Source organism: Pandoraea sp., from assembly GCF_004297875.1.
GTDB lineage: Bacteria > Pseudomonadota > Gammaproteobacteria > Burkholderiales > Burkholderiaceae > Pandoraea.
Genome location: NZ_SCSK01000045.1, coordinates 1 through 57,671 on the forward strand (window position 1 = coordinate 1; position 57,671 = coordinate 57,671).

Annotated in this window: 47 protein-coding genes and 1 riboswitch (1 of these 48 running past the window's edge); of the genes, 16 read left to right on the forward strand and 31 right to left on the reverse strand. The window is 62.8% G+C overall.

The genetic code is table 11. From position 1 onward, the window contains the following. The 4 genes from EPN80_RS13165 to EPN80_RS13180 form a co-directional block, all read right to left on the reverse strand. The coding region (locus EPN80_RS13165) for an ABC transporter ATP-binding protein (protein WP_293027861.1) at window positions 1-670 on the reverse strand (670 nt) is incomplete at its 3' end. Further along, complete coding sequence (locus tag EPN80_RS13170) at window positions 667-1,446, reverse strand: ABC transporter ATP-binding protein (protein ID WP_293027864.1); 780 nt, start codon at window positions 1,444-1,446, stop codon at window positions 667-669. The genes EPN80_RS13165 and EPN80_RS13170, both read right to left, overlap by 4 nt. A 292-nt stretch (window positions 1,447-1,738) precedes the next feature. Next, entirely contained in the window at window positions 1,739-3,367 is a 1,629-nt protein-coding gene (locus EPN80_RS13175; protein WP_293027867.1) for a GMC family oxidoreductase N-terminal domain-containing protein, read from the reverse strand. A gap of 78 nt (window positions 3,368-3,445) precedes the next feature. Then, window positions 3,446-4,954 (reverse strand): CoA-acylating methylmalonate-semialdehyde dehydrogenase, encoded by a 1,509-nt coding sequence (locus EPN80_RS13180; protein ID WP_293027870.1) that lies wholly within the window; start codon window positions 4,952-4,954, stop codon window positions 3,446-3,448. A 173-nt stretch (window positions 4,955-5,127) separates the two neighbouring features. Here EPN80_RS13180 and EPN80_RS13185 point away from each other — a divergent pair, with 173 nt between their 5' ends. Further along, window positions 5,128-6,003: a LysR family transcriptional regulator gene (locus tag EPN80_RS13185; protein ID WP_293027873.1), complete on the forward strand. Its 876-nt coding sequence runs from the start codon at window positions 5,128-5,130 to the stop codon at window positions 6,001-6,003. A 77-nt stretch (window positions 6,004-6,080) separates the two neighbouring features. After that, the gene (gene fumC, locus EPN80_RS13190; protein WP_293028010.1) at window positions 6,081-7,466 is read left to right on the forward strand and encodes a class II fumarate hydratase; all 1,386 of its coding nucleotides are present in this window, start codon (window positions 6,081-6,083) and stop codon (window positions 7,464-7,466) included. A gap of 23 nt (window positions 7,467-7,489) precedes the next feature. Here fumC and EPN80_RS13195 read toward each other — a convergent pair whose 3' ends face one another. Further along, a complete protein-coding gene (locus EPN80_RS13195; protein ID WP_293028013.1) occupies window positions 7,490-11,074 on the reverse strand; it encodes an indolepyruvate ferredoxin oxidoreductase family protein in 3,585 nt (1,194 codons plus the stop codon). Window positions 11,075-11,283: 209 nt separating this feature from the next. On the opposite strand from EPN80_RS13195, the gene EPN80_RS13200 reads away from it, so the two are divergent. Then, window positions 11,284-11,745 (forward strand): Lrp/AsnC family transcriptional regulator, encoded by a 462-nt coding sequence (locus EPN80_RS13200; protein ID WP_047215577.1) that lies wholly within the window; start codon window positions 11,284-11,286, stop codon window positions 11,743-11,745. A gap of 6 nt (window positions 11,746-11,751) precedes the next feature. On the opposite strand, the gene EPN80_RS13205 is transcribed toward EPN80_RS13200, so the two are convergent. The 5 genes from EPN80_RS13205 to EPN80_RS13225 all read right to left on the reverse strand — a co-directional run bounded on the left by EPN80_RS13205 (window position 11,752) and on the right by EPN80_RS13225 (window position 18,425). Continuing rightward, on the reverse strand, window positions 11,752-13,326 hold the full coding sequence (locus EPN80_RS13205) for an asparagine synthase-related protein (protein WP_293027876.1): 1,575 nt from the start codon (window positions 13,324-13,326) through the stop codon (window positions 11,752-11,754). 331 nt (window positions 13,327-13,657) lie between these two features. Further along, window positions 13,658-14,962 (reverse strand): MFS transporter, encoded by a 1,305-nt coding sequence (locus EPN80_RS13210; RefSeq protein ID WP_293027879.1) that lies wholly within the window; start codon window positions 14,960-14,962, stop codon window positions 13,658-13,660. 133 nt (window positions 14,963-15,095) lie between these two features. Then, a complete protein-coding gene (gene tcuB, locus EPN80_RS13215; protein WP_293027882.1) occupies window positions 15,096-16,262 on the reverse strand; it encodes a tricarballylate utilization 4Fe-4S protein TcuB in 1,167 nt (388 codons plus the stop codon). Continuing rightward, on the reverse strand, window positions 16,249-17,667 hold the full coding sequence (gene tcuA / locus EPN80_RS13220; protein WP_293027885.1) for an FAD-dependent tricarballylate dehydrogenase TcuA: 1,419 nt from the start codon (window positions 17,665-17,667) through the stop codon (window positions 16,249-16,251). Before tcuA ends, tcuB begins: the two co-directional genes overlap by 14 nt. A gap of 32 nt (window positions 17,668-17,699) precedes the next feature. Beyond that, on the reverse strand, window positions 17,700-18,425 hold the full coding sequence (locus tag EPN80_RS13225) for a GntR family transcriptional regulator (RefSeq protein WP_293027888.1): 726 nt from the start codon (window positions 18,423-18,425) through the stop codon (window positions 17,700-17,702). A gap of 239 nt (window positions 18,426-18,664) precedes the next feature. Between EPN80_RS13225 and EPN80_RS13230 the strand changes: the two genes are divergently transcribed. From EPN80_RS13230 to EPN80_RS13240, 3 genes are all read left to right on the forward strand, one after another. Further along, a complete protein-coding gene (locus tag EPN80_RS13230) occupies window positions 18,665-19,855 on the forward strand; it encodes a M20 aminoacylase family protein (protein WP_293027891.1) in 1,191 nt (396 codons plus the stop codon). A gap of 50 nt (window positions 19,856-19,905) precedes the next feature. Then, window positions 19,906-20,050: riboswitch (FMN riboswitch) on the forward strand. A 94-nt stretch (window positions 20,051-20,144) separates the two neighbouring features. Next, on the forward strand, window positions 20,145-20,801 hold the full coding sequence (gene ribB / locus EPN80_RS13235; protein WP_293027894.1) for a 3,4-dihydroxy-2-butanone-4-phosphate synthase: 657 nt from the start codon (window positions 20,145-20,147) through the stop codon (window positions 20,799-20,801). Window positions 20,802-21,353: 552 nt separating this feature from the next. After that, window positions 21,354-22,712, forward strand: coding sequence for an ABC transporter ATP-binding protein (locus tag EPN80_RS13240; protein ID WP_293027897.1), 1,359 nt, complete (start codon window positions 21,354-21,356; stop codon window positions 22,710-22,712). 103 nt (window positions 22,713-22,815) lie between these two features. Here the strand turns inward: EPN80_RS13240 and EPN80_RS13245 are convergent, their stop codons facing one another. Further along, window positions 22,816-23,778: a delta(1)-pyrroline-2-carboxylate reductase family protein gene (locus EPN80_RS13245; protein ID WP_293027900.1), complete on the reverse strand. Its 963-nt coding sequence runs from the start codon at window positions 23,776-23,778 to the stop codon at window positions 22,816-22,818. Window positions 23,779-23,899: 121 nt separating this feature from the next. Further along, window positions 23,900-24,805, reverse strand: coding sequence for a cytochrome c (locus EPN80_RS13250; protein WP_293027903.1), 906 nt, complete (start codon window positions 24,803-24,805; stop codon window positions 23,900-23,902). 133 nt (window positions 24,806-24,938) lie between these two features. Between EPN80_RS13250 and EPN80_RS13255 the strand changes: the two genes are divergently transcribed. After that, window positions 24,939-25,448, forward strand: coding sequence for an FUSC family protein (locus tag EPN80_RS13255; RefSeq protein ID WP_293027906.1), 510 nt, complete (start codon window positions 24,939-24,941; stop codon window positions 25,446-25,448). 140 nt (window positions 25,449-25,588) lie between these two features. After that, window positions 25,589-25,906: a 4a-hydroxytetrahydrobiopterin dehydratase gene (locus tag EPN80_RS13260; RefSeq protein ID WP_293027908.1), complete on the forward strand. Its 318-nt coding sequence runs from the start codon at window positions 25,589-25,591 to the stop codon at window positions 25,904-25,906. Window positions 25,907-25,910: 4 nt separating this feature from the next. On the opposite strand, the gene EPN80_RS13265 is transcribed toward EPN80_RS13260, so the two are convergent. The 16 genes from EPN80_RS13265 to rpmH form a co-directional block, all read right to left on the reverse strand. Next, entirely contained in the window at window positions 25,911-26,129 is a 219-nt protein-coding gene (locus EPN80_RS13265; RefSeq protein ID WP_293027910.1) for a DUF3717 domain-containing protein, read from the reverse strand. A 64-nt stretch (window positions 26,130-26,193) separates the two neighbouring features. Further along, window positions 26,194-26,646 (reverse strand): SET domain-containing protein-lysine N-methyltransferase, encoded by a 453-nt coding sequence (locus EPN80_RS13270; RefSeq protein ID WP_293027913.1) that lies wholly within the window; start codon window positions 26,644-26,646, stop codon window positions 26,194-26,196. Window positions 26,647-26,859: 213 nt separating this feature from the next. Continuing rightward, the gene (locus EPN80_RS13275) at window positions 26,860-27,507 is read right to left on the reverse strand and encodes a MarR family winged helix-turn-helix transcriptional regulator (protein WP_293027916.1); all 648 of its coding nucleotides are present in this window, start codon (window positions 27,505-27,507) and stop codon (window positions 26,860-26,862) included. Between the two features lie 131 nt (window positions 27,508-27,638). Then, complete coding sequence (locus tag EPN80_RS13280; protein WP_293027919.1) at window positions 27,639-29,186, reverse strand: B12-binding domain-containing radical SAM protein; 1,548 nt, start codon at window positions 29,184-29,186, stop codon at window positions 27,639-27,641. Between the two features lie 514 nt (window positions 29,187-29,700). Then, the gene (locus EPN80_RS13285) at window positions 29,701-30,816 is read right to left on the reverse strand and encodes a YbdK family carboxylate-amine ligase (RefSeq protein WP_293027921.1); all 1,116 of its coding nucleotides are present in this window, start codon (window positions 30,814-30,816) and stop codon (window positions 29,701-29,703) included. A 2-nt stretch (window positions 30,817-30,818) separates the two neighbouring features. Next, window positions 30,819-32,021 (reverse strand): cation:proton antiporter, encoded by a 1,203-nt coding sequence (locus EPN80_RS13290; protein WP_293027924.1) that lies wholly within the window; start codon window positions 32,019-32,021, stop codon window positions 30,819-30,821. 212 nt (window positions 32,022-32,233) lie between these two features. Further along, window positions 32,234-34,276, reverse strand: a complete 2,043-nt coding sequence (mnmC, locus tag EPN80_RS13295) for a bifunctional tRNA (5-methylaminomethyl-2-thiouridine)(34)-methyltransferase MnmD/FAD-dependent 5-carboxymethylaminomethyl-2-thiouridine(34) oxidoreductase MnmC (RefSeq protein WP_293027927.1) — start codon at window positions 34,274-34,276, stop codon at window positions 32,234-32,236. Between the two features lie 4 nt (window positions 34,277-34,280). Further along, window positions 34,281-35,204 carry a DedA family protein/thiosulfate sulfurtransferase GlpE gene (locus EPN80_RS13300; RefSeq protein ID WP_293027930.1) on the reverse strand — a complete coding sequence of 308 codons (924 nt, stop codon included), beginning with the start codon at window positions 35,202-35,204 and terminating at the stop codon, window positions 34,281-34,283. A gap of 118 nt (window positions 35,205-35,322) precedes the next feature. After that, window positions 35,323-36,894 carry a DHA2 family efflux MFS transporter permease subunit gene (locus EPN80_RS13305; protein ID WP_293027933.1) on the reverse strand — a complete coding sequence of 524 codons (1,572 nt, stop codon included), beginning with the start codon at window positions 36,892-36,894 and terminating at the stop codon, window positions 35,323-35,325. A gap of 200 nt (window positions 36,895-37,094) precedes the next feature. Further along, window positions 37,095-37,310: a hypothetical protein gene (locus EPN80_RS13310; RefSeq protein WP_047215553.1), complete on the reverse strand. Its 216-nt coding sequence runs from the start codon at window positions 37,308-37,310 to the stop codon at window positions 37,095-37,097. A gap of 47 nt (window positions 37,311-37,357) precedes the next feature. After that, window positions 37,358-37,885, reverse strand: a complete 528-nt coding sequence (thpR, locus tag EPN80_RS13315; protein WP_293027938.1) for an RNA 2',3'-cyclic phosphodiesterase — start codon at window positions 37,883-37,885, stop codon at window positions 37,358-37,360. Window positions 37,886-38,002: 117 nt separating this feature from the next. Continuing rightward, window positions 38,003-39,394 (reverse strand): tRNA uridine-5-carboxymethylaminomethyl(34) synthesis GTPase MnmE, encoded by a 1,392-nt coding sequence (gene mnmE, locus EPN80_RS13320; protein ID WP_293028016.1) that lies wholly within the window; start codon window positions 39,392-39,394, stop codon window positions 38,003-38,005. A gap of 108 nt (window positions 39,395-39,502) precedes the next feature. Further along, window positions 39,503-41,173, reverse strand: coding sequence for a membrane protein insertase YidC (yidC, locus tag EPN80_RS13325; protein ID WP_293027941.1), 1,671 nt, complete (start codon window positions 41,171-41,173; stop codon window positions 39,503-39,505). A 24-nt stretch (window positions 41,174-41,197) separates the two neighbouring features. Next, the gene (gene yidD / locus EPN80_RS13330) at window positions 41,198-41,497 is read right to left on the reverse strand and encodes a membrane protein insertion efficiency factor YidD (protein ID WP_047215549.1); all 300 of its coding nucleotides are present in this window, start codon (window positions 41,495-41,497) and stop codon (window positions 41,198-41,200) included. Between the two features lies 1 nt (window position 41,498). After that, window positions 41,499-41,981 carry a ribonuclease P protein component gene (rnpA, locus tag EPN80_RS13335; RefSeq protein WP_366929094.1) on the reverse strand — a complete coding sequence of 161 codons (483 nt, stop codon included), beginning with the start codon at window positions 41,979-41,981 and terminating at the stop codon, window positions 41,499-41,501. A gap of 18 nt (window positions 41,982-41,999) precedes the next feature. Beyond that, window positions 42,000-42,134 (reverse strand): 50S ribosomal protein L34, encoded by a 135-nt coding sequence (gene rpmH, locus EPN80_RS13340; RefSeq protein ID WP_072628567.1) that lies wholly within the window; start codon window positions 42,132-42,134, stop codon window positions 42,000-42,002. 433 nt (window positions 42,135-42,567) lie between these two features. On the opposite strand from rpmH, the gene dnaA reads away from it, so the two are divergent. The 6 genes from dnaA (at window position 42,568) to EPN80_RS13370 (ending at window position 51,102) form a co-directional block, all read left to right on the forward strand. Then, window positions 42,568-44,040, forward strand: a complete 1,473-nt coding sequence (gene dnaA, locus EPN80_RS13345; RefSeq protein WP_293027951.1) for a chromosomal replication initiator protein DnaA — start codon at window positions 42,568-42,570, stop codon at window positions 44,038-44,040. Between the two features lie 215 nt (window positions 44,041-44,255). Further along, window positions 44,256-45,359: a DNA polymerase III subunit beta gene (dnaN, locus tag EPN80_RS13350; RefSeq protein WP_047215546.1), complete on the forward strand. Its 1,104-nt coding sequence runs from the start codon at window positions 44,256-44,258 to the stop codon at window positions 45,357-45,359. Window positions 45,360-45,448: 89 nt separating this feature from the next. Further along, window positions 45,449-47,929 carry a DNA topoisomerase (ATP-hydrolyzing) subunit B gene (gene gyrB / locus EPN80_RS13355; RefSeq protein WP_293027955.1) on the forward strand — a complete coding sequence of 827 codons (2,481 nt, stop codon included), beginning with the start codon at window positions 45,449-45,451 and terminating at the stop codon, window positions 47,927-47,929. Between the two features lie 227 nt (window positions 47,930-48,156). Further along, entirely contained in the window at window positions 48,157-49,281 is a 1,125-nt protein-coding gene (locus EPN80_RS13360; protein ID WP_293027958.1) for a helix-turn-helix domain-containing protein, read from the forward strand. Between the two features lie 206 nt (window positions 49,282-49,487). Beyond that, entirely contained in the window at window positions 49,488-49,751 is a 264-nt protein-coding gene (locus tag EPN80_RS13365; RefSeq protein WP_293027961.1) for a helix-turn-helix domain-containing protein, read from the forward strand. Window position 49,752: 1 nt separating this feature from the next. Further along, the gene (locus tag EPN80_RS13370) at window positions 49,753-51,102 is read left to right on the forward strand and encodes a type II toxin-antitoxin system HipA family toxin (RefSeq protein WP_293027964.1); all 1,350 of its coding nucleotides are present in this window, start codon (window positions 49,753-49,755) and stop codon (window positions 51,100-51,102) included. A 347-nt stretch (window positions 51,103-51,449) separates the two neighbouring features. Here EPN80_RS13370 and EPN80_RS21120 read toward each other — a convergent pair whose 3' ends face one another. Further along, window positions 51,450-53,006, reverse strand: coding sequence for a DUF2357 domain-containing protein (locus tag EPN80_RS21120; protein WP_366929095.1), 1,557 nt, complete (start codon window positions 53,004-53,006; stop codon window positions 51,450-51,452). A 5-nt stretch (window positions 53,007-53,011) separates the two neighbouring features. After that, window positions 53,012-55,267, reverse strand: coding sequence for a hypothetical protein (locus EPN80_RS13375; RefSeq protein ID WP_293027967.1), 2,256 nt, complete (start codon window positions 55,265-55,267; stop codon window positions 53,012-53,014). Window positions 55,268-55,654: 387 nt separating this feature from the next. Between EPN80_RS13375 and EPN80_RS13380 the strand changes: the two genes are divergently transcribed. Both EPN80_RS13380 and EPN80_RS13385 read left to right on the forward strand, forming a co-directional pair. Then, window positions 55,655-55,966 carry a helix-turn-helix transcriptional regulator gene (locus tag EPN80_RS13380; protein ID WP_293027970.1) on the forward strand — a complete coding sequence of 104 codons (312 nt, stop codon included), beginning with the start codon at window positions 55,655-55,657 and terminating at the stop codon, window positions 55,964-55,966. A gap of 65 nt (window positions 55,967-56,031) precedes the next feature. Beyond that, a complete protein-coding gene (locus tag EPN80_RS13385) occupies window positions 56,032-57,168 on the forward strand; it encodes a type II toxin-antitoxin system HipA family toxin (RefSeq protein ID WP_293027973.1) in 1,137 nt (378 codons plus the stop codon). A 310-nt stretch (window positions 57,169-57,478) separates the two neighbouring features. Here EPN80_RS13385 and EPN80_RS13390 read toward each other — a convergent pair whose 3' ends face one another. Further along, window positions 57,479-57,671: the final stretch of a DUF499 domain-containing protein gene (locus EPN80_RS13390; RefSeq protein ID WP_293027976.1), read on the reverse strand. 2,708 nt of this gene lie beyond the right edge of the window; the window shows 193 of its 2,901 coding nt (coding positions 2,709-2,901); its start codon lies off the right edge, out of view; the stop codon is at window positions 57,479-57,481.

A 57,671-nucleotide genomic window follows, 5' to 3' on the forward strand; every position in this document is an offset into this window, starting at 1 on the left:
TGCCGTGTTCCATGACATAGAACCGGTCCGCCAACGGCGCGGCAAACCGGAAATTCTGTTCCACCATCACGATCGTGTACCCCTTGGCCTTGAGCGTGACGATCATGCGCGCGAGCGCCTGCACGATCACCGGCGCCAGACCCTCCGAAATCTCGTCGAGCAGCAGCAGCCGCGCCCCCGTGCGCAGGATCCGCGCCACCGCCAGCATCTGCTGCTCCCCGCCCGACAGCCGCGTGCCCTGGCTGTGGCGCCGCTCGTACAGGTTCGGGAACATCGCGTAGATCTCCTCGAGCGACATCGCCTGCGCGCGCGCGCCCACCAGCGGCGGCAGCAGCAGGTTCTCCTCGCACGAGAGCGCCGCAAAAATCCCGCGCTCCTCCGGGCAGTACCCGATCCCGCGGTGCGCCACCTGGTGCGTCGACAGCTGAATCGTCTCCGCCCCGTCGACCCGGATCGAGCCCTGGCGCCGCCCCGTCAGCCCCATGATCGCGCGCAGCGCCGTGGTGCGCCCCGCGCCGTTGCGCCCGAGCAGCGTGACCACCTCCCCGTGGCTCACCGACAGGTCCACCCCGTGCAGGATGTGCGACTCCCCGTACCACGCCTGCACGCCCTCCAGCTCCAGCGCCGGCGCACCCGTGCCGCCCGCCTTGCCCTCGCTTGCCTTGCTCACCCGTGCGCCCCCTCCAGCTCGGCCTCGACCGTGCCCATGTATGCCTGCATCACCTGCGGGTTCTTCGACACCTCGGCATAACTCCCCTCCGCCAGGATCTCCCCGCGCTGCAATACTGTGATGGTGTCCGAAATACCCGCGATCACGCTCATGTTGTGCTCGACCATCAGAATCGTGCGCCCGGCCGAGACCTTCTTGATCAGCGCCGTGACCCGGTCCACGTCCTCGTGACCCATGCCCTGCGTGGGCTCGTCGAGCAGCATCAGCTCCGGCTCCATCGCCAGCGTCGTGGCAATCTCCAGCGCCCGCTTGCGCCCGTACGGCAGCTCCACGGCCGGCGTGTGCGCGTACTCGGCCAGCCCCACCTCGCCCAGCAGCGCCAGCGCCTGCTCGTCGAGCACCGCCAGCGAGGCCCCGCCGCGCCAGAAATGAAACGCCGTGCCCAGGCGCCGCTGCAGCCCCACCCGAACGTTCTCCAGCACGCTCAGGTGCGCGAACACCGCCGAGATCTGAAACGAACGGATGATGCCGCGCCGCGCGATCTGCGCCGGACGCTCGCGCGTGATGTCCTCGCCGTTGAACAGGATCTGCCCCGCGCTGGGCTCCAGAAATTTGGTGAGCAGGTTGAAGCACGTCGTCTTGCCCGCCCCGTTGGGCCCGATCAACGCATGGATCGTGCCACGCGCCACCCGCAGGTCCACCCCGTTGACAGCCGTAAAACCGCGGAAGCCCTTGCTCAGGCCTCGGGTCTCCAAAATGAAGTCGTTTGCTGTCATGTCTCCAGCCACGTGATAGGTTTATCGCGCTCGGCGGACAACGCGTGCTGTCCGCCAGCTACTTTGTGGACACTCCCGCGACCGTTATCGGGACAGCACCCTGACGGCCACGAGCGCTGCAGCACGGTGCGACTCTTGCTCGAACCTTGCCAGCGAAGGGCTATTGTGTTCCAAATGTTGCATCGCAATCATCGGGATTTCCACTAGGAGAGGCAGGAAATTTGCAACTGCCCGAAGCCAATCAGAAATCCTAAGGTTCGACGCGTTCGGTCTCCTGTTTTGTGCAACGAATTTATTTGCGTGCGGCGATGCGATCGGCGCGAATCATCTCGCTGGCCTTCTCGGCGATCATCAGGGTCGGCGAATTGGTATTGCCCGACGTTATGGTCGGCATCACCGATGCATCGACCACGCGCAAGCCCGCCAGCCCGCGCACTCGCAGGCGGCTGTCGACCACCGCGCCGGCGTCGTCGGCACGCCCCATGCGGCAGGTGCCGACCGGATGAAAAATGGTGGTGCCGATATCGCCCGCCGCGCGCGCCAATTCCTCGTCGCTCTGATAAGCCGGGCCGGGCAGATACTCGCGCGGTGCATAACGCGCGAACGCCGGTGCGGCAAGAATACGGCGGGTCAGGCGCAAGGCGTCGGCGGCCACCGCGCGGTCTTCGGGCGTTTGCAAATAATTCGGCGCGATCGTCGGCGGCTGCTGTGCGTGCGGACCGCTCAAATGGATGCTGCCGCGCGAAGTCGGCCGCAAATTGCACACCGATGCGGTAAACGCGTTGAAGGTATGCAGCGGATCGCCGAACTTGTCGAGCGACAACGGCTGCACGTGATATTGCAGATTGGCACGCGCCTGGAACTCGTCGCTCTCGGCAAAGGCGCCCAACTGCGACGGCGCCATGCTCATCGGCCCGCCTTGCGTGAGCGCATACTGCAGGCCGATGCGCAACTTGCCCCACCAGTGGCTGGCAAGCGTGTTGAGGGTCTTCACGCCATCGACCCGGTAGATCGTGCGCAATTGCAGATGATCTTGCAGATTCTCGCCCACCCCGGGCAGATCGTGCACGACCGCCACCCCGTGTTGCTGCAGCAACGCGCCCCGCCCCACGCCGGAGACCTCCAGCAATTGCGGCGAGTTGACCGCGCCGGAGGCCAGCAGCACTTCGAGACGTGCTTCGACGCCGCATTCCTGCCCGTCATGCCGATAGTTCAGGCCGACGCAACGCTTGCCGGCGAATACCAGGCGCGTGACCTGCGCGCCGGTCAGGATGGTCAGGTTCGGACGCCCGCGCGCGGGCCGCAAAAACGCCTTCGAAGCATTCCAGCGCACACCACGCCGCTGATTCACCTCGAAGTAGCCGACGCCGAAATTATCGCCCCGGTTGAAATCGTCGGTGGCGGGAATGCCGCTTTGCGCGGCGGCTTCGACAAAGGTATCGAGTACCCGCCACGACAGACGCTGCGCTTCGACACGCCACTCGCCGCCGCCGCCGTGAAATTCGCTGGCACCCTTGTGGTGATCCTCGACGCGCATGAAGTACGGCAGCACCGCGTCCCAGCGCCAGCTCGCATCATCGGCGATGGCGGCCCAACCGTCGTAATCCTCGCGCTGGCCACGCATATAAATCATGCCGTTGATCGACGAGCTGCCGCCCAGCACGCGTCCGCGCGGATACGCCAGCGCGCGCCCGTTCAGGCCGGCTTCGTTCTGCGTGCGATACAGCCAGTCGGTGCGCGGATTGCCGATGCAATACAGATAACCGACCGGAATGTGTATCCAGTGATAATCGTCCTTGCCGCCGGCCTCGATCAGCAGCACCGTCACGTCGGCGTCCTGCGTCAGTCGATTGGCCAGCAGGCAGCCGGCGGTGCCGGCACCGACGATGATGTAGTCGTAAGCGCCCTGATGCTTGGGCATGTCTCCTCCCGATCCGCTGACGGCTTCAGAACTTCAATGAGCGCGCCCGCCGGCTTACCGCCGCAGGCGCCGGCGTGCTTACTTGGCCACCGGCATGGTGAACTCGGCGCCCTTGCCGATGCTGTCGGGCCAGCGCTGCATCACGCTCTTGTAGCGGGTATAGAAACGCACGCCTTCCTCGCCGTAGGCATGGTGATCGCCGAACAGCGACTTTTTCCAGCCGCCGAACGAGTGCCAGGCCATCGGCACCGGAATCGGCACATTGATGCCGACCATGCCGATCTGGATCTGCCGCGCGAAAGTGCGCGCCACGCCGCCGTCGGATGTGTAGCAGGAGACCCCGTTGCCGAACTCGTGCGCATTGATCAGTTCGACCGCGGCGGCGAAATCGGGCACGCGCACCACGCACAGCACGGGGCCGAAAATCTCCTCGCGATAAATCGTCATGTCGGTGCGCACGTCGTCGAACAGCGTGCCGCCGACGAAGAAACCTTGCTCGTGCCCGGCCACGCGCAGGCCCCGGCCATCGACCAGCAGCTTGGCGCCTTCTTCGACGCCCTTGGCGATATAGCCCTCGACCTTGGCTTTATGGGCGCCGGTGACCAGCGGGCCCATTTCGGCGCGCGCATCGGTGCCGGGTGCCACGCACAACGCCTTGACACGCGGCACCAGCCGCTCGACCAGCGCATCGGCCACGTGCCCGACGGCCACGGCCACCGAGATGGCCATGCAGCGCTCGCCGGCCGAGCCGTAGGCCGCGCCCATGAGTGCATCGACCGCCTGGTCGAGGTCGGCATCCGGCATCACCACCAGGTGATTCTTGGCGCCGCCCAGCGCTTGCACGCGCTTGCCGCGCCGCGTGCCCTCGCTGTAAATGTACTGGGCAATCGGCGTGGAGCCGACAAACGACACGGCCTCGACATCGGGGTGCGCGAGCAGCGCGTCGACTGCCACCTTGTCACCCTGCACCACGTTGAATACGCCATCGGGCAGGCCGGCCTGGCGCAGCAGGTCCGCCATCAGCAGGCTGGCCGACGGATCACGTTCGGACGGCTTGAGCACGAACGTATTGCCGCACGCCAGCGCAATCGGGAACATCCACATCGGCACCATGACCGGGAAGTTGAACGGCGTGATGCCCGCGCACACGCCGATCGGCTGGCGCAGGCTCCAGTTGTCGATGCCGCCGCCGATGTTGTCGCTGTGCTGGCCATTGAGCAGGTGCGGCGCGCCGCAGGCAAACTCGACCACCTCGATGCCGCGCGTGACCTCGCCCTTGGCGTCGGAAAAGACCTTGCCGTGCTCGCTGGTAATCAGCCGCGCCAGCTCGTCATGGTGCTGCTCGAGCAGCGCCTTGAAATTGAACAGGATGCGGGCCCGCTTGAGCGGAGCGGTCGCGGCCCAGGCCGGCCATGCGGCGCGCGCGGCGGCCACGGCGGCCTCGACCTCGGCCTCGCTGGCCAATGCCACGCGTGCGCTCACGGCGCCCTCGGCGGGGTTGAAAACGTCCGCCAGGCGGCCGCTTTGACCGGCGCGCAGCTGGCCGCCGATGTAGTGGTTGATCACAGGAATATCAGCGTTACTCATATCGACCTCGGTGCGTTCGCGCCCATCGCGGCGCGCAATCCAGAGCGAAGCGGCCAAGGTGCCGTCGCTTTTTTCATGGCTAAAGCCTAGCCCCACTGGCGCCGGCAAATCCAATGATTTATGCTGAAGAACAATATAAGTACCTCTTATATCTCCTCTGGGTTGGCGCTGCCATGGAATTCAATCAATTGCGCGCATTCGTCACGGTGGCGCACGAGGGCAACCTCACCCGCGCCGCCGCGCGCCTGCATCTCACGCAGCCGGCCGTCAGCCTGCAAATCAAGGCCTTGCAGGAAGCCCTGCACCTGACCCTGTTTACCCGCACCGCCCAGGGCATGAGCCTGACGCGCGACGGCCAGGCACTGCTGCCGCTGGCCGAGCGCCTGCTGGGCGACCTGGGCGCGCTGCACCAGGCTGCCGCGGCATTGCGCGAGACGGTGCGCGGCAAACTGCGCATCGGCACGATTCTCGACCCCGAGTTCACCCGCCTGGGCGCCTTTCTCAAGCGCCTGGTGGAGTCCTACCCGCAGATCGAGACGGAGTTGCGGCACGGCATGTCGGGCACCGTGCTGCAACAGATCCAGCGCGGCGAACTCGACGTCGGCTTTTATATCGGCAAGCCCTCCGACCTGTTCCACACGGTGACCCTGACGCCATTCAATTACCAGGTAGTCGGGCCGCCCGGCTGGAAAGAGCGGATCGCGCGGCGCGGCTGGAAAGAGCTGGCCGCGCTGCCGTGGATCTGGACGCCGCCCGAATCGGCGCATCACCGGTTGCTCACGGCGCTGTTCGCGCCGCTCGGGGTGAGTCCGCCGACCGTTGCGGTAGTCGATCAGGAGCAGTCGATGCTCGATCTGGTCAAGTCGGGCGTGGGCCTGTCGTTGATGCGCGACTCGATTGCCCTGCGCGAAGCCCATGCGCACGGCATGGTGATCGCCGACGGCGTCAGCGTGCCGACCGAATTGAGTTTCATCACGCTGGCCAGCCGCCGCAGCGAGCCGGCGATCGCCGCGGCGCTCGCGCTGATCGAGACGGTCTGGCACGGCTGAGCATGCGCGGCCGGCACACCCGGCATGGGCTTGCTACACTGGAAAGATTCCGACAGGAGCTTGCCATGTCTACCAGGATGGAGCGCGACACCTTCGGCGAAATCGCCGTACCCGACGAACATCTCTGGGGCGCGCAAACGCAGCGCTCGCTGGAGAATTTCAAGATATCCACCGAGAAAATGCCGCGCGAACTGATGCACGCGCTGGCGCACGTCAAGCGCGCCGCGGCAGGCGTCAACCGCGCGCTGGGCGTGCTCGACGAGCGCAAGGCCGAAGCCATTATCGCGGCCGCCGACGAGGTCATCGAGGGCCGTCACGACGACGAGTTCCCGCTGGCCATATGGCAGACCGGCTCGGGCACGCAGACCAATATGAACATGAACGAGGTGCTCGCCAATCGCGCCAGCGAGCTGCTGGGCGGCGTGCGCGGCGAGGCCCGGCTGATTCACCCCAACGACGACGTCAACAAGGGGCAATCGTCCAACGATGTGTTCCCCACGGCGATGAGCGTGGCCGCCGCCGGCGCGCTGGTCAGCCGGCTGCAGCCGGCCATCGGACAACTGCGCGATACCCTGGCGGCCAAGGCCCGGCGCTATGACGACATCGTCAAGATCGGCCGTACCCATTTGCAGGATGCCACGCCGCTCACCCTCGGCCAGGAAATCTCCGGCTGGGTCGCGCAGCTCGACCACGGCTTGCGCCACGTCGAGGCCGCCCTGCCGCATTTATGCGAACTGGCGCTGGGCGGCACCGCGGTGGGCACCGGCCTGAACGCGCACCCCGAATTCGCCGTGCGGGTGGCGGCCGAGCTCGCGCGCGCGCTCGGCCTGCCGTTCGTCACCGCCCCCAACAAATTCGAGGCGCTGGCGGCCAACGACGCGCTGGTGCATGCGCACGGCGCGCTCAAGACGCTCGCCGCGAGCCTGATGAAAATCGCCAACGACGTGCGCTGGCTGGCCAGCGGCCCGCGCTGCGGCATCGGCGAGCTGCATATCCCGGAAAATGAACCTGGCAGCTCGATCATGCCCGGCAAAGTCAATCCGACGCAGTGCGAAGCAATGACCATGCTGTGCTGCCAGGTGCTCGGCAACGACGTGGCGATCAATGCCGGCGGCGCGATGGGCAACTTCGAACTGAATGTGTTCAAGCCGCTGCTGATCCACAATTTCCTGCAAAGCGTGCGCCTGCTGGCCGACGGCGCGACCAGCTTCAACGATCACTGCGCGATCGGCATCGAGCCCAACCGCGCGCGCATCGACGCCTTGCTGCAGCAGTCGCTGATGCTGGTGACCGCGCTCAACCCGCACATCGGTTACGACAAGGCCGCGCAAATCGCCAAGAAGGCGCACAAGGAGGGCACCACGCTCAAACAAGCGGCGCTGGCGCTGGGCTATCTCAGCGCCGAGCAGTTCGAAGCCTGGGTACGCCCGGCCGACATGGTTGGCATGGTCGGCAAACGCTGACGGCGCACCGGGTTGCGCGCCGCCTAGCGCGAGGCCACCACCGGAATGCCCTTGAGGGCCAGGCCGCCCTGCGCCGCGTGCGCGAGCGCGGCGGCCACCGCCGGGCCGCGCGCGGCATCGATGCCCAGTTGCTTGGCCAGCGCCGCTTCGACGCGCTTGGCAGCGGCCAGATTGGCCAGTTTGACGTGACCGTATCCGCGAATCCTGGCGGGCGCCTCGGCCAGCGCCAGCGCGGCGTCGAGGTTGCCTGAACTCAGCACGCCCAGCATGCGCTCGATCGTCACCGCATAGTCGGCCGCCAACTCGCGCTCCATGCGACGCTCGAGCGTGCGGCCGAACGGGTCGAGCGCGCTGCCGCGCAGACCGCGCAGTTTGGCCATCGTGCCGAGCACCGGCCACAGCCACGGGCCGAATGTCACTTTGCGCGGTGCGCCGCCTTGCTTGCCGGGCTTGGCGATGAGCGGGGGCGCCATATGGAACTCAATGCGGAAATCGCGCCCGGCCTGGCCTTCGAACTCGCCGGCCAGCGCCTGACGGAACGTGCCGTCGGTATAGAGCCGGGCAACTTCGTATTCGTCCTTGTAGGCCAGCAGCTTCGCATACTGCCGGGCCACCGCCCGCGCCAGCCGCTCGGCGCCGGCACCGGCCACGCGGGTCTCGGCCGCGCGCACCTTGTCGACCAGCGCGCTGTAACGCTGCGCATAGGCGGCATTCTGATAGGCCGTGAGCAACGCGCGCCGATGCGCGACGATTGCCTCGAGCGAATCTTCGCCGGCCTCGCGCGGCGCCGCGATCAGGGCCTCCAGCGCCGCCGGGTCGCCGGCGGCCAGGCGGCCGAGGTCGAACGCCAGTTGATTCATCGCCACCGCCACGCCATTGAGTTCGAGCGCGCGCATGAGCGCCGCGAGCGATACCGGCACCAGGCCCAACTGCCAGGCAAAGCCGAGCATCACGATGTTCGAGCCCATGGTGTCGCCCAGAAAGCGCTTGGCCAGCGCCTGCGCGTCGCACGTATCGAGCGGCTTGCTGCCCGAGGCGTGACGCATTTTCGCCAGCAACGCATCCGCGTGCAATTGCGCATCGGGATTGCGCACGAAATCCGCATTGGGAATCGCGTGCGTATTGACGACGATACGCGTGCGCTCGCGCCGCACGGTTTGCAGCGCGTCGGCGCTGGCGCCCACCACCATGTCGCATGCCAGCAGCACATCGGCCTGCTGCGTATCGATACGCACCTGGTTGAGCCACTCCGGGCGGCTGGCAAAGCGCACGAACGACAGCACCGCGCCACCCTTTTGCGCGAAGCCCATGAAGTCGAGCACCGAGGCGCGCTTGCCTTCGAGGTGCGCGGCCATGGTGATCAGCGCGCCGACCGTAACCACGCCGGTGCCCCCCACGCCGGTGACCATGATGTCGTAGGGCGCGTCGTCCAGCGCGATGGCCGGCAACGGCAGGGCGCCCACCTTGGCCTCGAGCACCTGCGGATCGAACGCGGCCCCGACAGCCTTTTTGAGCTGCGCGCCCTTGACCGAGACGAAGCTCGGGCAAAAGCCGTTCACGCACGAGAAATCCTTGTTGCACGACGATTGATCGATGCGGCGCTTGCGGCCCAGCGGGGTCTCGACCGGCTCGACCGACAGGCAATTGGACTGCACGCCGCAGTCGCCGCAACCTTCGCACACCGCCTCGTTGATAAACAGGCGGCGGTCGGGATTGGGAAACTCGTTTTTCTTGCGGCGCCGGCGTTTTTCCGCCGCGCACGTCTGGTCGTAGATCAGCACGGTGACGCCGCTCATCTCGCGCAACGCGCGCTGTACGTCGTCGAGTTCGCGGCGGTGATGGAACGTGGTGCCGCGCGGGAACTGATCCTCGTGGCCTTGATATTTCTCCGGCTCGTCGCTGACCACCACCAGTTTGGTGATGCCCTCCGCTTCGACCTGCCGCGCGATCTGCGGCACCGAAATGCTGCCGTCCACCGGCTGCCCGCCGGTCATCGCCACCGCGTCGTTGTAGAGAATCTTGTAGGTGATGTTCGCCTTGGAGGCCACCGCCTGGCGAATCGCCAGGATACCGGAGTGGAAGTAAGTGCCGTCGCCCAGGTTCTGGAACACATGCGGGCGCTGGGTGAAGTGATAATGCGACGCCCAATCGACGCCCTCGCCACCCATCTGGATCAGGCCGGTGGTGTCGCGCTCCATCCATGACGCCATGAAGTGGCAGCCGATGCCGGCCTGCGCGATCGAGCCCTCCGGCACCTTGGTCGAGGTGTTGTGCGGGCAGCCCGAGCAGAAATACGGCACGCGCCGCACGCCGTCGGCCTCGTTCGACAGAATCTCGTGCGCCACCAGATCGACCACCAGATGGCGCCGGTCCAGCGCGGGCTTATGCCGCGCCAGCCAGTCGGCGAACACCGGCAAAATGCGCGACGGACGCAACTCGCCCAGCGCGGAGAGCAGCGGGCGGCCCTCGGCGTCGGCCTTGCCCAGCACCAGCGGGCGCGCGCGCTCGATCCGATTGTAGAGATATTGCTTGATCTGCTGCTCGACCACCGGCCCCTTTTCCTCGATCACCAGCACTTCGCGCAGGCCGTTGACGAAGGCGTCGATGCGCGAGAGTTCGAGCGGAAACGCCAGCCCGACCTTGTAGACGCGCACTCCGGCGGACTCCAGGTCGGCCACCGTCAGGCCCAGGCGCCGCAAGGCCTCCATCAGATCGAGGTGAGCCTTGCCGCAGGTGACGATACCGATATCGGCTTGCGGGCTCGGTGCAATCCATTTGTCGATGCTGTTCACGCGAGCGAAGTGGCGCACCGCGTCGAGCTTGGCGGCCAGACGCGCCTCGATGGTCAGGCTCGGCAGATCGGGCCAGCGGTTGTGCAGGCCGCCGGGCGGCGCATGGAAGTCCACCGGCTGCGCCCACTCGGTGCGCACCGCGTCGAGATCGACCGTGGCGCGCGACTCGACGGTTTCCGAGATTGCCTTGAAGCCCGCCCACGCGCCGGAAAAGCGCGACAGCGCAAAACCATACAGGCCGAACTCGAGCATCTCGGCGATATCGGCCGGGTTGAGCACCGGCATGCTCCACGACATCATCGTAAAGTCGCTCTGGTGCGGCATCGACGAAGAAACGCAGCCATGATCGTCGCCCGCCACCACCAGCACGCCGCCATGCTCGGACGCGCCATAGGCATTGCCGTGCTTGAGCGCGTCGCCGGCGCGGTCGACCCCCGGCCCCTTGCCGTACCACATGCCAAACACGCCATCGACCGTGCGCAGGGTATCGGCCTCGACACGCTGCGTGCCCATCACGGCGGTGCCGGCCAGCTCTTCGTTGATGGCCGGCAGGAATTTCACATTGGCCGCCTCGAGCAGCTTTTTGGCTTTCCAGAGCTGCTGGTCGACCCCGCCCAACGGCGAGCCGCGATAGCCGCTGATGAAGCCGGCCGTGTTCAGGCCGCGCGCCTGATCGAGTGCGCGCTGCATCAGCGCAATGCGCACCAGCGCCTGCGTGCCGGTCAGAAACACCTGGCCGCGCGTCGCGACGAGATTGTCGGATAGCTGGTAAGCGCCATGCTTGAGGGATGTGGCGGCAAGCGCCGCTGGGCGCATGGGGGCATTCATGGGAGTCTCTCCTCACCCTGGGCGGCGTCAGCGCGCCGGTGATCGGGCGAAATATTGTCATTGGCAGCCACGGCCGTGCCTCGGCCGGCTGCGTCGATGAGGAAAGTGTATGCGGGGTGTTGCGAAAAATTTTTACTTTTTCACTCAGAAAATAGCACAATAAGAAATAAGCATTTTCCTAAAAGGCAAATTTCGAGATGAACGTTATCGATGGCTTCGCCCGCAAGATTCTGCGCCTGCTGCAGGCGGACTCGCGTCGTTCGGCGCAGGAATTGTCCGAACACGTGGGATTGTCGGCCACGCCGTGCTGGCGACGCATCAAGGACATGGAACAAAGCGGCGTCATCCAGCGCTACACGGTGCTGCTCGACCGCGAGAAGCTCGGCTTTCATATCTGCGCGCTGGCGCACATCCAGCTCACGCGCCACACCGAGGGCGGCACCGAGCAATTCGAGCGGGAAATCAGCACCTGCCCGGAGGTCACCGAGTGCTACAGCACGACCGGCGAGGCCGACTACATTCTCAAGATCGTCGCGCCCGACATCAAGGCCTACGACGAATTCCTGCACAGTCACGTGTTCCGGCTGCCCGCGGTCGCCCAGGTCAAGACCAGCGTGGTGCTGCGCGAGATCAAGTTCGACACGAGCTTGCCGCTGTAGCCGGCCTCACGCCAGCGCCGGCTCGGTTTCTCCGGTACCGCTGAACATCGCCTCGCGATCGTCGAACACTTCCTGCAGCACCGGGTACGCGCCGAACCTCTCGAAGGCGCGCTCGCCGGCAAAGGCGCCGAACAGCGCTTGCCAATGCGTGAACAGGAACATCGAAAATTTGTCGCGCAGCCGCGCGGCCGGATACGCCTGCCGGCAGGCTTCGAAGTCTCGATCTGAAATTTCGGCCTCGACGGCCTGTATGACGGGCAGAATGCCGCTGGCGTGATAAAAACCCATCTTGCTGCGCCACACGATCGCGCCCGGCAACAGGTCCTCACACGATTGCCGCAGGATCATTTTTTCGACGGCCTGTCCGGCCGGGTCTCCCAACAGGCTGGTCATCGGCAGGTTGGTGACGTATTCGACCAGGGCGGGGTCCAGGAACGGCACGCGCGCTTCGAGCGAATAGGCCATCGTCGCCCGATCCAGGCGCAGGCATTCGGTGTTGTGGATATTGTCCAGCGCCAGGCGCATGCAGCGGCCAAACGCGTCCGGGCTCTTGTTCAGAAACACCCCATACCCGCCGAATATTTCGTCCGCGCCCTCGCCGCACAGAACCACCTTGACGCCGGCCTCGCGCGCCGCCTTGGCCAGCAGCATCGTCATCAAGCCTTCGAGCACCAGCGCCGGGTTGAACGACTCGGTATGGCGCACCGCGTCGGGCAGCAAGGCGCGCGCCTCATCCAGTTCGAGCCAGCGGATCACGTGAGCAATCGCCAGGTGCTCGCATACCTGCCGGGCGGCCGCGATGTCCGGCGAACCGGGCACGCCGACCGTAAAAGCCGTCGTGTCGGGCCGATATTTCGCGCACAGGGCCGTGACAATACTCGAGTCGATGCCGCCCGACAGGAAGGTGCCGACCCCGATGTGCGGGTCGACCATCAAATGCTTCGCGACGGATGACTCGAGCAACGCGCGCACCATGCCTGCGCTGGGTACCGATTTGGCGCGCGGCGCGCCCCGCTCGTGCCAGCGCAGCAGCGTCGAACAATACACCTGGGCGCCCGGCTCGATCAGGTCGAACGCCTCGATATTTTCGTCCAGCACGGCAAAGGCCTTGGCCTCGGAGGCGAAGAACCATGCGCGCGCAGTCCTGGCGTAATACAGCGGCTTGATGCCGTAACGGTCGCGGCACGCGAGAAAGTCGCCAGTAAGCTCGTCATAGACGACAAAGGCGAACATGCCGTCGAGCAGGCGAGCGCATGCCGGGCCGTATTTGCGAAACAGCGCAAGGATGACCTCGGTATCCGAATCGGTGGCGAACTCGAATTCGTGCGACAGATCCGCGCGCAACGACCGGTGGTTGTAGATTTCGCCGTTGCACACCACGTGCAGGCGCCCGGTCGGATCGTGCAGCGGTTGGCTGCCGCCGCGCGCATCGACAATGCTGAGCCGGCTGATGCCGAGCAGGCATTGCGCGCCGATGCGCTCGATTCTCCTCTCGTCTTCCCCACGATGGCCGATCGCGTCGAGCATGCGCGGCCCGAGCAGCGGATCGGCCACACCGATGCAAGCAATGATTCCACACATAGGAGGCCCCTGAACTCAGTGGCGAGGGTTTGCATCGCTGATGCCGCATCTCGAGGAATCGTGCCCGGCGTCCGGCTGCGGCCCTCGCTAACTGCGCTGCGTCTTCAGGATGGTGCTTCCGATTGTAGTTTTTTGCATGCAGTGCGATACCCACGAATTCCGTAGCGACACTACGGCTTCCGGGTGAAAACTACGGGGATCCGGCCACCGCGCGCACCAGGGCGTCTGGCGCGGCAGGGATGCAAAGAGGCCGCCAGCGATCGACGCGATTGCTGGCGGCTGGGCAAATACTCGTTGAACTGCCCGCGCGATCATGTCGCGGGCCATACCGCTAAGCCTCGAGACTGGCCCCTTTGGTATCGGGCGTGGCCAGGATTGCGAAAATCGCCAGCACCGCGTAGCACATCACCATGATGCCGATGTAAAGGTAGGCGTGATGAATACCGTATTTGTGCAGCATCATGCCGGCCAGAATCGGAATCAGTCCGCCGCCGTAGACCTGCGAGACCTGATACCCGGCGCTCGCGCCGGACGCGCGATATTTGGTCGGGAAATTTTCGGTGTAGAAGGTCGGCACCGCGCCATAGCCAAAACCGAACACGAAGCCGAAGCCAATGATCTCGGCGATCGCCGCCAGCATGAAGTTGCCGGAATTGAGCAGATAGAAGTAGGGGATCGCGAACAGGAAGGCCACCACGGCGGAGGTCAGGAGGATCGTGCGGCGATTGATCCTGTCGGCCAGCAGCGAGCCGATGATCATGAACACCAGCATGAAGCCCGCGGCGATCAAGCCAATGGTTTCGGCCTGCATGGCGGTGAAGCCGACCGATTTCATGTAGCCGGTGCCGAACACGAAGCTCAGGAAAAAGACCCCGCTGAACATGGCGTTGACCAGCGACGTACGCAGGATGCGCAACGGCATGTCGCGCCACACCTGCCGGGCCGGATGAGCCAGGAGTTCACTCTTCGATTTGTAGCCCTCGAACACGAAGCTGTCTTCGGTGCGGGTACGAATCACGATGCCGACGATGGCCACGATGAATCCGACCACGAAGAAAATGCGCCAGCCCCAGCTGAGAAACTGTTCATGCGTCATCAGCGACTTGACCACGATGACCGAACCGAAGCCCAGCAGCAACCCCAGCGGAATCGCAAAGCCGACCCACGCGCCCCAGAAGGCGCGGTACTTCGAGCGGGCCGCCTGCTCGACGACCCACGTCGCGGCAGTGCCGAACTCGGCGCCGAAGCTGATGCCCTGCACCAGCCGGAAAACGATCAGCAAGGCCGGCGCGATCACGCCGATTCTGTCGAACGAGGGCGTCAGCCCGATCAGCAGCGTGCTCACACCCATCAGCACCAGCGCATAGACCATCGCGTCCTTGCGCCCGACGCGGTCGGCAAGATTGCCGAAGATGTATGCGCCAAGGGGGCGGATCACGATACCCATGCCGTATACCGCGATGGCAGCGGCAATCGCGGCCAGTCCCGGCAGTTTGAAAAAGACGTCGCCCCAGACCGTCGCGGCGATGATGCCGGTCACCAGGAAATCGTATTGTTCGATAACCGAACCGATAATACTGGCCAAGGCGACCTTGTAGATCTGCTTCTCTGTGGGATGACCCGTTGCCTGTTGCATCTTATGTCTCCGTTAAAAATGCTTCGTGCGTGCCGAATGGGTTCGCACTGCCTGCCTTATCGACAATGCGGCGACCGCCGCGCGGTGCCGCCTCGCCAAAAATTCACCGCTCACCCGCTCACCTGCTCACCTGCTATTCGCCGCCGATACCCAGCTTCGGGGGATTGCGCTTCTCGATCGACCACTTGAGCAGTGCGGCGCCGCGGTACACGCCGTGAGCGAACTTGCCGTACGGCAGCGTGGCGAAGAACGCCATCACCGCACCCAGGTGAATTGCCAGCAAGACGCCCATCGCGGCACTCTCGCGCCAGCCCAGCAGCGCCAGTCCGCTGATGCTGACCAGCAGCAGCAAGGCGATGAAGCCCCGGTCCATCGGCTTTTGCCGCGCGTCGCCGTGCAGTGGGTGGCGCCGCAGGTTCAGCCACAGCAACCCCGCCGGCCCGATCACCAGGCCGATGCCGCCGAGCGTGCCGAGCACCACCGGCAGGCTGGTGAGCGCATACGGGGCTTGCCAATCGAACAGGTAGTGATAGAGCGTCGCCACGCAGGTTGCGGCAAAGCACGACAGAAAACCGTAGAAGGTCCAATGATGGAAACGTCGGCGTGCCAGTGTGAAGGCGTCGTCGCGCTCATTGCAGCCCTGGCCGTGCCCGCCATCGAGATATTTGAGCCGCAGCACATCGTGCGCGGCTTCGGCCGCAGCCCCGCCCGACGCGGGGCCGGGCGCCTGATCGCGCCAGAAGCGGCGCACGCCGATGCCCAGCGCGACGACGGCGAACAAAAACACCGCGCCAAACATGAGCGCGAGCGTGTCGTGCGGAAAAATCGCGTAGAAGTCGGCGGCCAGCGGGCCGCTGGCCCATCGCCCCTGGATCAGCACCACCAGGCTCAGAAACAGCGCCAGGCCGGTCGCGGCGGCCAGCGCCAGCGTCAAACCATTGCGTTTGTACAGAGCGCCCAGAGCCGCCGGCCACGCATAGTCGGTGTAAGTTTCGACACGCACCCTGGCCATCGCCTGAGGCACATTGACGGCGAATTCGTGGGGCGGCGCATATTGGCACGCATGCAGACAGGCGCCGCAGTTGTGGCAAAGGTTGGCCAGGAAATGAATGTCGTTTTTGGCGAATGTCAGCCGGTGCGTCATGGCGGGAAATACCGCGCAGAAACCTTCGCAGTACCGGCATGCATTGCAGATCTGCATGATGCGGCCGACTTCCGCCTCGTCAGCGCTTGATGCGGCCGGCATCTGGTTGGCGCCCAGGGCGGCGGCTTCGCGGGTGAGCGCCTCAAGCGACTGCATGACTGACTCCATGAGAGGTTGTAGCGGGTTGGCCGGCCGCGCGCGCGGCCTGCGTGCCGGCGATGCGCCCGAACGCGGTGCCGATGGACATGCCCACGCCGGCCGTATAGCCCTTGCCCAGCACGTTGCCGGCCATCATCTCGCCGGCGACGAACAGGTTCGGGCTGGGTTTGCCGTCGAAATGCACTGCCGCCTGTTCGTTGGTCTTGAGCCCCAGATAGGTAAACGTGATGCCCGGGCGCAGCGCATAAGCGTAAAACGGCGGAGTGTCGATCGGCCGCGCCCAATGGCTCTTGGCCGGCGCAATGCCCTCGGTGTGACAGTCGTCGAGCACCGCGTGGTCGAACGTGCCGACCCGGCACGCGGCGTTGTAGGTTTCGATCGTCTTGACGAAAGTCGGTACGTCGAGCCCGGTGGCTTGCGCGAGCTCCGCCAGCGTGTTGGCCTGGATGCCCGGAAACACCGGCGGCATGAAGCGCCCGACGGCCTTGGAATCGATGATCGAATAGCCGATCTGCCCGGGTTGCTGGGCCACCAGCCGGCCCCAGATCGCGTAGCGCTTGGGCCAGAAGTCTTCGCCCTCGTCATAGAAGCGCTCGGCGTTGCGATTGAGCACGACGCCCAGCGACACGCAGTCGACGCGCGTGCAGATGCCGCCGTCGTAGAGCGGCGCGCGCGCGTCGATCGCCACGCAATGCGATTGCGACGGATCGCCAATCGCATCGGCGCCGGCCTCGATCATGAACTTGAGCAGCACGCCCATATTGAAGCGCGTGCCGCGAATCAGGAAATTGTCGGCCACCCATTCGCCGTTGACCTGGCCCCAGGCTTCGCGCAGCCATGCGCGGTTCGATTCGAAGCCACCGGCGGCCAGCACGCAACTGCGCGCGGCGATCCGTTCGGCGCCGAGGCGGGCCGCCACGAAACGATCGCCGTCGAGCTCGATCGCATCGACCGGTGCGTTGTAGCGAATCTGCACGCCGAGCGCCTCGGCACTGCGGTAATAGGCATTGACGAGCGCCTTGCCGCCGCCCATGAAAAAGGCGTTGGTGCGCGCCACGTGCAGCGCGCCCGACAACGGCGGCTGGAAGTGCACGCCGTGGCGGCGCATCCAGTCGCGGCAATTCGACGAGGCCCGAATCACCAGCCGCGCCAGCGTCTCGTCGGTCTGCCCGCCGGTGACCTTGAGCAGGTCCTGCCAGTACTCCTCTTCGGGATAGGCGTCGACCAGCACGTCTTGCGGCGCATCATGCATGCAACGCAGATTGCGGGTGTGCTGCGTATTGCCGCCGCGCCACTCGCGCGGCGAGGCCTCCAGCAGCAACACCGAGGCGCCCGCCTCACGCGCCATCAACGCAGCGCACAAGGCAGCGTTACCGCCGCCGATGACCAGTACGTCTACCATCCCTGAACGCTCCCAAGAACGCGATGCTTCAATCAATTTGCCTCGACCGCGTCACCGCCGGCATCCGCCCCTGGCGCCTGTCCGAACAACATCTTCAGCCGCAGCAGGCTGGCGTTGTGAATATGCCGGCGCGCGGCCTGTTCCGCGCCCTGCGCATCGCGCGCAGCGATACGCTCGACGATCTCGGCGTTCTCGCGGCACCCCGTGGCCATGCGCCCCGGCGACGAATAAGTGGTGGTGCCCAGCAGCTCCAGCGTATCGCGCAGCACCCCCATGGCCTGCAGCAGATAAACGTTGTGCGAGGCCGCGACGATGGCGTCGTGCAAACGCCGATTACCGGCAGCCATTTGCGCGGGCGTGGTGGCCTGCCCGAGCTGCGCGCAGAGTTGCTGCAGTGACTGGATTTCCAGCGGAGAGGCCTGCTCGGCGGCAAAACGCGCCGCCGCGCCTTCGAGTACCTCGCGCATCGCATAAAGCTGCATGACGTGACTGTTGGACAACTCGGTGACGACGAATCCGCGCGCCGCGCTCAGCGCCAGCAAACCCTCGGCCGCCAGCCGCTTGAGCGCCTCGCGCACGGGCGTGCGACTGACCCCGTATTTTTCGGCGATTTCGACTTCACGCAAACGCGTGCCCGGCAACAGGCGCTGCTCGCGGATATCGGCGCGCAGCCGGTCGTACACGAACTCCCCCAGCGGCCCGGCGGCCGACGGGCTGCCTTCGCCCCCGCGCCGGGGCTTGCTGAGCTTGGTATTCAACGTCGATCTCCTGATGGGTGTGGCCGCTGTCGCTGGGCTGTGCCGCAGCGCCGCGCTGTGTTTGCACACGAATGTATACAATAAAACACAATCGGCACGATGTCCAGCGTTTATCGGTCATCCAGGGGCTTTGGCTTCTCAAGCGACGCGACAATCTCTAGACTTGCCCCATGCCGGGCAGCGCCGTTGCGTATGCCGGCTTTCCCCCATCGCTGGAAACTTGCCAGGACCCGATCGACATGGACGCTCAAAAATCCTACTGTGAAGTCAACGATCTGACCGATGCCGCCGAAGCGCTGCGCGCGATCCGTCACCAGATTCATCAGCATCCCGAATTGGCTTACGAAGAAGTTGAAACCGGCGCGCTGGTCGCGCACAAGCTGCGCGAATGGGGTTATGCGGTCACCACCGGGGTGGGCAAGACCGGCGTGGTCGGCACGCTGAAGGTCGGCCACGGCAAGCGCAGCATCGGCATCCGTGCCGACATGGACGCGCTGCCGATCGTGGAGGAAACCGGCTTGCCCTATGCCAGCCGGCAGCCCGGCAAAATGCACGCCTGCGGCCACGACGGCCACACCACGATGCTGCTGGGCGCAGCCCAGTACCTGGCGAATACGCGCCGGTTTTCCGGCACGGTTCATTTGTACTTCCAGCCGGCCGAAGAGCACGGCGTCAACAGCGGCGCACGGGCGATGATCGAGGACGGCCTGTTCGAGCGCTTCCCGTGCGACGCCGTATTCGGCATGCACAACCATCCGGGCATGCCGCCGGGTACCTTCCTGTTCCGCAACGGCCCGTTCATGTCGGCCGGCGACAAGGTGTTCATCACCATCAAGGGGGTCGGGGGGCATGCGGCGCGGCCGCATTTGACCGTCGATCCGGTGGTGGCCGCGGCCAGCGTCGTGATGGCCCTGCAAACGGTGGTCGCGCGCAACATCGATCCGACCGAGCCGGCCGTGGTGACGGTCGGCGTGCTGCAGGCGGGCACCGCCAACAACGTGATTTCAAACAGCGCCAAGCTCGAGCTGAGCGTGCGCTCGTTCAGCCCGGCGGTGCGCGAGAAGCTCAGGCAACGCATCACCGAGCTGGTCCACGATCAGGCCAAAAGCTATGGCGCGAGCGCCGAGATCGAGTACATCATGGGCTATCCGGTGGTGGTCAACAGCGAGCGCGAAACCGAATTCGCGATTCAGGTCGCGCAGGAGCTGGTGGGCCCCGACAAGGTCGTGCCCCACACCGGCCTGCTCATGGGCAGCGAGGATTTCGCCTACATGCTGCAGCAGCGCCCCGGCTGCTTCCTGCGGCTGGGCAACGGCGAGGGCGAAGACGGCTGCATGGTGCACAACCCCGGCTACGATTTCAACGACAAGAACCTGCCGATCGGCGCGGCGTACTGGGCGCGGTTGGTCGAACGCTTTTTGGAGCCATAAGGAAATGTACGAGGTGGTTTCCAGACCAAGCATCCCCTGCTACCCTATCGTCACGTCTTCAGGGCGGGGCGAAATTCCCCACCGGCGGTAAGTTCATTCGTGAACAAGCCCGCGAGCGCTTGCGGTTCCGCAAGGTCAGCAGACTTGGTGCAAAGCCAAGGCCGACGGTTACAGTCCGGATGAGAGAAGATGTAATGCACACCCGCGCCAGGCAACTGGCGCCCACGGTGCGTGTTTACGTTTGCCCTGAAACGTTTTTCGCCACTTTATTCTTTGCGAGGGGCGTTTCATGTTTGTTCAATCACTTCCATCCAATACCCCTGCTCTAACAGACATCCATGAGCGAATGGAGGACGCCCTTCACACGATGCGTGCCGGGCGGCCGGTCATTCTAATGGACGATGCCGATCGGGAGAACGAGGCCGATCTTATTGTAGCCGCGGAGAAACTCTCGGTGTCGACCATGGCGCTTCTGATTCGGGAGTGCAGTGGAATTGTTTGCCTCTGCCTGACAAAGCATGTCGCCGAGCGCCTTCGGCTACCTCCCATGGTCTCGCACAATGAAAGCAGATTTGGCCCGGCATTTACCGTATCGATCGAGGCACGCCACGGGGTCACGACCGGCGTATCCGCTGCCGATCGTGTAACCACCATCAGGACCGCCATTGGCGATAACGCAACCGCCGACGATCCGTCTCGCCCTGGCCACGTGTTCCCATTGTATGCTCACGATGACGGTGTGTTGGGCAGACGCGGGCACACCGAGGGTGCCGTCGATCTGGCTCGGCTCGCAGGACTTAAGCCTGCTGCCGTGCTCTGCGAGCTCATGAACCCGGATGGCACGATGGCCAAGGGAAACGACATCCGTCGATTTGCTCTGGCGCACGGCTTTCCCGTCATTGCGATCGAGGATCTCATCCAGTGGCGGCGCGACAAAGCGCTCTGATCAAACAGTGCGCGGCATTCGGCTCGAGTAGAGCGGCAAGCGGCGCTTGAACGTAGACTGCAATGCCGCTGCCTCTCGCGATCGACGCGTAGCTACAAACGCGGCGGCCCCATTCCGCCGCCCGCTTTCCGTTCAAAAACTCAATACGGCACGCAGACATCCGCGCAATCCTCGCGCCGCCAAGCAAGCCTTTTGCGACCAAGCAACCGGCCGTTTCAGATACCTCCAGTAGCAGGCCTTCCTTCGGTCCATCAAAGTCGGCGTGTCATCGGCTTGGTGACTTGCATTGCCGGAGTGGACTGCGTCTCCATGCTCTCCCGTCATCCGCCACGACAAACAAACAGCTTAACGTTGCAGTTTCTTCGGCGAAACAGGTCCTGCAAACCAGTTGGCCATAACAGAAAACGTCAAAACCTCCGGCCCCAGGAATTCTCGCCAAGGCAAAGGATCTCTCGGGCCAGGTGCCTGATGGCATGGTTTCGTCCATAAACGCCGACGATATCTCACGCGGCCCATATCCGAACCGCGTTGCCCAGGATTTCGAGGCAGTTCATGCAAGCAGAAAAGTATCAATTACGCGACATATTCAGGCATCGGCATGCACTATGGACGCTTGGCCTCGTCTCAATCCATCAAAGCATCGTCGCCGGCTCGTCCTATTTCTTGACGCGCTTAATTGAGTTGTTTCAGCGCGGAGAAAAATTCGAGGGGTTTCTTCTTGCTTATCTCGTGATGATGTTGATCCCCTATATCCCCGGTTGCCTGTCATTCGTCACATTACAGGCCTGGGTCAATAACGCGCATCGGGCCCTCACGGAGCGTTTGGCGAATGCTGCCTACGGGGTAACGGAAAAAACCCGAGATGCCCGCCTCCAGGAAGCCGTCGAATCAATAGCAACGAGAAACTCTTTCATCACTATCAAAGACTATTTGTTCTTCGTCCACGACTTTGTGGGCTTTCTTCTAAACAGCGCGTTGAGCATGCTGGTTCTGGGTCTGTTACTTCCCGGCAATTTACTCATCGGCTATATCGTCGGCGTGGCGCTCTGCTCTCTCATCATTCTTTCAATGCGAAAAGCCATTCAAACGCGCTCGACCGCAGTGGAAACGGATTTTGTTTCATACAGCGATATGTTGTCGAGAATCTGGGACAACACAACGCTAGGCAATCGCTATAACTTCCTGTCTTGGACACACAAGCGACAAATCCTTGCCAGCCGTTACTATGAAGCGTCTAACCGACTAATGTGGCGAAAGCAGCTGAGTAATCTGGCGCTGGCCGGCGCCGCCCTCGGCCCGACGATCTACCTGGTGGCTCACGCGGTTGCCAATAACAGCGCCGACTCAGCGCTTCTCGCAGCTATTTTTGTCAGCCTGACGCGAATCTTCCATATTCTTAATTCACTGAGCACCCTGGTCTACCAGGTCTTGGAATGGTCGTCCATGAATGCTCGGTTGCGAATGTTATCCGACACGATATGCCGATTGTCTCAAGTCACGACATCGTCCGCTTTTCCACGGGGAGAAATCTATCTGAACGGGCGCCTGATAAGTCATTTCGGTCAGGCTGCTGCAATGTTGAGCGAAAAAGGGCAGGGTAGATTTACGATTAAAGGAAGCAACGGCAGCGGGAAATCAACGCTTTTGTTGTCCCTCAAGAAGCGCTTTTCCGACGCTGCGCATCTTATCCCCACTCACCACGGAAAACTTTGCTGGAGCGACAGTTTTCATCACCTGTCGACTGGTCAATGGACGTTGGCCCAATTGCGGGAGGTCGCCGATCGCCCCGATACAAAATACCTCCTGCTGGATGAATGGGATGCCAATCTCGATCCAGGGAATACCCAAGAAATCGACAGAATGCTCGATCAACTCAGTGCGCAAAAAGTAGTTATCGAAATCCGGCATTAAAGGAGCACAAATGCGCGGCAAATTGCGCCACCGCCTCCCTTGGAGGGAACGCCTGAAACAAGCGGGCATCTCCAGACCGCTGCGTACTTCGACCCTGGCGGCGTCAAGAACTTCCCTCCAATCGCCGCGCGCACAACACCGCCGCCAGATCCCACAGCGCGCATCCCACGCTCTTGAACAGGACCGGGCCGCCGGCGCGGAAGCGGTCGGGGGTGAGCACGGCGTCGACCAGCGGCACGGCGCGCGACCAGTTGATGCCGGCGTGCAGCAAGTCGCCGGCCTCGTGCTTGACTTCCCACGTGTCGATCACCAGCGTGCCGCGCACCGCGGCGTCGCGACACAACTGCGGCGGCAGCTCCTGCATGTCCGGGCGAAACGCGCCGACGGCGGCGATAAAGATGTCGTCGCGCCAGCGCATCGCGCCGCTGTCGGGCAGCACCGGGGCGGTGCTGGTGGTCGCGGCGACGACCACGGTGGCCGACTGCAGCGCGCCTTCGACCGAATCGACCACGGTGGCCTCGACACCCAGCGTCTGGGCATGATCGGCCAGGGCCTGGGCGTTCGCGCGGGTGCGCGAATAGAGCATGAAGTGGCGGCTCTCCAAACCGGCCGCGAAGGCTTCGAGGTGAGCGCGCGCCTGGACGCCCGCGCCGACGATCAATACCGGGCCGCGCGGGCGCGGCGCGAATTTGCGAGCCGCCAGCAACGATACGGCGGCGGTGCGCCGGCTGGTCAGCACGGGGCCGTCGAGCAGCATCAGCCGCTTGCCGTTGTTGGCGTCATATACGAGCACTTCGCCCTGGATCGCCGGCAGCCCATGACGCGCGTTGCCGGCATGCACATTGACGTGCTTGGTCATGGCGATGTCGCGGTTGCTCGCCGGCATCACCAGCAAGATGCCACCCGGCCTGCCGTCGCGGCCATCGCCATTGCCGACATGGCAGACCAGCCGCTCCGGAGCGTGCGCACTGCCGCTGCGCATTTCGGTCAACATCGTCTCGATGGCGTTGGCCAATTCGGGGTAAGGCAATGCCTGCGCGGTCTGCTGCGCATCCAGCGTAATCATCGGCAAGTCTCCTGACATGTCCGGCGCGGTGACTGATGCCATTCAGTGTAGCGTGAGTTATCGTCGCCGTTTGCCTTCCCATATCGCGATGTCGGGCATTCATGCGAAAGGATGATCGGGATCAACCACCGGGCAGGGGCGGCGCGGGAATTTTGCGCCCGGCCATGTGATGCAAATAGGCGAGCAGGTCGCGCAACTGCGCATCCGAGACGGTCGCGCGATCGATCCCTGGCATGCGCGCGTTGGGCCACCATCGCAGCGACTGCGGATTGCGGATGTAGCGGGCCAGGCGCGCATCGCCGAGATACTCGACCGGGTTGAAGGGCACGTTCAGGTCGGGGCCGAGGTGGGAATCGCCGGCGCCGTTGAGCGAGTGACACGAAAAACAGGCTCGCTCGAACACTGCGAAGCCGCGCATGACCGCGCCGTGCGCGGGCATGTCGGCGGCCGGTCGAATCGCCGGGAAGCGCTCGGCCGGGGAGGCGATCGCCTCGATGCGCTCGATGCTGTAGGTCCAGTAACTTTGGTTGATCGGCGTGCCCGCGCCGCGCGCCGCGCCTGTGGGCAAGGTCCAGACCAGCCGGAACGGCCCGATGTCATGCCCTTCGAGTGGCGGCCACGGCGCGGCCGGGTTTTCCACCGCCAGATAGGCGCGCGGCGCATCGGGCCGGCGAGCGATCAGCAATGCCATCGGCATGTGCGAAATGTAGCCATCGCTGGCCACCAGTGTCGCGGTGGCGCCTGGCGATATCGACAAGCCGGCGAACAGTACGGCCATCGGTATCGCCGAGACCGTCATGCGGCGCTTGAAATTGTCGTCGTCGATCCTCACCGGCGCGAGGCGCGGATCGGCCAGCAACGCGGCGCGCGTCCAACTGCGCTCATGCGCGGCGGCCGAGATCGTCAGGCGCGGGCCGGCGTCGGCCGCCGCCGATGCGGCAACCGGCGGCTGGCCCTGGGCCGCGCTCAGCGTGCAGGCCGCGGCCAGCAGCCAACCCGCGAGATAACGTTCGATGGTCCGCCACATTGATGTCTCCCCCTTGGGCGCGATGCCGCGCCGCGATGTCCGCGCGATTCTACCGCGCCGCGCCGGCATGCGAGGCAGTGCAGGCAGACGCCTATGTCATACTGGAAATTCCTCCGATCCTCGCCGCATCGCCATGCAGCTTTTCGCCATCAGCCTGCGCAAGAACGCGCTGGTCTACACCGTGAAGATCCTCACCGGCTCGCTCATCGTGTGGTACGGCCTGCGTTTCGTTGGTTTCAAGGAGCCCTACTGGGCAATGATTTCACTGATCATCGTCACCGAGCCGGACTTTGCGCAGGCCAAGGTGAACTTCAAGGCGCGCACCATCAACACTTTCAGCGGCGCGATCATTGCCTGTCTGATGCTGGTGCTGCTCGGCCCGACCCTGCCGTCGATGTTGATCGCGCTGGTGCTGGCGGTGCTGGTGGCGATGCTGATTCATAACTATCCGGCCAACTGGCGCCTGGCGCCGGTCACCGTGATCATTCTGATGTCGGCGGCATTCAGCGGCAGCAATTTGCACGAGGAACTGCACATGGCGATACTGCGCGTGGTCGAGGTACTGACCGGCAGCACGGTCGCGCTGCTGCAGTCCCTTGTCTACGGCAAGCTGGTACACCATCCGGACGCGGCGCCGCAATAGACGCCGGCACGCGCCGAACTTTTCCGGGCATGCGGCAGACAAAGCATGCTGCGGCGCCGCATCAGCAAGACGCCGCCGCCTGTGGAACAATCCAAGATACGTGATGCGTTCGCGTCGCACCGTGCGGCGCGGGCTGTCGCGTGTGTCGTTATGAGGATGCTGCAATGACCAACCGACTCTCTTCCGAAGAACGTGCCGCCCTGCTGGAAACACTGCCCGGCTGGCTGCCGGTGACCGGCCGCGACGCGATTCACAAAACCTTCGTGTTCGACGATTTCAATGCAGCGTTTGGCTTCATGACGCGCATCGCGCTCAAAGCCGAACAGATGAATCACCATCCCGAATGGTTCAATGTGTGGAATCGCGTCGAAATCACGCTGTCGACCCACGACGCCAACGGCCTGACCCGGCACGACGTCGATCTGGCCGCCGCGATCGAAGCCTTTGCCGGCCAATGAACGCTCAGCCTCGACGCCGCTGGTACGCCTCCCAGGCGGAGCGCGCGGCGTCGTCGAGCGCGGCCAGCGGCACGCTGCTGGCGTGCCCGACGATCATCAGCGCGTAGGGCCGGGACAGCGCGCTGGCTTCGCTGCATAACTTCATTTCCTCTCCGGCAGCCGGCGACACGCTGCGCCAGTAGTTGATGGCTGCCTCCAATTCGGTGAGTGTGATATCGGCCATGCGTTTCGCCTGAGGAAAGTCGGTGGGCAAGGCGGCTCGAGTGCTGCGCGAGCCGCCGAACCGCTCAGCGTTTGGGCGCCAGCATCGTGCCACGGCACTGCGGGCTGCCGCAGTGACAAGCATACTCACGTTTGAGCTTGGCGGTATAGCGGGCGTCGATGACCAGGCCGTAGTCATAAAACAGTTCTTCGTTCGGCGCGATGTCCTGCCTGGCATAAATGAACACGCGCTCGCCTTCCTCGCGGGCCTCGCAGTTCGGATCGCACGCGTGGTTGATCCAGCGCGCATTGTTGCCCTGCACCTTGCCGTCGATCACGCGGCCATCGTCCAGGCTGAAATAGAAGGTGTGCTGCGGATGATCGGGGTCGTGTGGATGACGGCGCAGCGCCTCGCGCCACGAAATGCGTTCCCCTTTGTATTCGATGATGCGCTCGCCGCGGGCAATCGCCCGGGTCGCGAAGACGCCTTTGCCATGCACGCCGGATTGGCGTACCACGATTCTGCGCTGGGAGGTCATGAGATCCAATCGATGAAAACGGAAAACCGGGCCTGAGAGTGGCTGAAAAGCCGCAGTGTACAGGAGCCTCATGTCGGCTTGTCGGCGCGCATCGGCCGGCGACGCCTGCACCGGACTGCCGGCTCATCCGTTTTGTCGAGGGGACAAAACAAAACAGCCGATGGATTGCATCGGCTGTCGGGAACAGGAGAATTTCTTCGGGTAAACGCTGCGTCATCCCTTGCTGAAAATGCGCCACGTCTTGCGTTGAGTCGCCGCGTCGGCGATCTCGTGCGCATTGCAATCCAGGCGCAGGTGCGCATCGTCCAGCGCGATATCGAAATAGCCGCAGTGATATGGCGCCGCGCCGCGCGCGTGGGCGGCCGGGTCGAAGTGAGCGCAACTCACGCACATGCGTTGCGCGGGGATGTCGCCGCGCACCTGCATGCCGTAAATCATCTTGACCAGGAGCCGGTACATCTGGCCTTGCTCCTTGTCGCTCAACCCGTCGCACGCGGACACCAGAAAGTCGGGCCACTGCGAGGCCTTGCGCGCCGCGGTCTTGCCGCGAGCGGTCAGTCTCAGCGCCAGGGCGCGGCCATCGTTGGCGTCGCGGCGCTTTTCCAGCAGACCCTTGTTCTCGAGTGTGCTGACCGCCTCGCTGACGGTGGCCGACGTGAGCGCCGCGTCGCGGGCGATGTCACCCAGGCGCATCGGCGCGTTGCGCATCAGCAGTAGCGTCAGAATTTCGCCTTGCGTCGGTGTTAACCCTGCAGCGGCCGCGCCTTCCCAGGCGTGACTGCGTAGGGCCGTGCCAAGCCGCAGCATACCGGCGGTAATGCGCTTGGAGAGTGTTTCCTGGGGCGATGTCTGGTTAGCCATGATTTTATGATTAGGATTTCTAATAACTATATGTCGTTAAACAAGCTTGTCAAAAATAAATTGCGAAAATGTGCTTTAAATCAAACAGCTGCGACTCGCAGGCTCGGGATAAACCCTTAGACCGTCATCGCTCATCGATATGCATGCCGTAATTGTCTTACTGGATTGGGGGTTCGGCGTATCGGTTCTTGTACTGATGTAATTTGCGATTTCTCCGTAACAAAGTGTAAGCGGCCGCGTGCTCCGCTGGCTTGATAATCGGAATGCAAACAATCGAGAATGCGTGCTTCGTCGGCCGCCATGTCGGGTCGCGCCTGCGTCGAAGGCGCCGTGAGCCACGCATGCAGCAGGCGAAACAGGCGTTCGAGTTCGAGCCTGTGCGTGACCCCAGTGGTCGCGTATAACCAGTCCGACAAGGCCATGAAATTGTGAAATGGCGCCGCGCCCAGCACTAACGGCAAGGTGTGGCGAAACCGCCCGGCGTTGGCCAGCAGATCCCAATAACGCGAAAAACGGGACAAACGCTGCATGGAGGAAAAGTCGACGGCCGCAGTGGCCAGCACGTTGTAGGGTGGCGCCGGGTTGTATCGCATGCCGAACGCCTCGGTGTGCCGGATAATCGGCGTACCGCGCAAGCGCTTGAGCACGCCGAGCTGAATTTCATCGGGCTGCCAGCCCAGCAACCGGTCGAAGCCTTCCCCGAAACTCTCGAGCGTCTCGCCCGGCAAGCCGGCGATCAGATCGACGTGCAAATGGGCCTGCGAATGCTGTTTGAGCCAGCGGATATTCGCCTCGGCCAACGCCAGGTCGGTCCGACGCGAAATGTGCTCCTGTATCTGCGGATTAAGCGTTTGCAGCCCGATCTCGAACTGCAGCGTGGCGGGCGGAAATTTGGCGATGGCGGCCTTGAGCGCATCGGGCAAATGATCGGGCACCACTTCGAAGTGCACGAATACCGGGTCCTGGGGCGCCTGGGCCAGCTTCTCCAGAAAAAAAGACAGGATTCGCAGGCTGTTCTTGACGTTGAGATTGAAGGTGCGATCGACGAACTTGAATTGCCGCGCGCCACGCGCATAAAGCGAGGCGATCTCGTCGAGAAATGCATCGAGCGGGAAGGCCCAGGCGGTCTTGTCCAGCGCACTCAGACAAAACTCGCATTTGAACGGGCACCCGCGCGACGCTTCGACATAAAGCACCCGGTGACGGATGTCCTCGTCGTCATAGTGGCGGTAAGGCATCGCCAGTTCGGCCAGCGGCGGCTGTTCGCCGACGTGCACCTTGGTCAGGATTCGCTTGCCGGCCAGAATATCGCGGCACAATCGCGCGAAGGTCACATCGCCCCAGCCGGTGATCACGTAATCGGCCCGGCGGCAGATTTCCTGCTCGTCGGTTTCGTGGCTGACCTCCGGTCCGCCAAGCACAATGACCGTTTGCGGTGAAATCGTTTTCAGTAAAGCGACCAGCCGCGCGGTCTCGGCCACGTTCCAGATGTAGACCCCCAGACCCACGATGCGTGGCCCGCTGGCCAGCAGTTTCTCGGCAATGACCTCCGTCTTCGCGCCGATCACGAATTCCTGAATGTGCGCTGCTGGCTGCAACTCACCGAGATTGGCGTACAGGCTGCGCAAGCCTAACGAAGCGTGCGCGTAGCGAGCATTCAAGGTGGCCAAAACAATCATCGTTGTCGGCGAGAAATTGGGGACAAAATGGTCCGGATTTTTTATGAGAGTGCGATTGTAGCCGTGTTTTCCTTATTTTTTATACGTTTTTGACAAAGTAAACACTTACACCGACATACAGTAATAATTGCCTCACTGCATGTGGATAACTTTTTGGATAACAGGCTCCTTTTGTTGTGAACGATTTCGGGATAACTGCCCATGTGCGGTTAGGCAAGCAAAAGTTGTCCCTTTTTGTCCGGATCAATCCGACGGGTTGTCCGAGCACTTTTTTGTTCTGCAGAAGATTGTTTTATTTGGGTTAATTTGCGTTATCCACAGAAACGACCCGGCGTTGTTAACTACTACTATGTTTACATACAGTAAACCTTATAAAACCTTAAATACCAGCTACCAGCGAGCGAAAACCTGTACAAGCACTCACCATCCGATGCCGACTTCCGGCATTCCAAGGCAGGCAAAAAAAACCCCGCAAATGCGGGGCCGTCCAGACAATTCAATAAGGAGAGTTCATTCAACTGCTCCACGCCACGCATTGCTGGCGTGTCATTTCATGCAGTGACTTCTCGCGCGCATTGACCTGGCGGAGCCACTGCGCGTCGTTCATGCCCGAGGCGACGATCTGACCGATCTGCTCACAGGCGACTTCGGCTTCGAGCTTGGCCGCATGAGGCCTGATGCGCTCCAGGGTTTGGTGGATATGTTGCCCCAAAGTGGTGCGCTCACCGCTCTGGGGATCGACATAGGCGCCTTGCAAGCCAAACCGGCAAGCCTCGAAACGGTTGAACGTATAAACCAGATAATCGTCTTCTTTCAGATTGAACGGCTGATCGGTGAGCAGATACCGGGCCAGGGATTGGATGTAGCAGGCGATGGCGGCCGCGCGGTCGACAGTCAAGGGGGTATCCATTACCCGGACCTCGATCGTCCCAAAGCCCGGTTTGGGGCGAATGTCCCAGTAGAAATCTTTCATGCTTTCGACCACCCCGGTGCGCACCATCTTGTCGAAATACTCTTCGAACTCGGTCCAGCGCAATACGAAGGGCGCGCGCCCGGAGAGCGGGAACGCGAACACCGAATTGAGCCGCGCCGAGTGAAAGCCGGTATCGACGCCCTGCACATAGGGTGACGAAGCCGACAGCGCGATGAAATGCGGAATAAAACGCGACATGGCGTGCAGCAAATAAAGCGCGCTGTCGGGGTCCGGACAGCCGATGTGCACGTGCTGGCCGAATACGGTGAACTGCTTGGCCAGGTAACCGTACAGTTCCGACAGAAAATGAAAGCGCGGCGAATCGTAGATCTGGCGCTCGTTCCAGCGCTGGAAAGCGTGCGTGCCGCCGCCGCACAGGCCAACGTTCAGTTGCCGGCCGGCGCCCACCAGTACGTCGCGGATCCGGTGCAGCTGTTCGACCGCGTCGCTGTGCCGGTGGCAGATATCGGTCGACAGCTCGATCATGCTCTCGGTGATCTCCGGCTTGATCTCGCCCGGGTACTGTTCTTTCTTGATCAGCCGCATCACGTCGGTGGCGGCTTTGGTCAGATCGTAGTCATGCCGGTTGACGATCTGCATTTCCAGCTCGACACCGAAGGTGAACGGCTCGGACGGGTTGAATTGCTCCAAAGACATGATCAATCCTTTCGTTCGCCAGTCAGGGCCAGGCCCCAATAGATCAGCAGCGGCCCCACCAGCTGCATCAGCGCAATGGCGCTGAACACGATGGCGCGCAGGTGCGGGTCGAATTGCGGATAGATATCGTAGGTATCGGTGACCAGCACCAGCGCCAGGCTGGCCATTGGCGTGAGGGACACGCCCAGCGCCACCGCCTGCTTGAGATCGATGCCGGACGGCCGGGAAAACAGCACCACGCAGACCAGCTTGGCCAGCGCCCGCACGCACACCAGGGCGAGCGCGGCCACGCCGCCGAGCACCAGGTCGTGCCACTGGAACGCCATCGAGGTCACCACGAACAGGATGACCGTCAGCAGCCAGCCGGCGGTGCCGAAGTGAGCCGGCCATAGCTGCGGCCGTTCATTGAGATTCTTGAACAGGATGCCTGCCAGCAGCAAGGTGAGCGAATTCGGCAGGCGCAGCATATGCACCAGCGCCACGGCAAGCATGATCAGCCCAATGAGCATCACGAACGCGTGCTCGTCCTGCCCACCGAGCTTGCGGAACAGCAGATTGCAGCCTCTTGCCAGCAAATAAGCCAGCACGCAGGAACCGGCCAGCAAGTACAGGGGGTGCAGCAGCGTGATCAGCAGGCTGCTGTGATAGGCCTGGTGCATCCAGCCATAGACGAGCTTGACGACCACCACCGCGTAAATGCTGTTGAGCGCGGTCAGCGCCAGCAGCCGTTCGGTGACTTGCCCTTCCGAGCGCAACTCGTTCTTGAGCTGAATGATCACCGCCGGCGCAGTCGACATGGCGATGGCCGAAATCAGCATCGCCGTGAGCGGCGCGACGTTCAGGGCGCGCAGCAGGGCAAACGAGGCCAGCAGGGTCAGCAACGCCTCGCAGGCGCTGGTGACGATCAGCCACGGGTTGGCGCGCATCCATCGCAGGTTCAGGCGGCTGCCCAGCTCGAACAGCAGCAGGCCCAGCGCCAGATCGATCAGCAGGCGGAAATCCGCCACCGTCTGGACATTGAAAACAGAAAATCCAATCGCGCCGCCTACCATGCCGACCACGGCGTAACCGGTGATGCGCGGCAGGCGCATGAGCCGGTAACACACTTCGCCGGACAGGCCTGCCACGATCAGCAGCAAACCAGTCCAAAACACAGGATCGGGCGTCGGCGGCCAGCCCGGGAAAAGGGACAATTCCGACGTCATATTGCCTCGTTTGCGCCCAATGCAGGCGCATCAAAGTATTGAAGGGATGAAAAAGCCGCGCGAGGAGAAATGTAAATGACAGGAAATGCGCGACGAACCAATCGGTTTGCCAACTATTCTGCCACAATTGATTCGGGCTCAAACAAAATGCCCGAAATGGCCCGGCGCGGCGGCGCTACTTGCCGGTGCGCCGGGCGCATATCGGAAAAGCCCTAAACGACCTTCCGGCCCCGCCGCAGCGCGCCCAGCAGCGCCCGCGCCGGATCGATTGCATCGGCCAGGGCGGCCTCGACCGGCCACGGATTACCCTCGAGCTGACTGGTGACCAGCGCGGCGCACAGGCTGGCCCATACGAGCCCCCGGGAGCCCAGCGCGAACACGCCGAACAGGCCCGGCAGTCGCGGTAGATCCGCGAGATGAGCGCCCGTGTAGGCGCCATCGTTTGCCAATATGCCAGCCTGTATGGCGGCAATATCGGGGATTGCCCCGGCTACCGGCAGGCGATCAGTCGTCGTGCAGCGAAATGCGACGCGCCCATCCAGATGCGAGCCCGCGTCGCCGGTGTGTGCCGGGTGGCGCAAACGCTCGCGCCCGGCCCAGTCCGGCAGCAGGGCCGCCAGCCGGTCGAGGTTGCGTTGATGGTCGGCAACGCGCACGGTGTCGTCATGGTCGTCGAAATCGTAAGTCGCGCCGGTCAGCGCGCATCCGTCCATGGCCGCGGGCGGGGCGACGTAGCCGTCGCCGCACACCACGGCGCGCAAAGCGGCGAGTTCGCCCGGCGGCAGCCCGGTCAATTGGCCACGCACCGACTTGAGCGGCAAATCACCGCGTGCCAGATACGGCTGCAGCAATTGCCCGGCCTGGCCGGCATTGGCGAGGATGGCTACCGGTGCCTGTGCCAGCGTGGTGCCCTCCGCATCGAGCGCATGCCAGGCGGTATCGCACCGCTCGAGCCGGGTGACGGCCGCCCCGGTCACCAGGGTTGCCGCATCGCCGGCGGCCATCAACTGCGCCCGGCACAGACTGGCCGGATCGATCCAGCCGCCCTGGCCAAACCATAGCCCGCCCTGGGCGACCGGCATGCCAGCCAGGCGCGCCGCCTCTTGCCGGTCGACCGCGCGCACATAGGCGGGCGGATAGCCAAGCGCGTCGAGCAGGCCCGGCAGCGCGTGGCTCGCCGCGTCGTCGTCGGCCAATTGCAGCAAGCCGGTGCGGGACCAGCGCAACGGGTAGTGTTTCTCCAGGGCTTGCCAATGCGCCAGCGCATGCAGATAGCCGGCGCGGGTCAGACGCGCCAGAACGTTGTCGTCGCGCGAGAGTTGCGGGTGAAATACGCCCGCCGGATTGCCCGAGGCTTCCCGTGCCGGAGCGTCGCGGCGTTCGAGCAGCGTGACGCGCCAGCCGTTGGCCGTCAGATTGCAGGCCAGTGCGCAGCCAGCCAGCCCGGCGCCGATCACCAGCGCGTGCCGTTCGGGCCATGCCGCGACAGCCGGCGGCTCGTGCCGGCGCACTCGCCAGCGCGGCGCAAAGCGGCCAGCCAGCATATCCCGCTTGCGCCCGTAACCCGGGCGCTTGCCGACTTCGAAGCCGGCATCGAGCAGCCCGCGCCGAACCAGGCCGGCAGCCGTATAGGTGGCTACCGTGGCGTCGGTGCGTGCCATGCGCGCAAGCGCCTTGAATACGGGCGGCGACCACATCGCCGGGTTCTTCGCCGGCGAGAAGCCGTCCAGATAAAAAGCATCGGCGCCGACACGCAGTTTCGGCAGCCACTCGAGCAGATCGCCGAACGCAACGGTGAGCGACAGCCCGTCGCCGAGCGACAGGCGATGCAGGCCAGGCAAGGGCAGCGGCCAGGCGGTGCACAGCGCATCGATCAACGGCGCGAGTGGCGCCCATTCCGGATGAAGCGAGAGGTGTTGGTAGGCACGCCGCAAATCGTCCGGCGTAAACGGGTGTTTTTCGACCGAGACGAAATGCAGTTGTGGCGCCGCGGCCAGTGCGGGCAGGGCGGCGACATGGGCGCGCCAGGCCGCCCACGTCGCCAGGAAATTCAGGCCGAGCCCAAAGCCGGTCTCGACGATCGTGAAGCGGGTGCGCTCCTGCCAGCGGGCCGGCAGATCGTTGCCGCCGAGAAAGACATGCGCGGCCTGTCCAAGACCGCCGTCGGTACTGTGATAGACGTCGTCGAACAGCGGTGAATACGGAAAGCCTTCGGCGGTAAAGGCCAGCGTTGCCGGCACGATCGGAGCGGTCATGAGCTCACGCTACCGCCTGCAGCGAAAAGCCCGCGGCGCGCCAGGCGTCCAGGCCGCCCAGCAATGGATGGACGTCGGCAAAGCCATGTTTGGCCAGCTCGCGCGCGACAATTGCCGCCGAGACTTCGTTGGGGCAATTGCAGAACAGGATGATCTTGCTGTCGCGCGGCAAGGTGTCGAGCTGGCCGGCCAGGCGCTCGGGCGTGATGGTCAGGGCGCCGGGAATCGTGAACGGATCGAGCTGGCGCCGCGTCGGCATGCGCACGTCGATGATGACCGGCTCGATGCCTTCTTCCATCATTGCGTAGAGGTCGTCGACGCTGATACGCGCCATGCGCAGCGAGCGCAGCAGCCGATGGCGCTGGAGCCAGCGGTTGCCCAGATAGAGCACGAAGACGATCGCCAGCAGTCCCAGCGCGCCTTGCCCGAGCGAATTCAGGGCGACCACCAGCGGTCCGATCTCGCGCGCGAAACCCCGGCCGAGCAGCACCGCAACCCCCGACCACAGAATCGCGCCGATCGTGTCGAGCAGATAAAAGGTTCGCCAGCGCACGCCGAGCGCGGCGGCCATCGGCAGAGCCAGCGTCGACAGGCCGGGAATGAACTTGGCGAACATCAGGATCTTGATGCCCCAGCGTTCGATGAACCCCTCGGTGCGGCGCACGCAGGTATCCTGCGACAGCGAGAGCCGGCACAGGAACCGCAGGATATGGTGCCCGTAGCGCCGGCCCGCGGCAAACCACACAGTGTCGCCGATGAGCGCGGCGAGCACCGCCACGGCCACGATCAGCGCCGGGCCAAAAGTAGTGCCGTCAGCGGCCGTGACCAGCAGCGTCGGATATGCCGGTACCGGCAAACCCAGGGTTTGCAGGAGGATATTGACGAACACCAGGATCAGCCCATACCTGGCAATCAGACTGACTAACATGCCCGCTCGCTTTTTTCTCGATGAATGGCGAACATGATAGCAAGGGCAGCGTCGCCGATCGACCGCACCGGCGCAACGCAATGTTGCACAATCGGCCGGAATGATCCGGCTCGCGGCCTCAGTGGCCCATCGCCGGCTTGGCGCCCTTTTTGGGCTTGGTCACCCACACCAGCATCGCCAGCAGCACGAACACATAGCCGGAGATATGGAAGATATCGTTGGTGGCAAGCATGTACGCGTGCTGCGTGACGAGCTGGTTGAGCAGGCCGATATCCTGCCCGCCGGCCAATCCCAGGCGATGCTGCAAGGTATCGAGAAAAGCGTTGGTTTGCTGCGAATAGACGTTGATCGACTCGATCAGCCGCGCATGGTGATAGATCGCGCGATCGTCCCATAGCGTGGTACTCACGGCGGTGCCGATCGCACCCGACAGCACCCGGAAAAAGTTGGACAGGCCGGCCGCGGCGGCTAGGTGATTGTCGTCGATGCTCGACAGCGTGATGGTCGTCATCGGTACGAAGAAGCAGGCAATGCCGATGCCTTGCACCAGGCGCGGCATGATGACCTGGTCGAATGTCATGTTCAGCGCGAAGCCGGAGTTCCAGAACGAGACCACCGCAAAAACCACAAAAGCGAACGAAGCGACCGCGCGCAACTCGAGCCGTTCCATATTCTTGCCGACGATGGGCGCCAGAATCAGGGCAAGCAGACCCACCGGCGCGGTGGCCAGCCCAGCCTGGCCGGCCGTGTATTCCATTACCGTCTGCAGCCAGAGCGGGAAGATCACCACCGACGCGAAGAACGTCATGTAGCCGAACGACGTGACGATCACACCGAGCGCGAAATTGCGGTCCTTGAACAGCGTCAGGTCGACGACCGGCTTATCCGAGGTGAGCTCCCAGATCAGCAGTACCGACAGGCAGATCACCGAGGTCACGGCGAGCACGACGATGAAAGTGGAATTGAACCAGTCGTGATCCTTGCCGTTGTCGAGCATCATTTGCAGCGCGCCGACGCCGACGGCCAACAGCGCCATGCCGATCAGATCGATCGGCAGCCGCTCGGTTTTCGTCTCCTGGCCGCGCAGCAGCACCAGGCAGGTGCCGAACGAAAAAATGCCGACCGGCACATTGATATAGAAGATCCACGGCCAGGTGTAATTATCGGTGATCCAGCCACCGACCACCGGCCCGAAAATCGGTGCGACGATCACCGTCATCGCCCACAGCCCCAGCGCCAGGCCGCGCTTGTCCTCGGGAAAACTGCGCAGCAAAATGGTTTGCGACAGCGGCACCATCGGCCCCGACACCAGGCCCTGCAACAGGCGAAACGCCACCAGGGTCTGCATGTTCGGCGCCAGGCCGCACAGCATCGAGGCCATGGTGAACAGGGCCACCGCCGATACGAACAGTTTGACCTCGCCCACCCGGCGCGCCAGCCAGCCGGTCAGCGGCACGGCAATGGCGGCGGCCACGGCATACGAACTGATGACCCAGGTCCCCTCGCTGTTCGACACGCCCAGGCTGCCGGCGATGGTCGGCACGGCGACGTTGGCGATCGACGTGTCGAGTACCTCCATGAAGGTGCCCAGTGCCAGGCCGACGGTCAGCAACGCCAGCGCGCCACCTTGCAGGCGGGCGGGCGAGGCGGCCGACGACGATCCGGCGGCGGGCATGGCTACATCGGACATGGGCGATGGAACTCCAACGACGGGCCCGTCACCGGGCACAAATTATCCAGGCCGACATTGTGGCCCGATGACGCTCGCCCGGGTTGGAATCAAACCACTAATAATTTTTTGCAGGCGGGCGGCGCGATACGCCGCGCCGAGCCCGTTGTTGACGGAAAAAGGAAGGACCGGATGGACGTAACGACCGTTTCGTTACGCACTTACTGCAGCGTCAGGCTGGCGCCGGCCGGCAGAATGTCGCCGGTATCTTCGAGATCCTCGAGAAAAAAAGGTTCGGTGTTCAGTTCGCGCGAAGCGCCCGGCTGGCCGGCATACCAGCGCACCATCGCCATGTTGCCGAGGATGCGTGTGACGATGCCGACCGCGCCCTGCGGCACGGCGATATGACTGGATTTGACGATGGAGCCTACTTGCATGGCGCCTTCTCCCTTAAAACTGCGATGCTTCAAATATAGCGCAAACCTCAACTCGTCACGGGCGTGACCGGCAGGGTGTCGGGCAACAATCGGTAGATCGGTCCGCGCGGCGTGATGATCGAATGCACCAGGACATAATCCGAGCAAGGCCAGGCAAACGTGCGCCGCACCAGCTCGGTCGGTGCGCGCCGGGCGTGCCGCAGCAGCGTCACGTGCGGATGAAAACCCGCGCCGCTGACGCGGTGGCCATGCGCGCGCAATTGATGCAGCAGGCGCGAGCGCGTCGCGCGCAACTCCTCCGGCACCGTGCGCGCGCCGCTCCAGACGATTCGATTGCTCGGCCAATAACCAAGCAGATCGAGCGACAGCGAGCAGGGCGGCAGCGGCGTATTGCGCTGGATTTCACGCAGCGCCGGCAGTGCGGCGGGGTTGACCTCGCCCAGAAAAATCAACGTCAGATGCAACGTTTCGGCACGCATCACGCGCCCACCGCACTCGATTTGCGCCTCGCGCGCGAGATTGTGCAGCGCGGCGCGCAAGTCGTCGTTCGGCCACAGGGCGAAAAAGAGTCGCATCGGAGGGCTCCTTTTTTATTGCCATCTTACCGCCGCCCGACGGATTCGTCGCCCTTGGCGGTGCTGCCGATGCCAAAACGGTATGGCGCCTTGCGCGCCGCGCTGCAAAAAAGAGCGTTATTTGCCGATACAAAACCGGCTGAAAATCACGCCCAGCAAATCATCCGAAGTGAATTCGCCGGTGATGCCGTTGAGTTGCTCCTGCGCCAGGCGTAATTCTTCGGCGAACAAATCGAGCGCCTGGGCATTCTGCGCGGCGTGCGCCGCGGCGAGGGCCAGGTGTTCGCGCGCCTGGCGCAGCGCGGTGAGGTGGCGCTCGCGGGCGAGGAAGACGCTTTCGCGGCCGGCTTGCCAGCCGGCGATTTTCAGCAGCTCGGCGCGCAGCAGGTCGATGCCCTGTCCGGCCTTGGCCGACAGGCGCAGCGTGAGGGGCGCGCTAGCGTCGGCCCCCGCGACGCCGGGCGCTTGCCCGGTGAGATCGGTTTTGTTGAGCACCCGCACGACCGGAATGCCGGCCGGAAAGCGCGCGGCGATCTCGGTGTCGGCCGGCGTCATGCCGTCGCGTGCGTCGAGCAGATGCAGAATCACGTCGGCCTTTTCGATTTCGTGCCAGCTGCGTGCCACGCCGATCTGCTCGACCTCGTCCTGCGTCTCGCGCAGGCCGGCCGTGTCGATGATGTGCAGCGGGATGCCCTCGATCTGAATGGTCTGCTGCACCTTGTCGCGCGTGGTGCCGGCGATCGGCGTGACGATGGCCAGTTCCGCGCCGGCCAGCGCATTGAGCAGCGACGACTTGCCGACGTTCGGCTGACCGGCCAGCACCACGTTCAGGCCTTCGCGCAACAGGGCGCCCTGCCGCGCATCGGCGAGCACCTGCGCGAGCTTTTCCTGAATGCGCGCAAGTTGGCCCAGCGCGTCGGCGCGCTGGAGAAAGTCGATTTCCTCTTCCGGAAAATCCAGCGTGGCCTCGACCAGCATGCGCAGTTGAATCAGCGCGTCGACCAGCGCATGGATCTCGCGCGAAAAGATGCCGTCCAGCGAGCGGCTCGCCGAGCGCGCCGCTGCCTCGGTGCTGGCCTCGATCAGGTCGGCCACGGCTTCGGCCTGCGCCAGATCGAGCTTGTCGTTCAGAAAGGCTCGCCGGGTGAATTCGCCCGGCTCGGCCAGCCGCACGCCAAACCCGGCGCCGGCGTCGAGGCAGCGCTGCAGCAGCAGTTGCATCACCACCGGCCCGCCGTGCCCCTGGAATTCGAGCACGTCCTCGCCGGTATACGAACTCGGCCCCGGAAAATACAGCGCGATGCCCTGATCGAGCGGCGTGCCCTGCGCGTCGAGAAACGGCAGAAAGCTCGCATGACGCGGGCTCAGCAGGCGGCCGCACAGCGCATGCATGAGCGCTTCGGCCCCGGCGCTGCCGGCGCGCCCGAGCGAGACCCGCACGACGCCAATGCCGCCGCGGCCCGGGGCAGTGGCAATGGCGGCAATCGGCGGTTCGTTGAAGGGAGCCATCAGGTGGTGCAAATCGATATCGTGAAAGTCATTGTGACACAGCGCGCCAATGGAAAACGCCCGCGACTTGCATCGCGGGCGCTCGGTCGGCTCAGGCGCAAACCGGCCTCAGGTCGCCTTCTTCGTCTTGTGTTGCCCCAGCATCCGGTTGATCGACCATTGCTGCGCGATCGACAGAATGTTGTTGACCACGTAATACAGCACCAGGCCCGACGGCAGGAACAGGAACATGAACGAGAACACCAGCGGCATGAACATCATCATCTTGGCCTGCACCGGATCGGGCGGCGTCGGATTCAGGCGCGTCTGAATGAACATCGAGACGGCCATCAGCACCGGCAGGATGTAATACGGGTCTTGCGCCGACAGATCGTGAATCCAGCCGAGCCAAGGCGCGCCGCGCATTTCCACGCTCGAGAGCAGCACCCAGTAAAGCGCGATGAACACCGGAATCTGAATCACGATGGGGATGCATCCGCCGAACGGATTGACCTTCTCGGTCTTGTACAGCTCCATGAGCGCCGCATTCATCTTCTGCGGATCGCCCTTGTGGCGCTCGCGAAGCGCCTGCATGCGCGGCGTGATGACCTTCATGCGCGCCATCGACTTGTAGCTGGCGGCCGACAGCGGGAAGAACACCAGCTTCAGGATGACCGTCACCGCGATGATCGCCCAGCCCCAATTGCCGAGCAGCGCATGCAGCTTCGACAGCAGCCAGAACAGCGGCTTGGCGAGAATCGTGAACCAGCCGTAGTCCTTGAGCAGGTCCAGGCCCGGCGCGATCTGCGCGAGCATGTGCTCCTCCTGCGGGCCGGCGAACAGGCGCGCATCGACCGTTTCGGTCGCGCCCGGCGCCACCGTGCCCAGCGGCTCCTTCATGCCGACGCGATACAGATCGGGGCCCAGCTTGCCCATATAGTAGTCGCGCGACGCGCCCTGCTTGGGCACCCAGGCCGAGGCAAAATACAGCTGCACCATCGCGATCCAGCCGTTGTCGGCGCTCTTCGCGTAGCTGGCCTTGCCCTCGGTGATGTCCTTGAACGACACTTTCTGGAATTTGTCGGCGTTGGTGTAGATCGCCGGTCCGGTGAACGTGCTGTGCGAGAATTTCGGGCCGGCGATCTGCGAGCCGTCGCGCACCAGCTCCATGTACAGCACCGGGCTGACCGGTTTCGTGCCGGTATTGACGACCTGGTTCTGCACGTCGATCACATAGCTGCCGCGCTTGAACGTATACGTGCGCACCAGCTTGACGCCATCCTTGACGGGCGAATCGAGCCGCACGCTCAGCGTGTCGCCGGTCATCGTCAGCGGACCGGGCTCCACCGTGAAAATATCGTTGTGATTCGGGAAATCGCCACCGATCAGGCCGGTGCGCGCCAGATACGTATGCGTGGCGGACTGGTCGAACAGCACCACGTGCTTGCCGGGCTCGGTCGGATCCGACCACTTGCGCAGCGCCAGGTATGTCAGCGTGCCGCCCTCGGTATTGATGTTCAGGTCGTACAGATCGGTCTGAACCTTGAGATTCTGACCTTGCGTCGCGGCCGTGGTGGCCGGGGCATTGCCCGGTGCGGCAGCCGTCGTGGCGCCGGCTTGCGGCAATGCGTTGGCGCCGTTCGCCCCGGAAGCGCCGCCCGGCGCGGCCGGGGTCGACGCGGTGTCCTGCATGGTCGGGAAGAAAATCGACGGGTGCCCGTGAAAGCGCTGCCAGTTGTCGAACAACATGACCAGCGATAACGCGAAAATGACCCAGAGTACGGTGCGTTTGATGTCCATGGAGCGATCTCTTGTTGGACGTAATCAGAAAAAGCGGTGGGGAAGACGGTGCGAGCCGTGCTTCGGATCCGACGTCGTGCTGCTGCGCGGCGCGGCGTTTTTCGCTTGACGAGGGGGCGGAACAGGGTCGCATCCGCCCGGGTGAAACGGATGACAGCGGCACAGACGGCACGCCGCGAGATAGGTTCCCCGTGCCGGGCCGTGCGTCTCGATCGCTTCGCGCGCGTAATCCGAGCAGCTCGGATAAAAGCGGCACCGGTCACCCAGCCAGGGGCTGATGGCCAGCTTGTAGAATCGCAAAAGCAACAGCAATAGGGTTCGCATATCAATCCGGCCGTGTCGGGGGAGTGCTGGATTTGCTCGGAGGGCCGCCAGCCTCGGCTGGGGCGGTGCCGCGCGCCGCGCGGGCTGCGGCGGCCTCGAAAAGCGACGCCAATTCAGCCCGGCAGGCCGTCTTGAGCGCGGCCGACGAGGCGGCGCGAAATTCCGTAGGCTCAAAACGGCGTTGCAAGCGTAGCACAAGATCCCAGCCGGCCAAACCGGATTGACGCAGCCGAAACAGGTCTCGCGCCGCGCGCTTGATCAGATTGCGGGTCACCGCATGCGGCGCATGGCGCCGGCCGACCACGACCCCCAGACGAGCGCGGTCGCCGTCGGGCCCCGGCGCTTCGCGCTGACGCATGTACAGCACGAAGTGCAAGCTCCGCCGCCAGGGCCGCAAACTAAAAACGGATGAAAATTCATCCGTTTTCAGAAGCCGCGCAGCTTTCGGAAAGCCGGCGGAGGTTTTCAAGCGCTCCGCGCACAAATCAACACGGAATCAGGCTTAAACAGCCAGGCGCTTACGGCCTTTGGCGCGACGCGCGCTGATGACCTTGCGCCCGCCACGGGTTTTCATGCGGACCAGGAAACCGTGGGTACGCTTGCGACGCGTGACGGAAGGCTGATAAGTACGTTTCATGATGACTCACTAATTAAAAAGGCCCAGCGCCGTGGCAAAGGCCATCGAAGGCGGCGTGCGCCGCCGGCCAGGGCCGGATGGGTATCCGTTATATTTTTGCAGAACCAGCTATTTAAGCTTTTTTTCCATTATGTGTCAAGAGCTTAGCGCAGAGCCCGTGCCGGGGCGGGTGCACGGAAATTGGATTTAGACCTGTGGATAACGTCCCCGCGCGGGGTCTTTGGCGTTAAAATCGACACCATCACGTTTGACCGAGTTATTCGGCTGCGCGGCTTTTGCGCGGCGGACGGCCTTTTTGCGCGCGCGGCACCACGGGTGTTTCGCGGCGCGCCATGCCGTCGGCCGTCATGGGCTGGCCTGGCGTCGTGCCGCGGCGGCGGCACAGATTGGGCGCCTGAGGCAAAAGCACGCGCAACCCTCCTATAAGTAATAAATGAACGAATTCTGGCAACACTGCGCGACGCGTCTGGAAAAAGAACTGACGCCGCAGCAATATCGGACCTGGATCAAGCCGCTGGCGCCGCTCGAGTTCGACGAGCAGGCGCGCACGCTGCGTATTGCCGCGCCGAATCGTTTCAAGCTGGATTGGGTCAAGAATCAATTCTCCGGCCGCATCCAGGACATGGCCGCGGCCTTCTGGCAGGAGCCGGTCGAAGTGCAGTTCGTGCTCGACCCCAAGGCCGGGCAGCGGGGTGCGCCGGCCGGCCGGCCCAGCGCGCCGGCGGCCGCACCCATGAGCCCGTCGGCCATCGACGCCGCCGGACTCGCCGGCGAGTTGCCCGAGGTGGGCGCCAGCGAAGCCGAAATGGCGCGCCGCGCCTGGCGTGTAACGCCCCAGGAACCGCGTTCGTCGGAAAATCGTACCGAAATCGACGCGATCTACGAGCGTTCCAAGCTCAATTCCGCGCTGACCTTCGACAACTTCGTCACCGGCAAATCGAACCAGCTCGCGCGCGCCGCGGCGATTCAGGTCGCCAACAATCCGGGCACCTCGTACAACCCGCTGTTCCTCTACGGCGGCGTGGGGCTGGGCAAGACCCACGTGATCCACGCCATCGGCAATCAGTTGCTGCAGGAAAAGCAGAACCCGCGCATTCGCTACATCCACGCCGAGCAATACGTCTCCGACGTCGTCAAGGCGTATCAGCGCAAGGCGTTCGACGAATTCAAGCGCTACTACCACTCGCTCGACCTGCTGCTGATCGACGACATCCAGTTCTTCTCGGGCAAGAACCGCACCCAGGAAGAATTCTTCTACGCGTTCGAGGCGCTGATCGCCAACCGCGCGCAGGTGATCATCACCAGCGACACCTATCCGAAGGAAATCACCGGTATCGACGACCGCCTGATCTCCCGCTTCGACTCCGGCCTGACCGTGGCCATCGAGCCGCCCGAGCTCGAAATGCGCGTGGCCATCCTGATCAAGAAGGCACAGGCCGAGGGCGTCGCGCTCTCGGAAGACGTCGCCTTCTTCGTCGGCAAGCACCTGCGCTCGAACGTGCGCGAACTCGAAGGCGCGTTGCGCAAGATCCTGGCCTATTCGAAATTCCACGGCCGCGAGATCACCATCGAGCTCACCAAGGAGGCACTCAAAGACCTCCTGACCGTGCAAAACCGGCAGATCTCGGTCGAAAACATCCAGAAAACCGTGGCCGACTTCTACAACATCAAAGTCGCCGACATGTACTCAAAAAAGCGGCCGGCCAACATCGCCCGGCCGCGCCAGATCGCCATGTATCTGGCCAAGGAACTGACGCAAAAGAGCCTGCCGGAGATCGGCGAGCTGTTCGGCGGGCGGGACCACACCACCGTCCTGCACGCGGTGCGCAAAATGGCCGAAGCGCGCGGCAAGGACGCGCAGCTCAACCACGAATTGCACGTATTGGAGCAGACCTTGAAGGGATGATCGGAGGCGGCGGCCAGGCCTGGGGATAAGCAGGGGAGCTTTTGTGAATAAACGGCCTTTTGGGGCACAATACGGGTTGCGTCCACAAACTCCCCACACGCTGTGCGGCCCCTTGTCCGACCAGTTATCCGATTGGCAATTATTTGAAGCGAAAGGGAAAATAGCGGTTTTCCAACGCTTTTGCAGGACACTATTACTTATTACGAAGGATATATATGCAATTGGTCAAAACCCAAAGGGATAACCTGCTGCGGCCACTGCAAACCGTGAGCGGCATCGTCGAACGCCGCCACACCCTGCCGATCCTGGCGAATCTTCTGATTCGCAAGACCGGCCAAGACATATCCTTCCTCTCGACCGACCTCGAATTGCAGATCACCACCCGCGCCGACTGCGGCGCCGGGGCCAGCGACGTCGCCACCACCGTGGCCGCGCGCAAGCTGCTCGACATTCTGCGCAACGTGCCCGACAGCGAAGTCTCGCTGTCGCTGTCCGACAAGCGCCTGACCGTGCAGGCCGGCAAAAGCCGCTTCGCCCTGCAGACGCTCGCCGCCGAAGACTTCCCGACGGTGACCGAGGCCAAGGACTACGGCGCGAGCTTCGAACTGCCGCAAAAGACCTTCCGCCAGCTGCTGGCGATGGTGCATTTCGCGATGGCCCAGCAAGACATCCGCTACTACCTCAACGGCATGCTGCTGGTGGTCGACGGCAAGCAGATCATCGCCGTGGCCACCGACGGCCACCGCCTGGCCTACTGCAGCACCGCCTCCGACCAGGAACTCGCGCGCCAGGAAGTCATCATCCCGCGCAAGACCATCCTCGAGCTGCAACGCCTGCTCGAAGACATCGACGACCCGGTCAAGATCGACGTCGCGCCCAGCCAGGTCAAATTCACCTTCGGCCAGGTCGAGCTCGTCTCCAAGCTGGTCGAGGGAAAATTCCCCGACTTCACGCGCGTGATTCCCAAGGGCTACAAAAACAGCTTCGTGATCGGCCGTGAAGAACTGCAGCGCGCGCTGCAGCGCGCGGCGATCGTCACCTCCGACAAATTCAAGGGCGTGCGCTGCATGCTCGAGGCCAACCTGCTCAAGATCACCGCCAACAACGCCGAACAGGAAGAAGCGCAGGAAGAACTCGAAATCGACTACGGCGGCGATGCTCTCGACATCGGCTTCAACGTCACCTACCTGCTCGACGTCCTGTCCAACCTGAAAGTCGAAAACATCCAGATCAGCTTCGGCGACGCCAACTCCAGCGCGCTGATCACCCTGCCCGACAACAACGACTTCAAATACGTCGTCATGCCGATGCGCATCTGAGCGCGCGCAGCACGCACGACCGAAGGGGCCGCGACGCCCCTTCGGCGTTTCTGAAGTTTCGCAGTACCGCAGTAAACCGGAAGATACTCATGAGCGAACAGCAAAACCCGCAAGCCGACACCAGTTCGACCAGCTACGGCGCGTCGTCGATTCAAATCCTCGAAGGACTCGAAGCGGTGCGCAAGCGGCCAGGCATGTACATCGGCGACACTTCCGACGGCACCGGCCTGCATCACCTCGTGTTCGAAGTGCTCGACAACTCCATCGACGAAGCACTCGCCGGCTACTGCGACGACATCCTCGTTACCATCCACGCCGACAACTCCATTTCCGTGCTCGACAACGGGCGCGGCGTGCCCACCGGCATCAAGTTCGACGACAAGCACGAACCCAAGCGCAGCGCGGCCGAAATCGTCATGACCGAGCTGCACGCCGGCGGCAAGTTCGACCAGAACAGCTACAAGGTCTCGGGCGGCCTGCACGGCGTGGGCGTGTCGTGCGTCAACGCGCTCTCCAGCTGGCTGCGCCTGACCGTGCGGCGCGACGGCAAGAAGCACTTCATGGAATTCCATCGCGGCATTCCGCAGGAGCGCATCGTCGAGGAGCAGGACGGCGTGCAGGTCTCGCCGCTCAAGATCATCGGCGACACCGACAAGCGCGGCACCGAAGTGCACTTCCTGGCCGACGAAACCATCTTCGGCAACGTCGAATTCCATTACGACATCCTCGCCAAGCGCATGCGCGAACTGTCGTTCCTCAACAACGGCGTGCGCATCCGCCTGGTCGACCAGCGCACCGGCAAGGAAGACGACTTCGCCTTCGCCGGCGGCGTCAAGGGCTTCGTCGAATACATCAACAAGAACAAGGCGGTGCTGCACCCCAACATCTTCCACGTCACCGGCGAGCGCGACGGCATCGGCGTGGAAGTGGCGATGCAGTGGAACGACAGCTACAACGAAAACGTGCTGTGCTTCACCAACAACATCCCGCAGCGCGACGGCGGCTCGCACCTCACCGGCCTGCGCGCGGCCATGACGCGGGTCATCAACAAATACATCGAAGAGCACGAGCTCGCCAAAAAAGCCAAGGTCGAAACCGCCGGCGACGACATGCGCGAAGGCCTCACCTGCGTGCTCTCGGTGAAAGTGCCCGAGCCCAAGTTTTCTTCGCAGACCAAAGACAAGCTCGTCTCGTCGGAAGTGCGCGCGCCAGTCGAGGAATATGTCGCCAAGGCGCTCGAAGAATTCCTGCAAGAGACGCCCAACGACGCCAAGATCATCTGCGGCAAAATCGTCGAGGCCGCCCGCGCCCGCGAAGCCGCGCGAAAGGCCCGCGAAATGACGCGCCGCAAAGGCGTGCTCGACGGCGTGGGCCTGCCCGGCAAGCTCGCCGACTGCCAGGAGAAAGACCCGGCACTGTGCGAAATCTACATCGTCGAGGGTGACTCCGCCGGCGGCTCCGCCAAGCAGGGCCGTGACCGCAAATTCCAGGCCATCCTGCCGCTGCGCGGCAAGGTGCTCAACGTCGAGAAGGCCCGCTTCGACAAGCTCATCTCCAGCGAGCAGATCGTCACGCTCATCACCGCGCTCGGCTGCGGTATCGGCAAGGACGACTACAACATCGACAAGCTGCGCTACCATCGCGTCATCATCATGACCGATGCCGACGTCGACGGCGCGCACATCCGCACCCTGCTGCTCACCTTCTTCTACCGCCAGGTGCCCGAACTCATCGAGCGCGGCTACATCTACATCGCCCAGCCGCCGCTCTACAAAATCAAGCACGGCAAGGAAGAGCGCTACATCAAGGACGAGTCCGAGCTCAACGCGCACATGCTGCGCCTCGCGCTCAACGGCGCCGAACTGCTGCCCAATGCTGGCGCCACGCCGATCACCGGCGAAGCGCTGGGCGAGCTCGCCCGCAGCTACCTGCTCGCCGAAGCCGTCACCGGGCGCGTCGGCCACGTCATCGACGCGGCCGCACTGGGCGCCATCACCGACGGCGTTGAAGTTCATCTCGACAGCCAGGACGCCGCCGAAGCCTCCGCCAAGGCGCTCGAAGCCGCCCTCAACGGCGACCCGCTCAAGCCCGAGACCACCGTGCGCGCCACCTACGACGACGTTCGCGAAGCCCACGCGCTGCGCATCGAACGGCGCCGCCACGGCAACGTCAAGGTCAGCGTGCTCGACGACGACTTCGTGCAATCGGCCGACTACCGCCAGCTCACCACCACCGCGCAAACCTTCAAGGGCCTCATCGGCGAAGGCGCCACCATCAAGCGCGGCGAGCGCTCGCAAGCCGTCACCGACTTCAAGAGCGCCATGCGCTGGCTGCTCGCCGACGCCGAGCGCAACGTCAGCAAGCAGCGCTACAAAGGCCTCGGCGAAATGAACGCCGAACAGCTGTGGGAAACTACCATGGACCCCAACGTGCGCCGCCTGCTGCGCGTGCAAATCGAAGACGCCATCGCCGCCGACGGCATTTTCACGACCCTCATGGGCGACGACGTCGAACCGCGCCGCGCGTTCATCGAGACGAATGCGCTACGGGCGGGGAATATTGATGTTTGAGGGGTGAAGAAACCCCGCATCCGGCGAGTTGCTGTGTGAGGCAACTCGCTGGATATTTCTGATAGTTCAAACGAAGTCCATCGGCGGTAAGTCGCAACGCCGATTTCCAAAAGCCTGATGCCATCGTCCTGATAGGCAACTTCTCATTTCAAGTACCCCTAAGCAAAAATATACTGGACGACTGCTTAAGAAAACCGGTTCGAGGAGGCTTTGTGGCAGCGGGTATCATGACTGAACCAAGAGCCCCTTTTGCTCCAGACTGGGCCTTGCCCCCCGGCGAATCAATTCTGGATATTGCCGAAGAACGCGGCTGGACTCAGGCCGAATTGGCGCAGCGTCTGGGTTATAGCGAAAAACATATCAGCCAGCTCATCAACGGCAAAGTGCCGCTTACCGTGGATGCAGCGCAGCGCCTGGAACGTGTGCTGGGCAGCACCATGGATTTTTGGCTAACGCTCGAAGCAAACTACCAAAAGCATAAAGCTAGACTTGAAGCTGCGCAGCGCCATGCCGGCTGGGTTTCCTGGTTGGAAGAGCTGCCGATTAAGGAGCTGATGGCATGCGCGGCTATTCCGAAGCAACGTCTGGATAGCAGACATAAACCCGGTCTGGTCGAGAGTTGCTTGCGCTTCTTCGGGGTTGCCTCGCCTGACGAGTGGCGTGCTCACTACGGCGGCATGCAGGTGGCTTTCCGCCGCAGCCGTGCCGAACAAAGCGATGTGGGTGCGATCTCGGCTTGGCTGCGTCTTGGTGAGCAACAGGCCGAAAAGCTCGATGGACCCAAGTACGATAAGGTGAGTTTCGAGAAGGCTTTACACATGATTCGCGGCATGACCTGCGAGCCGCCTGACGTGTTCGAGCCGAAAATGCGCACGCTGCTGCACGGTGCCGGCGTGCTATTGGTTCTGGTGCCAGCCATTCCTCGGGCGCACGTGAGCGGCGTGGCTCGCTGGCTGAACCCGACGCGACCTTTGATACAGCTGTCGCTGTACGGAAAAACCAACGACAAATTCTGGTTCAGTTTTTTCCACGAAGCAGCCCACATACTGCTACATGCCAACAGCAAGGAAGACAAGAAATCCATTTTCCTGGATGACCCCAACGCCGCGCACACCAGCGACCCTCGTGAGCGTGAAGCCAACGAGTGGGCCGGAAACTGGTTGATTCCCCCGCAACATGTTCAAACATTGGCCAACCTCAAAACCAGAACGGCCGTTACCGATTTTGCGGCACGGATTGGTATCCACCCAGGCATCGTGGTCGGGCGGTTACAACATGACAAGCTGATTGAGCCGTCCTGGATGAACGACCTGAAGCAGAGCTTCCGCTTCGAAGCGTCGGTAGATGGGTGAACGGAAATCTATAACCTGGCTGGCGCCAGGCGAAGGCCAACGACACGTCAAGCCAGAAAGCCGCACAACCAAGCGCTGAAACAAGCCCGGCCAATGAGCCCCGTTTATCTGTTATTCAGCTATTCAATAAATATCCGAATAACAGATATCTTTTAAATATCTGAAAACCAGCTAAAATAAAAATAGCTGAATTTCGGATACAAGCCATGTCTCCTACCTTACCGTCGCAACCGTTGCTGACCGCCCTGCAGCTTGGCCAATTGCTCAAGGCTGCCCGCAAACGCCGCAAGTTGACGCAGGCGCAGGTGGCGGCGCGATTGGGCCTGAGCCAGAACCGCGTCTCCTATCTGGAACAACACCCGGACGAAATGAGTTTCAAGCAATTGCTTGGCTGGTGCGCGGCCGTTGGGCTCACGTTGCGCCTGGGTGAGCGGGAGAGTGTCGAATCGGCTCCCTCGACGGAGTGGTGACATGGGGCGCCGTTCGCATAGCCAAACGCTGACGCTCTGGGCCAACGGAGAGCACGTCGGGCGCTGGACCATCACCGCCCGCGGCGACATGGAACTGCAATACGCCGCGCAGTGGCTCGCCTCCGCGCGCGGCCGGCCGATATCTTTGTCGCTGCCGTTCAACCTCAACAATGAACCGTTGAAAGGCGACAACGTCGCTCACTATTTCGACGGCCTGTTGCCAGACAGCGACACCATCCGCAAGCGTGTTGCGGCCCGCTTCAAGACGGGCTCCATCGAATCCTTCGACCTGCTGAGCGCCATCGGGCGCGATTGCGTGGGCGCACTGCAACTCCTGCCGGAAGGCGAGACGCCCTCCGGTGTCGACGTTATCGACGGCGTGGTCGTGGACGATGAGGCCATCGAGCGCCACCTGCTTGAAGTCGCCACCCCCGACCGGTTCGCCGGCGCGCGGGACCCGGACGACGACTTCCGAATCTCGCTCGCCGGCGCCCAGGAGAAAGACGCCTTTCTATGGTGGGGCGGCAAGTGGCTGAAGCCGCGCGGCGCGACGCCCACCACACACATCTTCAAGCTGCCCCTTGGCCTGGTCGGCGGCCGGCAGGCAGACTTCACCACCTCGGTGGACAACGAGTGGCTATGCCTTCGCTTGCTCAAGGCCTATGGCCTGCCCACGGCCGAAGCCCGCATCGCCACGTTCGGCAAACTGCGCGTGCTCGTCGTGGAGCGATTCGATCGCTCGGTGTCGTCCGACGGCACGCGGCTCTTTCGGCGCGTGCAGGAAGACTTCTGCCAGGCCACCGGAACATCGCCGCTGGTCAAGTACGAGAACGAAGGCGGGCCGGGCCTCATGCAACTGTTCACCCTGGTGCAGCAATCGCTCGATGCCGGGCGCGACCTGCGCACCCTCATGGCCTCGCAAATCCTGTTCTGGATGCTGCGCGCGCCGGACGGCCATGCCAAAAACTTCAGCATTCAGCCGCAGCCCGGCGCCGCAGGCGGCTTTCGGCTTACCCCGATGTACGACGTGGTGTCCGCCTATCCAGTCATCGGCGAAGGACTCAACCAATGGGCCGCGCAGGACCTCAAATTAGCGATGGCGCTGCTGGGCAAGAACCGCCACTACCGCATGCACGAAATCCAGCGCCGGCACTTCAACAGCACGGCCAGAAAAGTCGGTTATGGAGAAAACGCCGAGCCGTTGGTTCAAGAGCTGATCGCACGAACGCCCGGCGCGGTGGCACAAGTACAAGCGGAACTGCCGGCCGGCTTTTCGCAGCAGGTGGCCGACCGGCTGCTGGGTGGTTTGCTCGACGCCGCCCGGGTGCTTGAGGGGATGCCGGCGGGGTGATTGCTAACCGCTCACGTCAGCGTGGCTTTTTGTGAATCGGATGCGTACAACGCTGAACGTTCGCCTCGAAAACGCCGATGATCATGAAAAGAGCCACACGTTCCTGTTCACGCGGAACTCTTGATTGCTGGCACCTGCTTACCACATTCAGCCGAAGATGCTCGGTATCGGCTACCAGCAACTGCGCGTCGGCGCCCCCAAGTGGCTCATTTTTACTCCGCGCGTAACAAAGTACGGGCTGAGTGCTTTCGGTGCAGGCCGAAATCCGGGGAAAACTTGATAAGCTGAGTTGCCCTTAGGCGGGGCAGCCAGTCCAACATTGGAACGCGCTGGCCGTGGCCCGATGCTCAAACACTGGTCAGCCAAGCCTTCAGTACTTCGCTGATGCGCGACCTGCCAGTTCCTTCAACTCTCACAGAACTAATGGCGCCTACGCCATGCACGTATGTATACGCATCCTGTTCCAACTCTGGAACCGAGCTTTGACCGGGGAGGAGCAATAGGCACGGCGCAGGTGGAGCCCCATCAATTCTGAGAGCGTCGTGATAGATGTGAGCGGATTCCATGGCATCGAGTACATTCTGTCTCCCGCTTCTCCATTTTGCGTCGAAGACGAGCGCTCGAGGCCCGTTTGGTCCATAGTGAACGAGGACAATGTCTGGTCGACGCTCCCTGGATAGGCTCCATCCGATGCGTGTCATCGGTGCCTTGAGGGCAGGGAACGTGGCCTGAAATAGCACTTCAAGCCACCCTTTTTCATCGAGTCCAAAGCGCAGTGCGCGTTCGGCTGAAACGGCCTTGGGCGCAACCTCAATAGGGGTTACGCGCGTGAGAGTGGTGACGCACTGCGCCACACAAAGGTAGCACCACATCTCATAGATGCCCCACGAGGGGGGGACATGCAGTTGGTCGCTGCCATTGTCGCCTTCAAGCGCAGTTACCAGCGCGCGGGAACCAAGGCGGTAGGCCCGACTGTACGCAGGCTGTGCCGCTATCTGAGTAAGGCCTGCCGCTGAAGTCTCGCCACACGTGATCTCACGAAATAGCGGTGTGAATAGCAGTTGCCGTATGCGTTGCGCCAAGCAGTCCAAGTCCCATAGTCGTCGCTCAACGCGGAAACGTTGTTCGTCCGGGGGGGCGCCAAGCTTCAGTTCCTGGACCTTCTCCCTTACGGATGAGACGGCGGCTCTGAAACGTAGCAAGAGTGCAAACAGTGACCGGTTTGCGGGAGTGTCGAATGTTGGCGTAGATGTCCGACTATTGACCTGGAACGAGTCCATCGATTCCGAGCCCAATATGCGTCCAGTGGCAATAGCAGCCAAGCGCCGGTCTTGCAGTGATGTATGGTGGAGTCGACGGACCCGCGATAGAGGGAGTACCTTAATGTCTGCAGAAAGGGACCGATGAGGGGAGCGCCCAATCGTTTCAACCGAATCGAGGAACGATGGTCCATACGCTCTCAAGCGAGCGAGCAAGATGTCGTTCTCATACCTGCCGGTACATCCTTCCTGCCCGAAGGCCATGGTCGCCGAAGACGTGCCGATCAGCAGGGTCTGGTCGAAATCCCTGATATCCGCGACCATCGCATCAAACTCGGTTTGGCCGGTTTTGGAAGGGCTTGGGCTGACGTCTAGTAGGTATCGAGAGATCTCCTCGTGAGGAACAACGACTTCGGCCACCACCGTCCCTGCATAGAAACTAGGCCGCCACGAAAATAGCGATGAGCCATCGCGGCGTAGTTCGACATCGTCAACGAACACTCGGGCATTGGGGCGTCCCACACTGAGCAGGTAGTCCGTGTCTTCCGTTAGTCCTGTTTGAACGTCATGCGCTTGAAGTTCAGCCCAGGCGTTACTGTTTCCTTCGTTGGCCCTTCGAATGCGTAGTACCACCGGCGCCCCCACCGAATTTATCGCCAGAATCGGGCCGAGCCTGTCGCGACAAGGTCTTCCTGCAAACTGCTAACCTTGTTACAACATCTGGTGAGTCCATTCTCCGCCAGGACCTTATATGTCTCCTGAAGCGCCTTTTGGAACTTGGCAGAAGTTTCGCCGCGTAGCTTCGGCAGAACCTTGGCATAAACAACGTCGTCGAGCGCTGTAGTCTCGGATGGCGCCAACGCAACGTGGAAAGTCAGGTAGCTCAGCACGTCGTTAATCGTCCTCCAGCCAAAGTGCAGCCGCACTGGCGCGAGTGCGTCGCCCAAGGCTGTGAGGAGAGTCTGAGTCTTTTCCTTAAGTGCAGGAGCAAGTGGGGTAGAGGCCCAGCCCGGAAAGTCCTGAACCTTGATGTTCCAAAATTCGAGTGTGTAAGCACGGTCAAGAACCTTGTCGGACAAACCGTGAGTGGTCTCGTCCATGTTCAGGGTGCCGATGATGGCCAGGTTAGACGGGTAACGGACTCGCCTCGGGATAGGGGTGGTGTCCTCACTGAGTTGGTGGAGGTCGAGCCATCCGGAGGTCTCCATCGCAGATAACACCGGTGCTAGGTATTGCTCTGGATGCGAGAGGTTCATCTCGTCAAGAATTGCTACATAGGGTTGCTCGGGGTCAGCCGCTGCACGCAGCAGCAGGTCCAAGAACGGCGCGCTCCTGTAGGACGAATCCTGAATGGGATTGACATAACCGAGCAAAGGACTTGGGTCATACCAACCTGGCTGGACAGGTATGACTCGGACTCGGTCATGGTCGAACTTGTTGACATTGCACAGCGCCAGAGCATAGTTCAGCGCCAACTGAGTCTTACCGGACCCGGAAATGCCGGTCAGAATTGCGAAGTGCCTGATGGGGTGGAACCAGAGTCCTGCGTGAAGTTGGGCGGCTAGAGATTTGTCCAATACAAGCTTTCCTGCAACTAAGGCGGAAAGGTGATTCCATAGCTCAGGAAACGTTGGCAGTTGCGTGGTGTCGGATATCTCTGTCTTTCCCTCGACTATTGGCTCTGTCGGCGCGGGGAGACTCTCGGGCTCCCATGTAACTAGCTCAGCCCATCGCTTGCCGCGTTCGGTAAGGGCTACCTGCTTCTTGTCGTTGACCCCGATGACCCCGAGGCTGGTCAACCATCCGAGCAGTGACGTCGGGGCAAATTCCGACGTCCAGCCGGGATGTACTTTCTGAAGCATTGTGACGAGGCTAGTCTTGCCCTGAGGCGCGATGTCCAATGCCTTCACAACGTGGTCGACACCAAGAATCTTGGTTAGCAGGTGGTCAGCCAGTTCGTCTGGGTCCTGTGTCTCAAGCAAGTTGATACCACGAGCACTGAGCCGGTATGTGTCGCCGTCGCGCTTACACAGATCAAACTCTCGGGAAACGACGTTGATGCAGGTAATGAGGCTGCTCGGGGCGAGCTCGGGATTGCTCTGCCGTATGATTTCCGAGAACTCTTCCTTGGAAACGCCCTCGCTGAGTTCCGGCAGGTACCCAAGAAGTGTTTGGAAGCCGCCTTTCATGGACGTCAATCCCTTGCGCCTTAATGTCGCGGGCAGCGGTGTAAGCGCCGGTGCGTGCTCCGCCGGGGCATTGGGTGCATCACCGATGCCGTCGTCAGAGATGCGCTCGTAGACCATCCACGGTAGGCAAATTCTACGCATGACGTCGATGGGGTCTGTATCGTTGACCGGCCCTAGCACTGTATCGATTCGGTTGCGAATTGCCTTATGCGCTCTAACAGGATGGTCGTTGGCGGCGCCGCCCATCTCCTTGTGGAGGAATAATAGCTTGCCGGGGTCGGCTACTGTCGTGAAGTGGTCTGGATAGATAGCGCACAGAACGCGATTGAGCTTCAGGCGCGGCGTGCGTCCGCAGAGAACCTTGAGGCGATCGCGGAGCCCGTCGTACAGCGCCGTAAGCCAAATCTCTGCTGCCACGGGGTCCGCTGGCAGGGGTTTCGTTACTTCGACAGCAAACCAATCTCGGAAGGTGGCATCAGCTAGAGCCGGCGCCGTCTTGACGGAGCCCATTCCTGTGGCAGCGACCGGGTTGTCGTCCCATAGTCTTTTCAAGAACTCGTCATCCTGGAGTTTGCCGGGAATCCCAGTCTTAACTTCGGCCATGAAGGCGACCAACCTCGAGTACCAATCCTGAGCGCCTTTGGATACTGCCGCTCCTGCTAGAGCGGCATTTAGCTGAGCTCTCAGGGCCGCATCGCTCTCTAGTTTTCCGTTCAAGTTTTCCCCCGTTCCTGTTCTTGTAAGAGGGTGAAAGGTTCTCGGATGATACCGGGTTATTGTGAAATCATTTGCGATTGTCTGTGCGGAGGAGCTGGGGACGGCCGGTATCCAGGTAACAGATTGGGGTGGCGCAAGTTACGCTGCTGACCCCGGTGCATGAATGATGCGCTATACCACCGTTGATGACGGTAGGGCCGTACCTTATCGGTTGGTTCCCCGCACAGCCTGCCTGACATCTGGCGGAGCATGGCACCACGCACCGGCACGCAAGCAGCCGGCGCCTCTTCAACAACGGCCCTGACTCTCAACTTTGGTCGCCTCTGCAGGGGTTGATTTTTGAACATATATTTGCATTTTAAGCCGCATTCATGCAAATATATGTGCATGTCAAAAGACTCCAACGCCAAAGCCATGCTGCCCGCCCCGGTCGAGCGCAATTTGCGCGCGCTCGGGGAAAACATTCGCGTCGCGAGAAAGCGCCGCAAGGAATCTCTCGCCACTTTCGCCCAGCGCCTGCAAATATCCATTCCCACCCTCAGGCGTATCGAGGCGGGCGACCCGTCGGTCTCGATGGCCGCCTACGCCACCGCCCTGTGGGCTCTTGGGCGGGTCCATTTCCTGGGGGAACTCGCCAACCCCGAGGCCGACGAAACCGCTTTGTTGCTCGAATTGCGAACCATCAAGAGGCAACCATGAACCGCGACGTTTTATATGCGTGGATCTATCCGCCGGGCCAGGCCCGGCCGGTCGTTTGCGGGAAGTTGGAACTGGTGCGCGGCCGCCGCATACTGTTTTCGTATGACGACGCCTGGCTGCGCCATCCTGAAGCCTTCGCGCTCTCGCCGGACATGCCCCTGCGCGCTGGCATCATCGAGCCGCCGGCAGGCCTCGACGTGCACCCCATCTTCGACGACGCCGGGCCGGATCGCTGGGGCCACGCGATCATCGACAAGGTATTCAACCCGCAGCGCCGTTCACCCCTCGAATACCTGGAGCTGACCGGGGAAGACCGCGTTGGGGCGCTGGGGTTTTCTCGCTCGGGCATTGAGTATCTGTCGGTGCAAGATCAGGCGTTCCACGCGACCGATCTCACCGCGCTGATGGACGCCGCCCGTGCGCTCGAAAAGCACCTCGCCATCGATGCCGCAATGGGGCGGCTGCTGCGCCCCGGCACCAGCGCCGGCGGCGCTCGCCCCAAGGCCGTCATCACCCACGAGGGCCAGGCCTGGATCGCAAAATTCCCCGCCGAAGGAGACCAGGTCGACGTCTGCGCGATCGAGCATGCCAGCCTGCAACTCGCGCAGCGCTGCGGCATCCGTGTGCCGGAATCAGCTCTGGTCGAGGTCGGCGGCCGGCGCGTGCTGCTCGTCAAACGATTCGACCGCGAGAACGGCGTGCGGCTGCATTTCGCCAGCGCCCGCACGATGCTGATCGCCGAAGGCATCAAAGACGGCGAGATGGGTTACGGCGACATTGCCGACGTCGCGCGCCGCCTGTCCAGCGACCCGGTGCAGGACTGCCACGAAATCTTTCGACGCATGGCGCTGAACGTCTGCCTCGAAAACACCGACGACCATGAAAGGAACCATGCATTCCTGTTCACGCAGGGCGCATGGACGCTCGCGCCCGCGTATGACATCCAGCCGCAGATGCTCGGTATCGGCTACCAGCAACTGCGCGTCGGCGCCGAAGGGTACGCGCCAACGCTATCGAATGTGCTCTCGGAAAGCCGGCGATTTTTGCTGAAGGAGTCCGAAGCAAAAAAGATGCTGGATGCGGTGGTGAAACAGGCGCGGGAGTGGAAATCCTGTTTTGTCGCGGCAGGGGTCAGTGCGAGGGATGTGGAGGTTTGCGAGGGGTTTGTGATGAGGGTGGGGATTGGCGTGGCAAGGAGTTGAAAGCGGGGCAATTGCCCGCGTTTCACGATTCACCGGGGTTTGTATTCTGAGAGTGCGAGCTTACCAATCTCATGAAAGGAGCTGAAAGAGCGGTGAAGAAAAACCTACGTTCAAGTGCTCCAAACGTTGTCTCGCCTGCGGGAATTGTGAGATCAGCGCCATTTGATGCCGACCGCAATGCTGCCCTGCGACGAATTACCGGGTGGTGACCGGGTCCCGCGCCGAACCGGCCCACCTCGATGGGCCGGAAATTTCCAGTTCAGAACAGCCCCGATTTTGGATGAGCCTCCGTCGACTCGCCACCTTTCAGTCACTCGTCGAACCCGTGATCTTTGAACTTCAACTGGTTACAGTTCTCGCGGGCCGCGCGCTGCGTTGACTCGTCGAAGCCCGAGGAAGCCTCGGCCTGGATCTCCAAGCTGACCTTGACCTTCACGCCAGGCTTGGAGGTGAAAAGCATGAGCACTTCCTCGGCGACATCCGAAAACTGGAGCTTGGCCTTG

Bases quoted from the DNA above. Each gene is read 5' to 3' on its own strand.
- mnmC (WP_293027927.1), bottom strand. From the start codon at position 34,276: ATGACCGCTCCGATCGTGCCGGCAACGCTGGCCTTTACCGCCGAAGGC.
- EPN80_RS13205 (WP_293027876.1), bottom strand. From the start codon at position 13,326: ATGTGTGGAATCATTGCTTGCATCGGTGTGGCCGATCCGCTGCTCGGG.
- EPN80_RS13210 (WP_293027879.1), bottom strand. From the start codon at position 14,962: ATGCAACAGGCAACGGGTCATCCCACAGAGAAGCAGATCTACAAGGTC.
- EPN80_RS13185 (WP_293027873.1), top strand. From the start codon at position 5,128: ATGGAATTCAATCAATTGCGCGCATTCGTCACGGTGGCGCACGAGGGC.
- EPN80_RS13245 (WP_293027900.1), bottom strand. From the start codon at position 23,778: ATGATTACGCTGGATGCGCAGCAGACCGCGCAGGCATTGCCTTACCCC.
- mnmE (WP_293028016.1), bottom strand. From the start codon at position 39,394: ATGGCTCCCTTCAACGAACCGCCGATTGCCGCCATTGCCACTGCCCCG.
- dnaN (WP_047215546.1), top strand. From the start codon at position 44,256: ATGCAATTGGTCAAAACCCAAAGGGATAACCTGCTGCGGCCACTGCAA.
- ribB (WP_293027894.1), top strand. From the start codon at position 20,145: ATGTTTGTTCAATCACTTCCATCCAATACCCCTGCTCTAACAGACATC.
- EPN80_RS13240 (WP_293027897.1), top strand. From the start codon at position 21,354: ATGCAAGCAGAAAAGTATCAATTACGCGACATATTCAGGCATCGGCAT.
- EPN80_RS13370 (WP_293027964.1), top strand. From the start codon at position 49,753: ATGGGGCGCCGTTCGCATAGCCAAACGCTGACGCTCTGGGCCAACGGA.
- EPN80_RS13285 (WP_293027921.1), bottom strand. From the start codon at position 30,816: ATGTCTTTGGAGCAATTCAACCCGTCCGAGCCGTTCACCTTCGGTGTC.
- EPN80_RS13265 (WP_293027910.1), bottom strand. From the start codon at position 26,129: ATGGCCGATATCACACTCACCGAATTGGAGGCAGCCATCAACTACTGG.
- yidC (WP_293027941.1), bottom strand. From the start codon at position 41,173: ATGGACATCAAACGCACCGTACTCTGGGTCATTTTCGCGTTATCGCTG.
- EPN80_RS13305 (WP_293027933.1), bottom strand. From the start codon at position 36,894: ATGTCCGATGTAGCCATGCCCGCCGCCGGATCGTCGTCGGCCGCCTCG.
- EPN80_RS13170 (WP_293027864.1), bottom strand. From the start codon at position 1,446: ATGACAGCAAACGACTTCATTTTGGAGACCCGAGGCCTGAGCAAGGGC.
- EPN80_RS13275 (WP_293027916.1), bottom strand. From the start codon at position 27,507: ATGGCTAACCAGACATCGCCCCAGGAAACACTCTCCAAGCGCATTACC.
- EPN80_RS13365 (WP_293027961.1), top strand. From the start codon at position 49,488: ATGTCTCCTACCTTACCGTCGCAACCGTTGCTGACCGCCCTGCAGCTT.
- EPN80_RS13280 (WP_293027919.1), bottom strand. From the start codon at position 29,186: ATGATTGTTTTGGCCACCTTGAATGCTCGCTACGCGCACGCTTCGTTA.
- dnaA (WP_293027951.1), top strand. From the start codon at position 42,568: ATGAACGAATTCTGGCAACACTGCGCGACGCGTCTGGAAAAAGAACTG.
- rpmH (WP_072628567.1), bottom strand. From the start codon at position 42,134: ATGAAACGTACTTATCAGCCTTCCGTCACGCGTCGCAAGCGTACCCAC.
- tcuA (WP_293027885.1), bottom strand. From the start codon at position 17,667: ATGGTAGACGTACTGGTCATCGGCGGCGGTAACGCTGCCTTGTGCGCT.
- EPN80_RS13195 (WP_293028013.1), bottom strand. From the start codon at position 11,074: ATGCGCCCAGCGGCGCTTGCCGCCACATCCCTCAAGCATGGCGCTTAC.
- EPN80_RS13270 (WP_293027913.1), bottom strand. From the start codon at position 26,646: ATGACCTCCCAGCGCAGAATCGTGGTACGCCAATCCGGCGTGCATGGC.
- EPN80_RS13310 (WP_047215553.1), bottom strand. From the start codon at position 37,310: ATGCAAGTAGGCTCCATCGTCAAATCCAGTCATATCGCCGTGCCGCAG.
- EPN80_RS13175 (WP_293027867.1), bottom strand. From the start codon at position 3,367: ATGCCCAAGCATCAGGGCGCTTACGACTACATCATCGTCGGTGCCGGC.
- thpR (WP_293027938.1), bottom strand. From the start codon at position 37,885: ATGCGACTCTTTTTCGCCCTGTGGCCGAACGACGACTTGCGCGCCGCG.
- EPN80_RS13230 (WP_293027891.1), top strand. From the start codon at position 18,665: ATGGACGCTCAAAAATCCTACTGTGAAGTCAACGATCTGACCGATGCC.
- EPN80_RS13255 (WP_293027906.1), top strand. From the start codon at position 24,939: ATGCAGCTTTTCGCCATCAGCCTGCGCAAGAACGCGCTGGTCTACACC.
- EPN80_RS13180 (WP_293027870.1), bottom strand. From the start codon at position 4,954: ATGAGTAACGCTGATATTCCTGTGATCAACCACTACATCGGCGGCCAG.
- EPN80_RS13200 (WP_047215577.1), top strand. From the start codon at position 11,284: ATGAACGTTATCGATGGCTTCGCCCGCAAGATTCTGCGCCTGCTGCAG.
- EPN80_RS13380 (WP_293027970.1), top strand. From the start codon at position 55,655: ATGTCAAAAGACTCCAACGCCAAAGCCATGCTGCCCGCCCCGGTCGAG.
- EPN80_RS13290 (WP_293027924.1), bottom strand. From the start codon at position 32,021: ATGACGTCGGAATTGTCCCTTTTCCCGGGCTGGCCGCCGACGCCCGAT.
- EPN80_RS13250 (WP_293027903.1), bottom strand. From the start codon at position 24,805: ATGTGGCGGACCATCGAACGTTATCTCGCGGGTTGGCTGCTGGCCGCG.
- EPN80_RS13360 (WP_293027958.1), top strand. From the start codon at position 48,157: ATGACTGAACCAAGAGCCCCTTTTGCTCCAGACTGGGCCTTGCCCCCC.
- fumC (WP_293028010.1), top strand. From the start codon at position 6,081: ATGGAGCGCGACACCTTCGGCGAAATCGCCGTACCCGACGAACATCTC.
- EPN80_RS13300 (WP_293027930.1), bottom strand. From the start codon at position 35,204: ATGTTAGTCAGTCTGATTGCCAGGTATGGGCTGATCCTGGTGTTCGTC.
- gyrB (WP_293027955.1), top strand. From the start codon at position 45,449: ATGAGCGAACAGCAAAACCCGCAAGCCGACACCAGTTCGACCAGCTAC.
- tcuB (WP_293027882.1), bottom strand. From the start codon at position 16,262: ATGCAGTCGCTTGAGGCGCTCACCCGCGAAGCCGCCGCCCTGGGCGCC.
- yidD (WP_047215549.1), bottom strand. From the start codon at position 41,497: ATGCGAACCCTATTGCTGTTGCTTTTGCGATTCTACAAGCTGGCCATC.